Consider the following 57,671-nt stretch of genomic DNA (forward strand, 5'->3'; position numbering starts at 1 on the left):
CACCATCAGGAACCGGTCCTCGAAGCGGACCGGGCACCACAGCCAGTGGAAGCCCTCGGTCGGCTGCTCCTCGGCGAACCGGCCGCCCTCCTCCCCCGGTATGGGCCGCACTCCCCAGCTGCGGTCCCGGGTGCCGGTCCACCGCGCGGCGCCGACCCGGAACTCCTCGCCGGCCGCCCGGATCACCCCCTCCACGCTCCCGGCCTGCACGAAGCGGCGTCCTTCGAGGGTGAGCCGGTCGCCGCGGCGCTGGACGTGGTGCGGCTCCCACAGGGCCGGGAAGTCGGCGCTCCAGGTGAGGTCGTACGACAACGCCTCGTCGTCGCTGAACAGCCGCAGCCTGCGCAGCGGCTGCTGGACCTCGATGCGCAGCGGTCCGACGGCGAGCCGCATCCGGTCGTCGCCGAGCGCGTCGGAGGCCCGTACCGCGTGGACCGTGTCCGCCACGCGCAGGGTCGCGTAGGCGTCGATCACGCCGACGTTCGGGTACACGCCGAGGCCGGCGATGAGCAGGGCCCGTCCCTCGTGGTCCAGGACGTGGAAGATGCAGCGGTCGTAGGCGTTGCGGTCCCCGGTGGCCACGTGCCGCATGGACAGGGGGACCTGGTGCACGGGGTACTCGTCGAGCGGCACGGGACGGTCGTCGGCCATGCCAAACCTCCCTGGAGACGGCGTGGCTGACGGTACGTCAGACAGTGGCCGGTGACCAGAGACGGTCGCGAACTCACGCTCGATTCGACGGATCGGTGACCTGTCCGTCCGCTGTCGCGTTGCCCTGGTATGACCCCCACAGATTCAGCGACCGGGCGTCAGCGCCGTATCCTCGTCCCGCCGCCCGCAAGAACGGTTCCCCCGGCGCCGCCCGTCCCGGACCCGCCGATCTACCGCGATCTGATGCGCACCTGGGCCGACCGGGGCCGTACCCTGCCGGGCCGCCATGACCCGGAGTGGGTCAGGCTGGCGGCCCCGCAGGTGCTGCCGGGGCAGTTCAGCGGGTTTCCGGGCCGGCGAGGTGACGGGCGATGACCATGCGCTGGATCTGGTTGGTGCCCTCGACGATCTGCAGCACCTTGGCCTCGCGCATATGGCGTTCGACCGGGAAGTCCGCGGTGTAGCCGTATCCGCCGAGGACCTGGACGGCGTCGGTGGTGACCTTCATCGCGGTGTCCGTGCAGTGCAGCTTGGCCATGGCCGCCTGCTTGGCGAACGGCCGGCCCGCGTCGCGCAGCCGCGCCGCCGACAGATACAGGGCGCGGCCCGCCTCGATCTGGGTGGCCATGTCGGCGAGCATGAACCGCAGTCCCTGGAAGTCGGCGATGGGCCGCCCGAACTGCTGGCGTCCGGTGGCGTAGGCGACCGCCTCGTCGAGGGCCGCCTGGGCGAGTCCGATGGCGCAGGCCGCGATGCCGAGCCGGCCGGAGTCGAGGGAGGCCAGGGCGATCGCGAAGCCCTGTCCCTCTTCGCCGATGCGCCGCTCGTCCGAGACCCGCACCCCGTCGAAGTGGACCTGGGCGGTGGGCGAGCCCTTGAGGCCCATCTTCTTCTCGGGCACCGCGGCGCTGAGGCCCTCGGCGTCGCCGGGCACCAGGAAGGCGGTGATCCCGCGCGGGCCGTCCTCACCGGTGCGGGCCATGACGGTGTAGAAGTCGGCGATGCCGCCGTGGGTGATCCAGGCCTTGGTCCCGTCGATCACCCAGTGGTCACCGTCGCGCACCGCCTTCGTGCGCAGGGAGGCGGCGTCGGAGCCGGACGACGGCTCGGACAGGCAGTAGGCGCCCAGCAGGCCGCCGCCCAGCATCGCGGGCAGGTGCTCGACCTGCTGTTCCTTGGTGCCGTAGGCCGCGAGGGCGTAGGAGGCGAGCGTGTGCACGCTGACGCCGAGGCCGACGGTGAGACGGGCCGCGGCCAGCTCTTCCAGGACCTGGAGGTAGACCTCGTACGGCTGGTCGCCACCGCCGTGCTCGGAGTCGTACGGCAGTCCGAGCAGTCCCGACGTCGACAGGAGGGTGAAGACCTCGCGGGGGAAGCGTCCGGCGTCCTCCTCGTCGGCCGCCCTGGGCGCGATCTCGCGCTGGGCGATGTCCCGGACGAGCGAGATCAGATCCCGGGCCTCGTCCGTGGGCAGTTGACGGTCCACCGGCTGCGGGGCGCGGTCGGGCATGGCGACGCTCTCCTCCCTGTTTCGGGCACATCGGCGGCGTGCGCCCTGGGTGGGGGCGGCTCCGCCGGGTCCTGCTCGCGGCCTGCCGGTGCTCGCGCCTCCGGGTCTCGGAAGCTGCTGACCAGCGGCTGTGCGCTGTGAGTATGCCCGATCGGAGACATCCCGTCACCAGTTAACGACCGCTTACTTCAAGAATATCCCGCGCCGCTCCGAAGCGCCGTCCGCTCCCGGCGAACCGGCCTCGCATTGGTCCGCACCATTGGCCGACTGGTCTAGTCCTCCTGAGGCTCATGACCCCGCACCTCCGTCCGGGCACTGGTCTCCGCCGCCTGCCGCGCCATCCTCGGCGCCGGTCTGCCGGCCGGTGCGGGCACGCCTTCGCGAAGCCACCTCGGCGCCCGTCGCCAAGCTCAAGGGCCTCGGCATCCCGCCCTCGAAGCTGCTGCTGGGCATCGGCTTCTACGGCCGCGGCTGGACCGGCGTGGCACAGTCGGCGGCCGGCGACCGGGACCGCGTACGCCAAGTGCGGCAGCAACTGGTCGAGTTACGACACGCCCGCGACCATCGCGACGAAGACGACGCACAAGAACCAGCAGTGCCTGGGCGGCACCTTCTTCTGGGAGCTGAGCGGCGACACCGCGAACGGTGAGTTGATCAAGGCCTTCGGCCGACCCTGCTCAGCCGTCCCGGCGGGCCGGGGGCGGGGCCGGGTACGCGGGGTCGAGTTCCTCGATGGCGCGCATCGAGCCGCCGAGGGTCTTGACCAGCAGTTCGCGCATCTGGTCCCGGGTCAGGGCCGGCCGGTCGATCCAGTCGAGGGTCGCGCCCTCCACACTGCACACCCAGGCGAACAGGCCCATCCGGGCCAGCGGCGCGATGTCGGTCCGGCCGTACGCCCCGTCGGCGATGGTGGCGACGATCGCCTCGCGCACCCCGTCCCGGATGGCCTGCACCTCGGCGTCGAAGCCGACGCCGCCGCTGACGATCGTGCGGTAGGCGGCCTGGTTGTGCTCGGCCCAGCGGAGGTAGGCCTCCATGGTGCGGTGGACCCGGTCCAGCTGCTCCCGGTCCACCTCGCCGCCCGCGAAGTTGATCAGGTCGGCGACCGAGTCGTGGATGATCGCCAGGTAGTAGCCGCGCTTGGACTGGAAGTAGTAGTAGATCAGCCCCTTGGCGACGTGCGCCTGCTTGGCGATGTCGTCCATGGAGAGTGCGTCGTAGGACGTGTCGGCGAACAACTTCCGCCCGATGGCGATGAGTTCGGCGCGGCGCGCCAGTGAGCGCTCGGTGCCGCGCGCCCGTGGGCGGGCGGCATCGCTCTGTTCGCTGATCTTCAATTCGGACCCTGGTCTCGGGCGGGGGGCGGGACATCCGCAGTATGTCAGAACAACAACGCCCATTCGTTCGACTCTGATCGACGAGTGGGCGCGGTGGTGAACCCCGGGTTTCGTGGGATCAGGTCACAACAGACCGAGCTGGACGACGAGCATGGCGACGACCACGACCAGGGTCCAGCCCATGACGTGTTCGAGGATCTTCGGGCCGTCGTCCCGTGGCCCGCCGGTGCGTGTGCGGGCGGCGGTGGCCGAGTGTGCGGTCATGGTGTCTCGCTGAGGTCGGGTGCGGTGGACTCCCCCGTCGTTGCGTCCACCTTGCCACCGGGAACGGCTTTTGCGGCAGAGACGTTGGTCACAGCACAAAGGCCCCGGTTTCGCCGGGGCCTTCGCGGATGGCCGTCCGGTCAGCGCACGCCGACCGCCGCGAGCGCCTTGCGCTGCCGGGCGCTGGGGCGCGCGGGGAAGTACAGGTAGCAGACACCGCCGCTGCCGGAGACGACCTTGCCGGAGGCGTTGTACCGCTTGGTGCGCAGCCAGATGTTCTCGAACTCGCGCCGCCTGTACACCCGTCGCACCGCCTCGTCGCTCGGCGAGGCGGGATCGTTGGCGATCACGTCCCCGTCCGCCGTGAACCCGATGACCGTCATCAGATGCCCCGAGGTGCCGTACCCCGCGCCGGTGAGCTCCTCCTTGAGGAAGGACTGGGACGTTATGGCCGGGATGCCGGCCGCGATCAGCGTCTCCACGTCGGTGAGCGAGCCGAGCCGGGTGACCACGCCCTGCAGGTTGTCGTAGGTGGCCGCGTAGGCGGCGTTGAACGGCCAGTTGCCGCAGCCCTCGTACTGGTAGTCGTAGGTGAAGCGGGCCGCGTGGTCGACCTGCGGGTCGGCGTAGCCGGGGTTCACCCAGGCGAGTTGCGCGGGGGTGAGCCGGCCGCCCCAGTACTCGATGATCATCTGCGAGGAGGTGGGGCTGCACCAGGCCTCGCCGCCGTTGTCGTACTCCGGGTACTGGCCCTTGTGGATCTCCTGCGAGTAGCGCGGGACGGTCAGTTCCCCGGCCAGGCCCGGCGTGGAGGCCGGGACGGTGAAGCGGTCCGGGACGTCGGAGCCCATCGCGCCGAGCCGCCAGACGGTCGGGGTGAGCCTGGTGCCGGGCTTGCGGTAGAGGGTGAGGCGCAGCCGGTAGGAGACAAGGCGCAGGCCGGTGGTGGCGTCGTCGACGGCGAAGGTGTCGGTCCAGATGCTGCTCTTGCCGTCGCTCTGCCCGTCGACCGAGGTCCGCTTGATGTCCTGGTCGCCCGCGGCCCAGCGGCCCATCACGTACCACGGCGTCTCGGTGCCGTCGGAGTACCTGCCGTGCAACTCGACCTGGAGCCAGGTGCCCGCCGGGGTGTGCGCGTTCCAGGAGGCGACCGCCTCGGTGGAGGGGACGCGGAGCGTGTGGACGGGGGACGTCCAGGTCGCGTACTCCCAGCTCGCCGTCGTACCGGTGTGCGGGTCCGTGTAGTCGGTGGTGCCGGCCGGGTCGGCGATCACGACGCCGGGGCGGGTGCCGGCGACGGCGCGGGTGCCCCGGGCGGCGCCGGTGCGCCAGTCGGGGTACGAGGTCCAGGCGTGGTAGTCGACGGGGCGGGCCGGGTCGGCATGGGCGACGCCGACGGAGAGCGAGGGGCCCACCACCGCGGCGGCGACCGTGGCGGCCAGGAGTGTTCTGCGGGACGGCTGTTCGGCTCTGCTCATGGGTGGGACGACCCCCAGGTGTCCGAGTCGGGACGGGTCCGTTGCGCGGTCGTGCGGCGTTGGCCTGTGGTGCGCCGCCGTGGGCCCACTATGGCCGTGGAGGTGGTCCACGGCCAGCACTTCGCCGCGCGGCGCGCCCACCAATATTGGCGTGGACCACTGGCATGACCTGCGACGCTCTGCGCCGCGATCCCGCCTCCCGACTAGACTGTGGCCGAAACACGCCCACCTCCGTGCAGCCAAGGAACGGCCATCCACTCCCTCGCCTCCCGGCTCCGCCGCCTCCCCCCGTCCTGCGGTCCGGTCCGCCTGGTCGGGGTCGACGGGCACGCGGGTTCCGGGAAGTCCACCTTCGCCGGGGAGTTGGCCCGGGCCCTCGGCGACGCACCGGTGCTGCACCTCGACGACATCGCCAGCCACGACGAGTTGTTCGCCTGGACCGGGCGGCTGCTGACCCAGGTGATCGAACCGCTCCGCCGCGGCGAGACCGCCCACTACACCCCCTACGACTGGCGCGCCCGCCGCTTCGGCCCGCCGCGCCCGCTCCCGGCCGCCCCCGTGGTGCTGGTCGAGGGCGTCGGCGCCGGCCGTCGCGCGCTCCGCCCCCATCTCGCACACCTGCTGTGGATGGAGCTGCCGCACGAGGAGGCGTGGACGCGGGGACGACAGCGGGACGGCGCGGAACAGCGGGAGTTCTGGGCCGGATGGGTCCGAGCGGAACGACAGCACTTCGCCGAGGATCCCTCCCGGCCCTTCGCCCACTCCCTGGTACAGCAGTGTGAGAAGGGATATGAGGTACTGCCGGGGCCAGGAGGGAGACTTGGACCGGACCAGCCGCTCACCCAGAGTGACGGACCATCCGCAATGTGCTGAACTTGTGAAGACGGCCGCCGGGGAACTTCCCGGAGTGCCCCAACTCGGCTTGACCGAGGGGCCGTACAGGTCTTACGTTCTCAATGAGCGGCCATACCGAGCCGCCCACTGTCGCGAAGCCCCCGGTTGTTCCCCCGTGATCGGGGGCTTCGTTCTGCCCTGCCCCACCTTTCCGGACGCTCTGTGGTGCGTTTCGCTCACCCTCGGTCACCGTCCGCTCTCCGGCTCATCCGCTCCCACCTCGTCAAACGTCCTGTGCGGCACCCTTCGGCGGGCGACACCACCGCAGGTACCATGCCCTCGGTGCGACCTACGAGCGGCTGTGCGCGCACCGCAACTCCGGTCAGCGGTACGGCGGTTCGATCAAGGCGGCCGACGGGTGACCACCCGGCGGCCAACCGACGGGGGCACGGTTTGTGGGGGACGTGATGGACTTCGGCACGCAGGGCCCCGAGGCCCCGGCCGACCTCGCCTGGCTGCGAGGCGTGGACGCCTACACCATGGGCGCGTATCCGCAGGCGGAGGAGGAGTTCCGGACCGCGGTGCGGATGGATCCCGGGATGGCCGACGGCTGGCTCGGACTGCACGCGCTGCGCGTGGACACGACGACGGCGCTGCTCAGGATGTTCCGGCACCGGGACCGCTTCGGCGAGCAGCGTGCCCGGCACCGCCGCTCCCTCAACTCCTGGTACTGGCTGGGCTGGTGGGTGCAGCCGGTCCTGGAGAGCCCGCGCGACCTGCTGCTCGCGCACGCCTCGCACTGGCTGGACGGCCGTCATGTCCCCGAGCTGGACCGGGCGCTGGCCGGTCTGCCGCCCATCGACACCGACCACCAGGTCCGCTTCCTGCACGCCTGCCGCGCCTACCTGGTCAAGGACTGGGAGCAGCTCGTCCGGCACACCGACCCGCTGATCGACGACCCGCTGCTCGGGATCGAGGCGGGCCTGTTCGGCGGGATGGCCCGGGTCCGGCTGGAGATGTACGGCCAGGCCGAGCCGCTGCTCGCGGCGGCGCTGATGCGCTGCCGCAGCGAGCAGCCGCAGCGCAAGGAGCTGCGGTACTGGCTGGCGCGGGCCCATGAGGGAACAGGCCGTTCGGCCGCCGCGCTGCCCCTGTACCGGGCCGTGCACCGGGTCGACCCCGCCTTCATGGACACCTCGGCCCGGCTCGCGGCGATCGCCGAGAGCGACGGGTACGACGACTCCGCCGACCTCGCCGCGATCACGCTCTCCGGCGCGCAGGACATGCTGGAGGGCCCCGACGCCCTCGACCCGCTGTTCGGCACCGAGGTACGGGACCTGCGGCTGCCCGAACCCGACCTCCCGCCCGTCGGCCCGGTGCCGTCGGTGATCGATCCGGCGGTACGCGAGAAGAGCGTGGTCGGCTCGCCGCTGCCGACCGGGCCGACCGATCCCGAGCTGCTCGAGGAGGCGCTCGCCGAGCTGGAGCGCATGGTCGGCCTGGAGCCCGTGAAACGCCAGGTCAAGGCGCTGTCCGCGCAGTTGAACATGGCGCGGCTGCGGGCCGGGCAGGGGCTGCCGGTCCAGCCGCCCAAACGGCACTTCGTCTTCTCCGGCCCCTCCGGCACCGGCAAGACCACCGTCGCCCGCATCCTGGGGCGCGTCTTCTACGCCCTCGGCCTGCTCGGCGGCGACCACCTCGTCGAGGCCCAACGGGCCGACCTGGTGGGCGAGTACCTGGGTCAGACGGCCGTGAAGGCCAACGAGCTGATCGACTCCGCGATCGGCGGGGTGCTCTTCGTGGACGAGGCCTACTCGCTCTCCAACTCCGGTTACGGCAAGGGGGACGCGTACGGCGACGAGGCACTGCAGGTGCTGCTGAAGCGGGCCGAGGACAACCGGGACCACCTGGTCGTGATCCTGGCCGGCTACCCCGAGGGCATGGACCGGCTGCTCGCCGCCAACCCCGGTCTGTCCTCCCGTTTCACGACCCGCGTCGACTTCCCGTCCTACCGGCCCCTCGAACTCACCTCGATCGGCGAGGTGCTGGCCGCGGAGAACGGCGACGTGTGGGACGAGGAGGCCCTGGACGAGCTGCGCTCGATCGCCGGGCACGTGGTGGACCAGGGCTGGATCGACGAACTGGGCAACGGACGCTTCCTGCGCACCCTGTACGAGAAGAGCTGCGCCTACCGGGATCTGCGACTGTCGACGTACCCGGGGATGCTGTCGCGGGACGACTTGTCGACGTTGCGGCTGCCCGACTTGATGCAGGCGTACGGGGAGGTGCTGTCGGGGCGGGGGCCGCAGGATCCCGGTGCCATGTGACATACCACTGGCCCCCGCACCGATCAGGTCGCCAGCGCCTCCTCCGGCTCCCCGCTCCCCCGCGGCTCCGTCACCCGGACCTCCGGCACGTCCCGGTGCGCCGGATCCGTGACCTCGCCCACCAGCAGCTCCAGTACGTCCTCCAGGGCGACCAGGCCCAGCACCTTGCCCGAGCCGTCCGCCACCTGGGCGAGGTGGGTCGCCGCCCGCCGCATGACCGTGAGGGCGTCGTCCAGCGGCAGGTCGGCGCGGAGGGTCGTCATCGGACGCCACAGCTGCTGCGGCACCGCCCGTTCGGAGTCCTCCAGGTCGAGTACGTCCTTCACGTGCAGGTAGCCCATGAAGGCGCCGTTGTCCGCGGCGACCGGGAAGCGGGAGTAGCCGGTGCGGGCGGTGAGCCGGACGATCTCGCCGGGGGTGACCGAGGGGCTGACCGTGATCAGCGACTCGCGCCCCAGCAGCACGTCCGTCACCGGCCGGGAGCCCAGCTCCAGGGCGTCCTCGAGGCGTTCCTGCTCCTCGGGGTCCAGCAGGCCCGCCTGACCGGAGTCCTCCACCAGGCGGTTGAGCTGCTCGCTGGTGAAGACCGCCTCGACCTCGTCCTTCGGTTCGACCCGGAAGAGCCGCAGGATGCCCTGCGCGCAGGCGCCGAGGGCCACGGTGATCGGCTTGCAGATCCGGGCGAAGTAGACCAGCCCGGGGCTGAGCCACAGGGCGGCCTTCTCGGGCGCTGCCATCGCCAGGTTCTTCGGGACCATCTCGCCGATGACGAGGTGGAAGAAGACGACCGCGGCCAGCGCGATGACGTAACCCAGCGGGTGGATCATGCCGTCGGGCAGGTGGATCCACTCGAAGACCGGTTCCAGCAGATGCGCGACCGTCGGTTCGGCCACCGCGCCCAGGGTCAGCGAGCAGACGGTGATGCCGAACTGGGCCGCCGCCATCATCTGGGGCAGGCGTTCGAGGCCGTACAGCACCTGGCGGGCGCGTGCCGTGCCGAGGGGTTCGATCTGGCTGCGGCGGACGGAGACCAGGGCGAACTCGGCGCCGACGAAGAAGCCGTTGGCGAGCACCAGCAGGGCGGCGAACAGGAGTTGCAGCACGCTCATCGGGCGACCTCCACGACCGGCCCGGTCCTGACCAGCCGGACGCGCTCGGCCCGGTAGTGGCCCACCCGGCGCACGGTCAGCCGCCAGCCGGGCAGTTCGGCCTTGTCACCGGCGGCCGGGATACGGCCGAGCAGATCGGCGACGAGGCCGGCGACCGTCTCGTAGGGTCCCTCGGGCACGTCGAGGCCTATGCGCTGCAGGATGTCGACCCGGCAGCTGCCGTCGGCGTCCCAGGCGGGCCTGCCGTCCTCCGGCGGGGCGGCGGCGAGCTCGGGCACGTCCTGCCCGTCGTGCTCGTCGCGGACCTCGCCGACGATCTCCTCGACGATGTCCTCCAGCGTCACCACCCCGGCCGTGCCGCCGTACTCGTCGACGACGACCGCGATGGGCTGCTCGCTGCGCAGCTGCGCCAGCAGGGGCTGGACCGGCAGGGTCTCGGGGACCAGCAGGGCCGGGCGGGCGATACGGACTACGGGGGTGCGCAGCCGGTCGTGCACGGGGACGGCCAGCGCGTCCTTGAGGTGGACCATGCCCACGACCTCGTCGATCTTCTCCTTGTAGACCGGGAAGCGGGACAGGCCGGTGGCGCGGGTCAGGTTGACCACGTCCTCGGCGGTGGCCGAGGACTGCAGCGCGCTCACCTTCACCCGTGGGGTCATCACGTGCTGCGCGGTCAGCTCGGCGAGCGACAGGGTCCGCACGAAGAGGTCCGCGGTGTCCTGTTCCAGGGCGCCGGCCTGCGCGGAGTGCCGGGCGAGGGAGACCAGTTCGCCGGGTGTGCGGGCGGAGGCCAGCTCCTCGGCGGGCTCGACGCCCAGGGCGCGGACGAGGCGGTTGGCGACGGTGTTCAGCGCCGCGATGACCGGGCGGAACAGACGTGCGAAGACGTGCTGCGGGCCGGCCACGAAGCGGGCGACCTGCATGGGCTTGGAGACCGCCCAGTTCTTGGGCACGAGCTCGCCGATCACCATCTGCACGGCGGAGGCCAGCAGCATGCCGACGACCACCGCGATGCCGGAGACGGCCCCTTCGGGGATGCCGACGGCCGTGAAGGGGCCGCGCAGCAGAGCGGCGAGGGCCGGTTCGGCGAGCATGCCGACGACCAGGGAGGTGATGGTGATGCCGAGCTGGGTGCCGGAGAGCTGGAAGGACAGCTCCTTCAGCGACTCGGCGACCCTGCGGGCGCGTTTGTCGCCCTCGGCGGCGGCCTTCTCGGCGTCCGTCGCCTCGACCGTGACCAGCCCGAACTCGGCGGCCACGAAGAAGCCGTTGGCCAGAATCAGCAGGACGGCCGCTCCGAGGAGCAGCAGGGGGGTGGTCATGATGCCGCCGCCTCGGTATGTCGGGAGGGGGCGGCGCAGGTACTACAGGACGATCCGTCCATCGCTGGAGGGAGTCACTCCTCGGGTAGCAGGGGGCCGCTGAGGGCCATGGGGCATGTCGGCGGCGGAGGCGCCGGAATACGCCTCCGCCAACAGATTAATCAAGACAGGGCTCTCTACGGCAGATCCCTAGTCGAGCGGGCCTCGGCGAGCGCGCGCAGCGCACGCGCGTCGGCGATGGCACGTTCCTTGGCGATACCGGGCTGGATGCCGAGCGCGGGCAGGCTGGTGCCGTCGCTGAGGTTGAGGAAGACCCAGGGATCGCCGGGACGCAGGTTCACATGGAGGATCTCGGTCCACTCCAGGTGCCGCCTGCTGACGATGTTGACGACGGTGACACCGGACTCCTCGGCGACGACCTTCACCCGGGCGAGCGTCGCCAGGACTCCGAAGAGGAGCGCGCCGGTGAGGATGAAGCTGAGCCGTTCACCGGGGCCGAGCTGCTCCAGGAGCAGGGCGACGGTCGTGATCACCACGAAGATGGCGACGCCGCCGGTGAGCAGGACGGCCCGGGTGCGGCCCGGCCGGAAGGTGACGGGGAGAGCGGGCAGATCAGACATCTCGCACGGTCCTCGTACGGTCTCTCAGAGACGGCAGGCGTGGATGGCCGTGGTCAGGATGGCCCGGGCGCCGATCTCGTACAGGTCGTCCATGATCCGCTGGGCGTCCTTCGTCGGGACCATGGCACGTACGGCGACCCAGCCCTCGTTGTGCAGCGGGGAGATGGTCGGCGACTCCAGACCCGGGGTGAGGGCGACGGCCTTCTCCAGCTGCTCGACGCGGCAGTCGTAGTCCATCATCACGTACGTCCGGGCCACCAGGACACCTTGGAGCCGGCGCAGGAACTGCTGCACCTTCGGCTCCTCGCCGTCCGCGCCGGTACGGCGGATGACGACGGCCTCGGACTTCATGATCGGCTCGCCGAAGACCTCCAGGCCCGCGTTGCGCAGGCTGGTGCCGGTCTCGACGACGTCGGCGATGACCTCGGCGACGCCCAGCTCGATGGCGGTCTCGACGGCGCCGTCGAGGTGGACGACGGAGGCGTCGACGCCGTGCTCGGCGAGGTGGCCCTCGACGATGCCCTCGTAGGAGGTGGCGACGGTACGGCCCTTGAGGTCCTCGACGCCGCTCGCCGTCCCCGGCTTGGCGGCGAAGCGGAAGGTGGAGCGGGCGAAGCCGAGCGGCAGGATCTCCTCGGCCTCCGCGCCGGAGTCGACCAGCAGGTCCCGGCCGGTGATGCCGATGTCGAGCCGGCCGGAGGAGACGTAGATCGCGATGTCGCGGGGCCGGAGGTAGAAGAACTCGACGTCGTTCGACGGGTCGACGGTGCGCAGTTCCTTGGACTCCCGGCGCTGCCGGTAGCCGGCCTCATGCAGCATCTCCGCCGCAGGGCCTGACAGGGAACCCTTGTTGGGGACGGCGATGCGCAGCATGAGGTCGGCTTCCTTCGCGTGGGTTTCGTGTGGGAAAGGGGTGGGGCTCACAGGTGGGCGTAGACGTCGTCCAGGGAGATCCCGCGGGCGACCATCATCACCTGGACGTGGTACAGCAGCTGCGAGATCTCCTCGGCGGCCGCCTCCTTGCCCTCGTACTCGGCGGCCATCCAGACCTCGGCGGCTTCCTCGACGACCTTCTTGCCGATGGCATGGACGCCCTTGCCGACCAGTTCTGCGGTGCGGGAAGTGGCGGGATCGCCGTGGGCGGCCTTGTGCTGGAGCTCGGTGAAGAGCTCCTCGAACGTCTTGTTGGACATGGTGAGCGTCAGACTACGCCACGGCCGGTTACCTCAGTGCCACGGTTCAGATACTGAGCGGAGGGTGGCCGCGGTCGCCACCGCCGCCGTCACCGCCTCGTGCCCCTTGTCCTCGTTGGAGCCCGGCAGACCGGCCCGGTCCAGCGCCTGCTCCTCGTTGTCGCACGTCAGCAGACCGAAGCCGACCGGGACGCCGGTGTCGACGGAGACCTGGGTCAGGCCCTGGGTGACGCCCTGGCACACGTAGTCGAAGTGCGGGGTGCCGCCGCGGATGACGACACCCAGGGCGACGATCGCGTCGTAGCCGCGGCCGGCGAGGACCTTGGCGACCACCGGGAGCTCCCAGCTGCCGGGAACCCTGAGCAGGGTGGGCTCGTCGATGCCGAGGTCGTGCAGGGCGCGCAGCGCGCCGTCCACCAGGCCGTCCATCACCTTTTCGTGCCACTGCGCCGCGATGACGGCGACCCGCAGGTCACCCACATTGCGTACGGACAGCTCCGGTGCGCCCTTGCCGCTCACGTTCTCTCGTCTCCTGGATGTGCTGGGGGTGCGGTTACTGGTTGCTGCAGGTGGACGCCGGGTTGGTGTCCAGCCAGGGCAGGTCGTGTCCCATCCGGTCCCGCTTGGTGCGCAGGTAGCGGAGGTTGTGCTCGCCCGCCTGTACGGGCATCGGCTCCCGGCCGGTGACCTTGAGCCCGTGCCGGACGAGCGCGTCGGTCTTGTCGGGGTTGTTGGTCATCAGGCGCACACTGCGCACGCCGAGGTCCTCGAGAATCTGCGCTCCCGCGCCGTAGTCCCGGGCGTCGGCGGGCAGGCCGAGCTCCAGGTTGGCGTCGAGGGTGTCGCGGCCGCGCTCCTGGAGCTCGTACGCCCGCAGCTTGGACAGCAGTCCGATGCCGCGGCCCTCATGACCGCGCAGATAGACCACGACCCCCCTGCCCTCGGTCTGGATGCGCTCCAGGGAGGCCTCCAGCTGGGGCCCGCAGTCGCAGCGCAGGGAGGAGAAGATGTCGCCGGTCAGGCACTCGGAGTGGACGCGGACGAGGACGTCCTCGCCGTCGCCGATCTCGCCGTGCACGAGGGCCACGTGCTCCACGCCGTCGACGGTGGAGCGGTAGCCGTAGGCCTTGAACTCGCCGTGCACGGTGGGCAGATGGGTCTCGGCCTCGCGGCGGACGGTGGGCTCGGAGCTGCGGCGGTAGGCGATCAGGTCCTCGATGGAGATGATCGTCAGGCCGTGCTTGCGGGCGAAGGGGATCAGCTCGGGCAGGCGCAGCATCCGGCCGTCCTCGCCGGCGATCTCGACGATCGCGCCGGCCGGGCGCAGCCCCGCGAGGCGGGCGAGGTCGACGGCGGCCTCGGTGTGGCCGTCGCGGGTCAGGACGCCGCCGGGCCTGGCACGCAGCGGGAAGATGTGGCCGGGGCGCACGAAGTCGCCGGGCTCGGCGTCGCCGCTCGCCAGCAGTCGGAGGGTGGTCGCGCGGTCGGCGGCGGAGATCCCGGTGGTGACGCCGTGGGCGCCCGAGGCGTCCACGGAGACCGTAAAGGCGGTCTTCATCGACTCCGTGTTGTCGTCGACCATCTGCGGGAGCTTCAGCCGGTCCAGTTCCTCGCCCTCCATGGGGGCGCAGATCAGGCCGCGGCACTCGCTCATCATGAAGGCGACGATCTCGGGGGTGACCTTCTCGGCGGCGACGACGAGGTCGCCCTCGTTCTCGCGGTCCTCGTCGTCGACGACCACGATGGCGCGGCCGGCCGCGATGTCGGCGATCGCCTGCTCGACGGGGTCGAGGGACCAGTCCTCGATGCCGTCCGTGCTGTAGAGAATCGGTGGGATCGAAGGGGCGGCGCGTAGCGCCTCCGTTGGGGCGGTGGTGGGAGACGGGTGGGCGGTCATGCCGGCACTCCTTCCAGGACGGGTTGCGGTGTGTTGCGGGAACGCAGCCACCAGTCGCGCATGCCCCACAGGACGAGTGCGCCGTAGATGACGTAGACGAAGCCGGAGAAGGCGTAGCCGTTGGCGAAGTTGAGGGGGACGCCGACCAGGTCGACGAGGAGCCAGGCGATCCAGAACTCGACCATGCCGCGTGCCTGGGCGTACATGGCGACGATCGTGCCGACGAAGATGTAGGCGTCCGGCCAGGGGTCCCAGGACAGGGACGGGTAGGCCTTGAAGAGCAGGGCGACCACGACCGTGCCGGCCGCTGCCGCGCCCAGCATCGCGCCGCGTTCGCGCCAGGTGGCGAAGCGCGGAGCGATGTGACCGTCGGCGGACCTGCCCCGGGTGCGGCTCCACTGCCACCAGCCGTACAGCGCGACGACCATGACGACGACCTGCTTGCCGGCGCTGCCCGCGAGATGGCCGTAGAAGGCGATGAACAGCACCAGCCCGGAGAGGAACTGCACCGGCCAGGTCAGCAGCGAGCGGCGCCAGCCGAGGGCGAGGGTGATCAGGCCGAGGATGTTGCCGATCATGTCCGACCAGATGATGTGCTGGTCGAGGAGGGTGAACGCCTGCGAGTTCAGCCAGTTCACCGGCCTGCTCCCTGCGTGCTCGCGAGCAGGCGCTCGACGTACTTGGCGACGACGTCCACCTCGAGGTTGACCGGGTCGCCGGGCTGCTTGAGGCCGAGCGTGGTCAGGGCGAGCGTGGTGGGGATGAGGCTGATCGTGAAGTGGTCGACCCCGGCGTCCACGACGGTGAGGCTGATGCCGTCGACGGTGATGGAGCCCTTCTCGACGACGTAGCGCGAAAGGTCCGCGGGCAGCGAGATCTTGACGATCTCCCAGTTCTCGGACGGCTTGCGCTCCAGCACCCGACCGGTGCCGTCGACGTGGCCCTGCACGATGTGGCCGCCGAGGCGGGAGCCGACGGCGGTGGGGCGCTCGAGGTTGACGCGGGAGCCGACGGCGATGGCGCCGAGGCTGGAGCGGTCGAGGGTCTCCGCCATGACATCGGCGGTGAACTCGTCGCCCTCGTGCTCGACGACGGTGAGGCAGACGCCGTTCACGGCGATGGAGTCCCCGTGTTGCGCGCCCTCGGTGACGACGGGGCCACGCACGCGGAAGCGACAGGAGTCACCGAGGTTCTCGACGGCGGTGATCTCACCCAGCTCTTCGACGATTCCGGTGAACACTTCCCGGGTCCTCCTGCCTCATTCGGGCACGGACTCCGGGGCTGTCGAAGACGACAGAAGCGAGCGAGGACACCGGGGCGACGCCGGACAGACCCGTCCACACGGACGAGCGCATACGGCGGCGCGCACGAATGCCCGCCCGCCGCGCACTGCCTCCCATCCGGACTTTAACCGTCGGTCCAGGAATTTCACCTGATCAACCGGCCGCTGGAAGCGGGCGGGTCGCGGACTGTAACCGCCGGTTCGGAATTTCACCGACCCCGGAGTGCGCTGCTTCTGGTACAGAGCCAGTGTGCCACGCCTGATCGACGTCCATACGGGCGAACGGTGTGGGTTGGCTCACAAGGTGTGTCGCTGTACTTCTCAACTCGGCCTGTTTGTCGGACGCTTTGGTCTAGTCCTTTTGGGCTCCATGGACGGGCCCGGCGGCGGTGACGACGGCCCTTGCCCGTCGCCGGGCCTTCTCAGCCGTGGTGTCGGTGGGCTCTGGCAGGGTGGTGCCATGAGCAGCGCGACCGCCGACGACTTCGAGCCGCACCGCCCGCGGCTGTTCGGTCTTGCCTACCGCATGCTGGGCTCGGCCGAGGAGGCGGAGGACGTGGTGCAGGACGCGTATCTGCGCTTCAACGGCGCGGACCGCGCGGGCGTCGAGCATCCGGCGGCCTGGCTCGCCAAGGTCGTCACCAACCTCTGCCTCACCCGGCTGACCTCGGCGCGGGCCCGGCGCGAGCGGTACGTCGGCACCTGGCTGCCCGAACCGGTCGTCACCTCCGACGGCTCGCTCGGCCCGCTGGAGTCGGCGGAGCAGCGGGAGGCCGTGTCGCTGGCGATGCTGGTCCTGCTGGAGCGGCTCACGCCGACCGAGAGGGCGGTGTACGTGCTGCGGGAGGCGTTCGGGTACGGCCACCGGGAGATCGCCGGGCTGCTGGACCTGACCGAGGCCAACTGCCGTCAGCTGTACCGGCGGGCGGTGCGGCGGGTGGGCGAGGAAGGGTCGCGGTTCGATCCGGTGCCGGGGCGGCAGGCGGAGCTCGTCACGTCGTTCCTCGCGGCGGCCCGCGACGGTGATCTGGCCGGACTGGAGAAGGTGCTGACGGCGGACGTCACCTGGTCCAGCGACGGCGGCGGCAAGGTCAGCGCGGCCCGGCGGCCGGTCGAGGGGCGCGAGAAGGTCGCCCGGCTCGCGGTGGGCGGCGCCGAGCGGTTCGCGGCGGGCCTGGTGTTCACGCCGACCGAGATCAACGGCGAGTACGGGCTGGCCGCCTGGGCGGGCGACACACTCGCCGGCGTGGTGGCGTTCGAGGTGCGGGACGGTCTGATCGCCCATCTGCGGATCGTGCTCAATCCGGAGAAGCTGGCCTTCGTGAGGCGGCAGCTCACGCGTTTCTAGGAGGCTGTCACATTTCGCTCGGGCCGCCTCGTCTCAGCTGACAAAGGGCGCCCCACCCCGGGGCGTCCGCCGTGGGAAGGGTTGGACAGCATGACCACGATCCTGGTGACCGGTGGGACGGGCACCCTCGGCAGGCTCGTCACCGAGCGGCTGCGGGCGGACGGGCACGAGGTACGGGTGCTCAGCCGGCGCACCCCGCCCTACGCCGTCGATCTGCGCGAGGGCGGGGCCGGGCTGGACGCGGCGGTCGAGGGCGTGGACACGGTGGTGCACTGCGCGACCACGCAGACCGGCGGGGACGAGAAGGCGGCGGCCCAGTTGATCGCGGCGGCGCGGCGGGCCGGGGTGGGACACCTGGTCTACATCTCGATCGTCGGCGTCGACCGGGTGCCGTTCCCGTACTACCGGGCCAAGCTCGCCGTCGAGCGGATGATCGAGGAGTCGGGGCTGGGCTGGACGGTGCTGCGGGCGACGCAGTTCCACGACCTGCCGGTGATGATGTTCCGGGCGCTGGCGAAGCTCCCGGTGCTGCTGCTTCCGGCCGGGGTGCGGGACCAGCCGGTCGAGGTGGCCGAAGTCGCCGAGCGGCTGGCGGAGTTGGCGCAGGCGGCACCCGCTGGGCGCGTCGCGGACATGGGCGGTCCCGAGATCCGCACCTTCGATTCGCTGGCCCGCGCCTGGCTGAGGGCGACGGGACGCAGGCGTGCGGTGCTGAACGTGCCGCTCCTCGGCAGGACGTACCGGGCCTTCCGTGACGGCGGCCACCTGGCCCCGGAACACGCCGTCGGCAAGGGCACGTTCGAGGAGTACCTGGAGAAGCAACGGGGCTGAGGCGCCCCGCACAGCAGGGCTGAGGCGCCCCGCTCACCAGAGCGGAGGGGACCCGCTCACGGCGGCGGGGGCGAGGCGATCCGCTTACCGTGGCGGGGTCGAGGCGAGCCGCTTACCGTGGCGGGGTCGAACCGATCCGCTTACCGTGGCGGAGCTCAGGCGATCCGCCTAGCACGGCGCTGCTTAGCCGACACGCCGGCCGCAACGGGGCTCAGGGGACAGGCTGGTCGCAATGGGGGCGACACGCAAGTCGCAACGGGGCTCAGGGGACACGCTCATCACAGGAACGCTGAGGCGATCCGCTATCGCAGCAGGGCTTAGGCGGTACGCCCACTACGCCGGGGCGAGTCGTCCCGCTCACCGCAGCAGAGGCGAAGCAACACGCTCACCACAGCAGGAGCGAGGCGCTCCGCTCGCCACGAGAGGGGCGAAGCGCGCCGCCCACCACAGCAGGAGCGAGGCGTCCAGCTCATCGCAGCAGGGCGAGGCGACCCGCTCGCCGCCTGGGGGGCGCCGCCCGTCACCGTTCCGACGGCGCGAACAGTTCGTCCTGGGCGAGGTCCCGTGCGGTGAGCAGGGCGCCGCGCAGTACGGCGGCGCCGCCCAGGACGCTCGGCCGTACTTCAGTGGCCATCGGCGACATTGTCCGGACCCGCGCCTGCACCCGCCGGGCGAGTTCCGCGCCCCCGGCCTGCCCCACCTCACCGCCGAGCACGACGCAGCCGGGATCGAGAACCGCCACGACGGAGGCGACACCTATGGCCAGCCGGTCGGCGAGGGCGTCCAGGAAGCGGTCGGCGACGCCGGGGAGGATGACGGACGCCGCCCCGTCCGGCACCGTCGTCCCAGGGGCAGCGGCTGTCCCGTCTGGGTCAGCAGCGCCTGAGTCTCCGGCAGCGAACGACGCGGCCTCCGGCACCACCGGCCCAGTACCGGCCACAACTCCGCCCGCGTCAGCCCCGCCAGAAGCCCTGCCAGCCAACGCACCACCCTCCCCCACCGCCGCCCCAGAACCGGCCACAACTCCACCCGCGTCAGCCCCGCCAGAAGCCCCGTCAGCCAACGCACCACCCTCCCCCACCGCCGCCCCAGAACCGGCCACAACTCCACCCGCGTCAGCCCCGCCAGAAGCCCCAGCCGCCCACGACCCGGCGCTCGTCACCGCCGCCCCAGAACCGCCAACCACCCCACCCGCGTCAGCCCCGCCAGAGGCGCCGCCAGCCAACGCCCCAGCCCCCGCCGCCCCAGAACCGGCCACTGCGGCGCCCCCTTCCCGCACCGCCGCCACCGCGCCCCGGACCAGTGTCGCCGCCGTTGCCCCGTCCGGACCCTCGCCGATGGGGTCACCACCGCTGCCCGACGGAGACGGCATCCCCCACTCCCCCGCCAGCCTGCCGATCGCCGCAGCCCCCGCCAGCGAATGGAAGCCTCCCTCGCAGTCCGTGGCCGACGGCAGTCCCGGCGTTCCCGGGACCGGCAGGAAGCCGATCTCGCCCGTACCTCCGGAGGCGCCCCGGCGCAGCTTTCCGTCCAGGACCACCGCGGCGCCCGTGCCGTGGCTGAGCCACAGCAGGACGAAGGTGTCACGGTCCCGGGCGGCGCCGTCGCGCTGTTCGGCGAGGGCCGCCAGGTTGGTCTCGTTCTCGATGCTGACGCGGGCCTCGGGGAGCCGTTCCTGAAGGGCGGCGACCAGCCGGCGGTGCCACTCCGGCAGGCCCGTCGAGACACGGAGTTCCCCCGTGGCGGGGTCGATCAGACCCGGCGCGCCGATGCCGACGGTGTGCAGCCGGTCCGCCCCCGCCTCCTTGGCCACCCGTTCCACCAGCGCGACCGTCCGCTCCACCGCCGGCCCCGTCCCCGTGTCGTCCCCGATCGGCACCGACGCCTCCGCGAGCACCCGCCCCACCAGGTCGGACACGACCACGGACACGCCCTCGGTCCGCACGTCCAGCGCGGCCAGATGCGCGCGGTCGGCGACGATGCCGTACAGCTTCGCGTTCGGCCCGCGCCGCACCTCGCCCGCCTCGCCGACCACGGTGATCAGCCCGGACGCGGTGAGCCGCTCGACGAGGTCGGCGACCGTCGGCCGGGAGAGTCCGGTCAGCTGCTTCAACCGCCCGGCCGTCAGCGGGCCCTCCTGTTGGAGCAGACGCAGGGCGAGCCGGTCGTTGATGGCCCGGGCGGTGCTCGGGGACGCGGGCATGCCGGGATCCTTCCAGATCGGCGGAGGGCCAGGGACGTGGCCCGTTCCGCGCGCAGTCAATACTGGGCTAACTATCATGCAGGGTTCCTGATAGTTTATGCGTCGCGGGCGGGGACAGGCGCGGTGACGGGAGGGCCGAGAATGAGTGACGTGGTCTACGACCGGCACGAGGTGAGGCGGGCCCGGTACGCCGTGGCAGCCGTGTTCACCGTGCACGGAGCCGTCACCGGTTCGTTCGCCACCCGCGTCCCCTGGGTCCAGGAACACGCCCGCCTCAGCGCGGGCGAACTGGGCTTCGCGCTCGCCTTCACGGCGTTCGGCGCGTCCTGCGCCATGCCGCTGGCCGGCCGGATCAGCCACCGCTTCGGCAGCCGCACGGCCCTGCGCGGGCTGATCGCGATGTGGACCCTGTCCCTGGTCCTGCCGGCGCTGGCCCCGAACATGCTCACCCTGTGCCTGGCGATGTTCGTCTACGGCGCGAGCGCGGGCATGGCTGACGTCGCCATGAACGCGCTGGGCGTCGAGATCGAGCACCGTCTCGACAAGTCGATCATGTCCGGTCTGCACGGCATGTGGAGTGCGGGCGCCCTGATCGGCTCGGCGGGCGGCACGCTCGCCGCGCACCTCGGCGCGGACGCCCGCGTCCACTTCGCACTGGCCGCGGCGACCCTCACCGCCCTCGGCCTGCTGGCCTGCAGCTGGGTGCTGGACCTGCAGCCCGCCGAGGACGAGGAGCCCCCGCCGAGGTTCGCACTGCCGCCCAAGTCGGCGCTGCTCATCGGTGCCGTCGGCTTCTGCGCGGTGTTCGCGGAGGGCGCGAGCCTGGACTGGTCGGCGGTGTTCCTGCGCGACCAACTGGACACCTCGGCGGGTCTCGCGGCGGCGTGCACGACCGGTTTCATGCTCACCATGGCGGTGGCGCGGCTGGTGGGCGACGCGGTGGTCAACCGTTTCGGCGCGGTGCGCACCGTGCGGGCCGGCGGCGTCCTGGCCGTCCTCGGCGGTCTGCTCGTCGTCGTCGCGGGCGAACCGGTCGTGGCGATGGGCGGCTTCGCGCTGCTGGGGCTCGGCATCGCGGTCGTCGTACCGCTGTGCTTCGCGGCGGCCGGGCACAGCGGCCCGAACCCGAGCCAGGCGATCGCGGGCGTCGCGACCATCACCTACACCTCGGGCCTGGTCGCGCCCAGCCTGATCGGCGGGGTGGCGCAGGCGACGAGCCTGGTGGTGTCGTTCGTGCTGGTGACCGTGCTGGCCGGCGGCCTCGCGGCCTTCGCCGGAGTGCTCAGGACCCGTGAGCGCAACCGGCCGAGGGTCAGTCCGCCGAGCGCAGCAGTTCCCGACCCGCGGCCCTGAAGGCGTCGCTCCACGGCGCCGGGCGCATCGTCTCCGGGTCCAGCCGGACCAGGACCCGGGCGCCCTGTGCGTAGGTGACCGCGCCGTCCTCCGAGCAGAACCGGAAGCCGTAGGTGAGGCCGGTGGTGCCGAGCCGCTCCAGCCAGAGGTGGACGGCGTAGGTGCCGGGCCGGGTGACCGGGGCCTCGTAGGTGATGCGCAGCTCCTTGACGGCGTTGCAGGCGTCGCCGGCCGCCACCCAGTCGCCCGCGAAGTGGATGCCGTACTCCTGCCACAGCTCGGCCCAGGCGCGCTCCACCATCAGCGGGTAGCGGGCGTTGTGGAGGAGGCCGAGCGCGTCGAGGTCGTCGAAGTGGACGGTGACGGGGATCAGTCGGCCGTGGGACAGGGCGGGCGCGATCGGGGCTTCGGCGGTCACGGTGGGGCTCCTGAGCGTCAACGGTGAAGCGGTGGGGACACTCCATCCTAAGCGGACGCTCAGCAGCCCCGGTCGGGAAGGGCCTGGTCAGCCCGCTATGGAGTCCAGCTGCTCGGCCGCCGGCCGCAGCTCCCAGAGGTCGCCGCCGGGGGGCGCCTCCAGCTTCGCCACGGCCCGCTGGGCCGCCTTGTCACCCGCGTCCGCCGCCGCGTGCACGACGTCGCTCGCCGCGTAGCGGTGGAACTCCAGCTCCGGGTACGGCCAGGCGGCGGCCCCGGTCGCGGTGGGCAGCAGGAAGTCCACGGCTTTCTGCACTCCCTGACCGTCCGGCCCGTGATACGCCCACAGGTTCACGCCGACGTGCCGGCCGATCGCCGCCAGCCGGGTGTACGCGACCAGGTCGAAGGTCGAGTAGTGCCAGCTGCGGGTACGGGTCAGCTCCTGCGGCTGGCTGCCGTCGGCGGCGATCTGCGCATCGATGCGTCTGGCGCGCGCGTCGAGGACGGTGCTGCGGGCCAGCGCCCGGTCGCCGGTGGCGTACGCGAGGGCGGCGAGCTGCATGTCGTAGAAGGTGCCGTGGTTGTTGGCGGCGGCGCCCTCCTCCTTGCCGAACGCGCTGTTCTTCAGCCAGCCCAGGAAGTCGGCGTTCCACTTGCCCATCGCGGCGCGGTCCTTGGCGCTCCAGCCCGGGGCCCCGGTGGCGAGGAGGGCCTGGGCGTCGAGGACGCTGGTGTACGACTGGGAGAAGTCGATGATGCCGATGGAGCGGCCGTCGTACTTGCACGGGATGAACTGGGCGTGGTTCAGGTTCGGGTTCATCCGGGTGGCCGGGTCCAGGAACCAGGTGCGCAGCACCTGCGCGGCCTTCTCGGCGTACACCCGCCTGCCGGTGTAGTACCAGGCGAGCGAGAGGTCGTACGTCGAGTCGAAGACCTTCTCGACGTCCTGGCGGTCGGTGCCGCTGTCGACCTCGGGGTTGCGCTGTCCGTCCCGCTGAACGTACGGGCAGCCCCAGGGGTTGTCGGCGGTCGGGGTCGTGGTGGGCCACCAGTAGGGGGCCTGGCTGAGGTAGTCGTGGACGTCGCCGCCGGGGGCGGGCTTGGGTTTGTCGACGACCGTCCAGGGACCCTGGTTCAGCCAGGTGTCGGCGCGGGCCGTCAAGGTCCGCAGCTCCCGGCGCAGTTGGGGATCACCGCGGTCGAGGCGGGCTTTCGTCCGCACCAGTCGGCCGCCGTCGAGGACGGCGGTGTCGGGGGTCTTGGGGCTCGCTTGTGCGGAGGGGACGAGGGCGGCTCCGATGGTCACCACGGCGGCGAGCAGCACGGCCGCGCGGGATCTTCCACTCATCTGGCACTCCGATCCATCGAACGGACGGTCAGGAATGTGAACGTGGTTCATGAGTAGGACCGTGCGAGCGTAGAACCCCGAGGTAGCCGTGACAATGGTCCGGACAGGACTTCATGTACAGAGAAAGCGAATCCCTCGATGGACCTCGGCCTGCGCTGGAAACTGCACGGAGACGGGCGGACGCCCGCGCCCGGAGCGGTGGTACGGCCCGACGAACGGCTCTCCTGGCCGCGCACCGCCGGGCTCGGCGCCCAGCACGTGGTCGCGATGTTCGGCGCGTCCTTCGTGGCGCCGGTGCTGATGGGCCTGGACCCCAACCTCGCGATCATGATGTCGGGCGTCGCTACCGTGATCTTCCTGCTGGCGACGCGGGGCCGGGTGCCGAGCTATCTGGGCTGCTCGCTGTCGTTCGTGGGCGTGGCGGCCGTGATCCGCGCGCAGGGCGGCACGAGCGCCACCGTCACCGGGGCGGTCCTCGTCGTCGGCTTCGCGCTGTTCCTGGTGGGGCTCGCCGTGCAGCGCTTCGGCGCGCGGATCATCCATGCCGCGATGCCGCCGATCGTGACGGGCGCGGTGGTGATGCTGATCGGCTTCAACCTGGCGCCGGTGACCGCCTCCACCTACTGGCCCCAGGACCAGTGGACCGCCCTGCTGGTCATGCTGTTCACCGGTCTGGCGGTGGTCTGTCTGCGCGGCTTCTTCTCACGGATCGCGATCTTCCTCGGGCTGGTCTTCGGGTACGCCATCTCCTGGGCCTTCGACCGGATCTTCGGGAGGATCCACTCGGTCGACGCGAGCGGCAAACTCACCGACCACTGGCGGCTGGACCTCTCCGGCGTCGCCAAGGCGGACTGGATCGGCCTGCCCACCTTCCACGGGCCCACCTTCCAGTGGTCGGCGATCCTCGTCGCGCTCCCGGTCGTGATCGCCCTGGTCGCCGAGAACGCCGGGCACGTCAAGGCGGTCGGTGAGATGACCGGCGACCCGCTCGACGACCGGCTCGGCACGGCGATCTCCGCCGACGGCGTCGGGTCCATGCTGTCCACCGCGGTGGGCGGCCCGCCCAACACCACCTACTCCGAGAACATCGGCGTCATGGCCGCGACCCGGGTCTACTCCACCGCCGCCTACTGGGCCGCGGCCGGCTTCGCCCTCCTGTTCGGCCTCTGCCCCAAGTTCGGCGCGGTCGTCGCCGCGATCCCGGGCGGCGTCCTCGGCGGCATCACCGTCATCCTGTACGGCATGATCGGCCTGCTCGGCGCGCAGATCTGGACCAACGCCCGGGTGGACCTGCGCAATCCGCTCAACCTGGTCCCGGCCGCGGCGGGCATCATCATCGGCGTCGGCAACGTGTCGATGAAGTTCACCGACACCTTCTCGCTCAGCGGCATCGCCCTCGGCACCGTCGTGGTCATCACCGGCTACCACGCGCTGCGCGCCTTCGCCCCGGCCCACCTCAAGACCCAGGAGCCGCTGCTGGACGAGGGCACGTCCGCCTACGACGAGGCCAAGTCGTAGGCGTACGACGGACTGAACGTCCCCGGCGCCCCCTTGCACCCGTCCGACTCCCCCGGCAGCTTCACCCACAGATAGGCGTCGATGCGTGCCTCACCGGTGCTGAGCGTCGGCGCCCGCCCGATCCCACGGCCCGCCGGGTCGCACCACTGTCCGTCGGGCGGGGCGCCGTTGCCGTTGCGGCTGGTGTCGATGACGGCACCGAGGCTCGCGGGGCCGCCCAGGTCGGCGAGGACCGTACGGTCGTAGGCGATCTCGTCTGCCGTGGAGCGGAAGTTGGAGACGTTGCTGAAGATCCCGTCGGAGGAGTCGGCCGAGGCGGCGCCCGCCTGTCTCAGCAGGTCGGCCTGCTTGCCGGGCGGGTTCCAGCCGGAGTGCCCGGCGTCGTAGTACACGCGGGCCTTCGGGTCGGCGTGCTTCAGGACACGGCCGGCGCGGGCCAACGAGGCGAAGCGGGCGGCGCGTTCGCTTCCGGAGAGGCAGTCGGACTGGGCGATCGAGTCGGGCTCCAGGACGACGACGACCTCGCCCCGGCCCAGACCGGTCGCGAAGGAGTCGATCCACGCGTCGTACGCGGCGAGGTCCGGCGCCCCGCCCTGGGAGGCGCCCCCGCAGTCGCGGCCGGGTATCGCGTACGCCACGAGGACCGGCACCCGGCCCTGCGCGGCGGCCCCCGAGGTGACCGCGCGGACGCGGGAGGCGATGGTCGCGGGTGCGGGGTCGGCGAACCACACGGCCGCCGGTTCGTCGGCGATCCGTGACTCGATGAGCGGGGTGCGCGGGTCGCCGGGGTGGGCGCGGACCCAGTCGAGGACCTGGGAGTCGGGGTGCCGGTAGAGCGGGGCGGACACGGCGGGGGGCTGTGACTTCGTCTTCGTCGTGTCGGGTGCCGGCCTGCTGGTCCTCGGTGAACTCCGTACGGGAGGCGGGGACTTGGTGACAGTCGGTGTCGCGGACACCTGGTCCGGCGTCGGCGAGCCGGTCACGTCCGGCTTCGCGGCCCCGGTGCCCGCGCTCCGCCCGTCGTCGAGGGCGGACACCATGCCGGTCACGGTGCCGGCGGCGACCACGACGGAGGCGAGGGCGACCATGGCACCCCGCCGGGCGGCACGCCGGCGCTCGGCCCTGCGGGCCGCCAGACGCCGGGCACGTAAGCCTGACACGGCGTCGCTCCCCCCTCCCCCCGCCGCGAGCGCGTTCCCCCGTTCCGGGGAAGCACCGGGCCCGGCGGCGCTCCCGTCAGCCTAGGACTGGGACCCTTCCCCCATGGTGCAATTGGAACACTTCACCACATCCGTAGACACGGTCGTCTCCCGTATGCGCGCCCTGGACGCGAGGCTGCCCGAGCGGGACGGCCTCGCCGTCTTCAACCGCGTCTACCTCGCCGTCACGGAGTCCGTCGACCGGCACATCGACCAGGGCCTCTTCACCGACGCGCGGGCGGCGACCACGCTGGACGTGCGGTTCGCGGAGCGCTACCTCGCGGCCGTGGAAGCCGTGGCCGACGACCGCCGCCCGCCCGCCTGCTGGCGCCCCCTGTTCCAGTTCCGCCGCCATCCCGGCGTACGTCCCCTGCAGTTCGCGCTGGCGGGCATCAACGCGCACATCGGCCACGACCTGGCGCTCGCCGTGGTGGACAGCTGTCGTACGTTGAAGTGCGAACCGGCCGATCTGGAGGACGAGTTCGACCGCGTGGGCGACCTCCTCGTCTCGCTGGAGGAGCGCATCCGCGAGGATCTGATGCCGGGCCCCGACCTGCTCCAGATCGCCGACCCGCTGACCCATCTGCTCGGTTCCTGGAGCCTGGAGCGCGCCCGGGACGCCACCTGGACGGCCGCGCGGGCCCTGTGGGCGCTGCGCCGACTCCCGGACGTGGCCGAGGAGTTCACCGAACGGCTGGATACGGCCGTCGGATTCGCGAGCCGCATGCTGCTGACCCCACTGCCGGATTAGGTTGACTGTTGAACCGACGCGAAGGAGCGCACGCATGGCCATCCGGCTGGGAATGAGCCTTCCGCAAGCACGGCAGTACGACATCGGACGCGACGTGCCCGACGTGGCCCGCACCGCCGAGCGGATCGGCTACGAGAGCCTGTGGGTCTACGAGCGGGCCCTGTTCCCCGAACCCGCGACCCAGGGCCTCTACGGCATCGAAGGGCTGGCCTGGCCCGACCTGTACCGCGGGGTCCCGGACCCGCTGGTGACGCTGACCCTGGCCGCCGCGGCGACCGAGCGGGCCGGACTGGGCACCAGCATCCTGGTCGCCCCGCTGCACAACCCCTTCCAGCTGGCCAAGTCCCTCGCCACCCTGGACGCGGCGAGCGGCGGGAGGGTGCTGGCGGGCCTCGGCACGGGCTGGTCGCTCGACGAGTACGCGGCCGCCGGTGTGGCTCCGTTCGAGGAGCGGGGCCGGGTCCTGGACGAGATCATCGACGTGTGCCGGGCCGTGTGGGGTCCCGACCCGGTGACGTACGAGGGCCGGATCACCCGGATCGCCTCGGCGGTGGTCGGCCCCAAGCCCGCCCGTCCGATCCCGGTCCTGCTGCCCACCAACAGCCGGAAGGCGATGACCCGGCTCGTCGACCGCGCCGACGGCTGGATGCCCATCGCCATGGGCGCGGACCAACTGACCGCGCAGTGGCGGCAGTTGCAGGACCTGGCGGCCGAGCGCGGCCGCAGCGCACCGATCGAGACATGGGTGCGGATCAACGCCTCGCACGACCCCAAGGGCTACGACGGCGCCGACCGCTCCCCGTTCCAGGGCAGCACCGCGCAGATCGTCGACGACCTCGCGGCGCACGCCGAGAGCAGCGGCCTGGACGCGTTCTTCTTCGAGTTCCAGGGCGCCGCCCGGGACGCCGAGGAGCTCAAGGACCTCGCCGCCGAGATCCACGAGGCGGTCCGCGCCGCCGGTATCTAGTCCTCCGGCAGTTCGACCGGCGCGATCTCGTCGTAGACGTCGCCCGGCCCCGGGTTGGCCGCGTCGGTCTCGCCGCCCAGGTGGTGCATGACGCCCCAGACCGCGTTCAGCGCGGTCTGGATGGCGCCCTCCGCCCAGCCCGCCGTCCACGAGATGTCGTCGCCGGCGAGGAAGATGCCGCGCTTGTCCTCGGGCAGCCGGTCCTGCATGAAGTGCGTGAACAGCCGCCGCTGGTAGCGGTAGTGGCCGGGCAGGTTGGCCTTGAACGCGCCCATGAAATAGGGCTCGTTCTCCCAGGAGACGGTCACCGGGTTGCCGATGACGTGCTTACGGATGTCGACCTTCGGATAGATCTCGCCCAGCGACTTCAGCATGACCTCCATCCGCTCGTTCGGGGACAGCGGCAGCCACTTCAGGCTGTCGTCGCACCAGGTGTACGACAGGCAGATGACCGCCGGCTTGTCCGGACCGTCGTCCAGGAGGTAGGTCCCGCGCGTCATACGGTCGGTGAGGGTCATCGACATGACGTCCCGGCCGGTCTCCTCGTCCTTGTCCAGCCAGAAGGGCCGGTCCACGGGCACGAAGAGTTTGCTGGACTCCATGTAGTGGGTGCGCTCGATGGCGGTCCAGTGGTCGATCGGGAAGAGCGAGTCGTCGCAGGCGATCTTGGAGAGCAGCATCCAGGACTGGGCGGTGAAGATCGCCGCCCTGTAGGTGCGGATGTCGCCGTCCGCGTCCGTGACGGTGATCCGGTTGTTCGCCGTGCGGTGCAGCCGGGTCACGGCGGGACGGGGCTCGCCGTTCACGTGCAGCGACTTCAGCGAGGTGCCGTAGGGCCAGTGGACGATCTTCTCCGGCTCCCGCTCCCACAGGCGCAGCGGCAGCTGCTGGGAGCCGCCGACGATGCCGCGGTGGTGGTCGTCGGCCTCGGTGTAGACGACGCGCAGGATCTCCAGGATGGAGTTCGGGAAGTCGGTGTCCCAGCCGCCGGTGCCGAAGCCGACCTGGCCGAAGATCTCGCGGTGGCGGAAGGACTTGAAGGCCTCGGAGTCGCAGAGGAAGCCGTAGAAGGTCTGGTTGTCGAGCTTCTCGACGAGCCGCGACCAGATCTCACGGATGCGCGGCACGTCCCGCTCGCGCAGGGCGCGGTTCATGTCGGAGAAGTCGGCGCCCTCTTCGAGGCACCTGTTCCAGGCGTCGGCGACGTCGCGGTAGACCTGCGGCAGGTCGTCGATGGTCTCGGCGTAGTGCGACTCGCCCTTGAGGTCGACGACGGTCGAAGGGGTCGCCTCGGCAAGGGGGTTGGGGAAGGGCCGGGTCTCCAGGCCCACCAGGTCGATGTAGTGCTGGAGGGCGGTGGAGGAGGGCGGGAAGCGCATCGCGCCCATCTCGGCGGTCAGGCCCTCGGTGCCCTGGCCGTCGAAGCCGACGGTCCGCAGCCGTCCGCCGATCCGGTCGGCCTCGTACACGACCGGCCTCAGGCCCATCTTCATCAGCTCGTACGCGGCCACGATGCCCGACAGTCCGCCGCCGATGACCGCGACCTCCGTGCCGTGCCCGGTGGCCGGTATCTGGCCGAGGCCCGCCGGGTGAGCGAGGAAGTCGTCGTAGGCGTACGGGAAGTCCGGGCCGAACATGGTGATCGGCGGCAGCTGCTGCTCGTCCGCATGCTCGACGGCGTTGGGCACGGTGGACGTCATGGGGTACGGACTCCTTGCACAGACAGGGCGTTGGGGGTGTTTCAGACCAGGGACCCGTACAGACCGGGGCGGCGGTCCTTCAGGTACGGGTTGGCCTCGCGGGAGGCGGCGAGGAAGGCGGGGTCGACGTCGGCGACGACCAGTTCCTCGCCGCGGCCGGCGCGGGTGCGGGCGATGCCGTCGGGGCCGGCGAGGGCGGACAGGCCGAAGAACTCGAACTCGCCCTCCGGGCCGACCCGGTTGACGTAGGCGACGTACATCTGGTTCTCCCAGGCACGCACCGGGACCATGGCCTCGGCGACGAACTGGAAGGGGTGCATGTTCGCCGTCGGCACGACGAGCAGGTCGGTCCCGGCCAGGGCGTGGGCGCGGGCGTTCTCCGGGAACTCCACGTCGTAGCAGATCATCAGGCCCACGGTGAGTCCGCCGAGCCGGGCCTGGACGAGGGACTGCTCGCCCGGGGTGAAGTGCTCGCGCTCGGCGGGGCCGAAGAGGTGGGTCTTGCGGTAGTTCGCGAGCCGGGTGCCGTCGGCGGAGATCAGCTGCGCCGAGTTGTGGACGGTCTCGCCGTCCCGCTCCGGGTAGCCGTAGACGAGCGCGATGCCGTGCCGGGCGGCCGTCTCGGCGACCGCGTCGGCGGACTCGCCGTCGGCCGGCTCGGCGAGGCGCGCGATGTCGTCGCCGATCGCGTAGCCGGTCAGGAACATCTCCGGCGCGGCCAGCAGCCCGGCCCCCGCGGCGGCGGCACGGCCCGCGGCCGCGTCGAGGACCTTGAGGTTCTCGGCGACGGATCCGGGCCGGCCGGAGCTCTGGAGCAGGGCGGTGCGCATGCGGGTTCCTCACCGGTGCGGATGCTTTTGGGGGTCACCTAGAAGGTACGTTCGCGCCGCCACGACCAGCAAGAAGAACCCGTTGCGCGCCGGTGAGCGCTTCATTGCGTACGACACCGGCCCGACGGCGATTCGTTGCGCGCCCACCGCCCAGGGCCTGTTGCGAACCGCCGTCGCCGCCCGAAGCACGGCCGCGCGGTGTTGTCGGTGTCCCCCATGCGGTCTGCGTGCCCTCGGCACAGCGCGCGGAAGCCCCAGCCACGCTCGGGCTTTCGCCCAGTCCGGCGGCGATTGTTCCGCACCCGCCGCCAAAGGCTGTCGCAAGATCGGCGTCGTCACCCGAAGCACGGCCAAACGGCGTCATGGGGCCCCACCCGGGGTTGTTCGAGCGTGGGGGCGCATGCACTCGGCAGACCGCGCCGAAGCCCCGGCACTGGGCACGCTCGGGCTTTCGCGCAGTCCGGCGGCGATTGTTGCGCACCCGCCGCCAAGGCCTCCTGCCGCGAAAGCGGCATCGTCACCCGAAGCACGGCCAAACGGCGTCATGGGGCCCCACCCGGGGTTGTTCGAGCGTGGGGGCGCATGCACTCGGCAGACCGCGCCGAAGCCCCGGCACTGGGCACGCTCGGGCTTTCGCGCAGTCCGGCGGTGATTGTTGCGCACCCGCCGTCAAGGGCTGTCGCGAGAGCGGCGTCGTCACCCGAAGGACGGCCGCGCGGCGTCATGGGGGTCCCCACGCGCGTGGAGTCCCCGCCCAGGAAAGGGTTCCTGGCGATGCGCCGTAGGCGTCACTTGTGCGACAGGCCCTACCGCTCGCGGGTGCGGCTCGCCAGGAGGAGGGCCGTCAGCAGGTACGGCAGGGCGAACAGGGTGAAGGCGGTGGCGTGGTCGGTTCGGGTGGCGATCGCCGCGTAGCCGGCGTAGACGGCGACGGTGAGCAACTCCGTGCCGAGGCCGGCGACCGAGGTGAGTGTGGCCCGGCCGGTGTCGTCGATGCGCTGCTGGAGGCGGACGTCGGCGAGGACGGTGGCCAGCTGGAAGCCGCCGAAGGCCAGGGCCACCAAACCGAGGGCTACCGGCGTCCCGGCCGCGGCGCCCGCCGCGAGGGTGACGGCCGCTCCCCCGAGCAGCACGGCGAGGCCCTTCCGCCCCAGCCGTTCGCAGCGCCCCGCGAGCAGGCTGCCGGCCGTGGCGCCCGCCCAGACCAGCAGGAGCAGATAAGGCACGCGTGCCTCGGAGACACCGGTCTCGCGCACCAGCAGGGGCGTGTACTCGTCCAGCGCTCCCCATACGGCGGTCACGACCGGGACGAGCAGGATGGCCCCGCGCAACGAGCGCTCGCTGCGGACCGCCGCGAAGCCCTCCCCGAGGGTCGCGACCCAGCTCTCGGCCTCGCCCTCCGGGGCCGCCCGGTGTTCCGGAAACCGGCTTCCCACGACGGCGCTCGCCAGGCACGCCAGCACGCTCGCCGCGCCCACGGCCGCGAAGCCGCCCCGGGCGAGGACGGGTCCGGCGAGTCCCATCGCCGCCATCACCGCGATCAACCCCGCCGCGCGGGACCGGCCCATCACGCGCGCGTACCGCTCGCTCTCGCCGACCCGCTCCAGCTCCTCGTAGACGAGCGCCTCCAGCGCGCCGGAGACCAGGGCTCCCCGGGCGCCCCACAGCACGAAGCCGACGGCGAACGCCCAGTAGGAGGGCACGAGCACCCACAGGGCGAAGCCGACGGCGGTGAGCAGCGGGCCGAGGACGAGCAGCAGGCGGCGGGAGACCGCGTCGGCCCAGGCGCCGGAGGGCACCTCCAGGACGACTCCGGTCACCGACCAGATGACGAAGAGCGAGGAGATCTGCCAGACGGACAGGCCGGTGTCGCTGAACAGCAGCGCGTACACCGGGTAGAGCAGGACGAAGTCGTCCAGGAACGCGTAGCCGTACAGCGTGGTCGTGATCCGGCGGGCGCCGGCCGTGGAGGATCAATGTCGCCAGGTCATGTCACCGATGGTAGGCGGACCGGGCGGGTCCGTCCCCCGGATTACGTCGGTGAGCCCGACGAGAAGCGGCGCAACAGCGGCGACAGCACCAGGACGGACTTGGTGCGCTCCACGAACGGCTCCCCGGCGATCCGCTCCAGCACGCGCTCGAAGTGCCGCATGTCGGAGGCGAAGACCTGCACGATGGCGTCCGCGTCGCCGGTGACGGTGGAGGCGGCGACGACCTCCTGGTAGCGCTCCAGACCTCGCCGGATGGTCTCCGGCGAGGTGTTGTGCCGGCAGTAGATCTCGACGAAGCCCTCGGTCTCCCAGCCCAGGGCCGAGGGGTCCACCCGGACGGTGAACCCGGTGATGGCGCCGGTGGCCCGCAGCCGGTCCACGCGCCGCTTCACGGCGGGCGCGGACAGGCCGACCAAGTGCCCGATGTCCGCGTAGGAGCGGCGGGCGTCCTCGGCGAGGGCGTGCACGATGCGTTCGTCGAGATCGTTCAGCACGGTGAGTGGATCAGCTTTCCGGTGTTGCCAGACGGGAGCGGCGATGGCCGTACCCGAAGTAGACCACGAGCCCGACGGCCATCCAGACCCCGAAGACGACCCAGGTGACGGCCGACAGGCTGCCCATCATCCAGACGCAGAACCCGAAGCCGAGCGCGGGCAGCACCGGCGAGAGCGGGACACGGAAGGTGCGGTGCATCCCCGGACGGGTCCGGCGCAGCACGACGACGGCTATGTTGACCAGCGCGAAGGCGAAGAGCGTGCCGATGCTGGTGGCGTCGGCGAGTTGGCCGAGCGGAATGGCGGCGGCGAGGACACCGCAGAACAGGGAGACGATCACCGTGTTGGCGCGGGGCGCGCCGGTCTTCGGGTGGACCTTGGCGAAGACCTTGGGCACGAGTCCGTCGCGGGACATCGCGAAGAGGATGCGGGTCTGGCCGTAGAGGACGGTCAGCACCACGCTGGCGATGGCGATGACCGCGCAGGCGGCGAGCAGGGTGCCCCAGAAGGTCTGCCCGGTGACCTCGCGCATGATCTGGGCGAGCGCGGCCTCGGAGTCGTTGAACCGCCGCCAGGGCTTGGCCCCGACGGCCACGGCCGCGACGAGCACGTACAGCGCGGTGACGATGACCAGCGACAGCATGATGGCGCGGGGCAGGTCGCGCTGGGCGTTCTTCGCCTCCTCGCCGGCGGTGGAGGCGGCGTCGAAGCCGATGTAGGAGAAGAACAGCGTGGCCCCGGCCGCGCTGACGCCCGCCATGCCCAGCGGCATGAAGTGCGCGTAGTTCCCGGACCGGAAGCCCTGGACGCCGATGGCGCAGAACAGCACCAGCGCGGCGATCTTCACGCACACCATGACGGTGTTGGCGCGGGCCGACTCACGGGCGCCGCCGAGCAGGAACGCCATGGCGAGCAGGACGACGATCAGCGCGGGCAGGTTGAAGATGCCGCCGTCGCCGGGCGGGGCGGACAGGGCGTCCGGGATCGTGACGCCGATCGTCCCGTCGAGCAGTTCGTTGAGGTACTCGCCCCAGCCGACGGCGACGGCGGCCACGGACACGCCGTACTCGAGGACCAGGCACCAGCCGCAGATCCAGGCGATCAGCTCGCCCATCGTTGCGTATGCGTACGAGTACGAGGAGCCGGAGACCGGGATGGTGCCGGCCAGCTCGGCGTAGGAGAGGGCCGAGAAGAGGGCGGTGAGCCCGGCGATCACGAAGGACAGAGTGACGGCCGGACCGGCCTTCGGGACGGCCTCGCCCAGCACCACGAAGATGCCGGTGCCGAGGGTGGCACCGATGCTGATCATGGTCAGCTGCCACAGCCCGAGGGAGCGCCTCAGGCTCCCTCCCTCGCCCTGGCCGCCCTCCGCGACCAGGCGCTCCACCGGTTTGCGCCGCATGAGACGCGCACCGAGGCCTGGGGACGGTGAGGCCGACGGGATGCGCTTTCGCGGGGGTGCGCCTTGGTCCAGCACGCGCTGACTCCTTCGTCACGGCGGTTCGGGCGGCGGGGACCGGCGGCACCCCCGCGCCTGCGGGGACCCACCGAGCGGGGTCCCCGCCACGCCACGTACAGCGCATGACCCTACGGGCAGCCCCTTCGCAGACGAAATGCAGCAACCTTGCGTACCTACGCAAGTTCGTTGCGTTCATCGCGGGCGGATGCCCATTCGTTGCGCACTGCCCAGGTGACCGGGCGCAACGGCCCGTTCAGCGCAGCTTCTTGACCAGGAACCGGCACCGCTCGGCGTACTCGTGCAGGACGCCCTCCGCGTCCACGTGCGCACGCGGGTCCAGGTAGACCAGGGTGGGCATATAGCCGAGCCTCGCGTACAGCGCCGCCGCGCGGGCGTTGTCCTCGCCCACGCCGAGCCCCATGAGCCCGATGCCGCGCCGCAGCGCCAGTTCCTCGGCCGCGTGGATCAGGGCGGTGCCGACGCCCAGGGATCGGACCGACTCGGGCCACACGAGCAAGCCGTTGATCTCCGGACAGTCCGGATGCGCGGCCCTGACCTCGGGCGCCCGGCCGCCGGTCCAGCGAACTTCCGCGTGCCCCACGGGAGTTCCGTCGATCCACGGGACGAGATAGCTGCTCTCGCCCGCCTCCTGTCGTGCGAAGCGGGCGGCATGACGGCCGTCGACGCTCGTCGACGGCATGAAGCGCTCCAGGACCTCGACGTCCTGAGGCCGGCACTCGGCGATCTCCATGCCCCGACGGTAGAGCCTCGCCCACGCCCGCTGCCCCCGATTTTCAACGGGGGCCCCGGACAACGGACCTGGCTCAGTTCCAGCTGGCGTGCAGGGGCTTGCCCTCGGCGTAGCCGGCGGCGCTCTGGATGCCGACGACGGCCTTCTCGGCGAACTCCTCCAGGGAGCCGGCGCCGGCGTAGGTGCAGGAGGAGCGGACGCCCGCGATGATCGAGTCGATCAGGTCCTCGACGCCGGGGCGGGCCGGGTCGAGGAACATCCGGGAGGTGGAGATGCCCTCCTCGAACAGCGCCTTGCGGGCCCGGTCGTAGGCCGACTCCTCGGAGGTGCGGTTGCGGACGGCGCGGGCCGAGGCCATGCCGAACGACTCCTTGTAGAGGCGGCCGCCCGCGTCCTGCTGGAGGTCGCCCGGGGACTCGTAGGTGCCCGCGAACCACGAACCGATCATGACGTTCGACGCCCCGGCGGCCAGCGCCATCGCCACGTCACGCGGGTGCCGGACCCCGCCGTCGGCCCACACGTGCTTGCCGTACTTCCGCGCCTCGGCGGCGCACTCCAGGACGGCGGAGAACTGCGGCCGGCCGACGCCGGTCATCATGCGGGTGGTGCACATGGCGCCGGGCCCGACACCGACCTTGATGATGTCCGCGCCGGCCTCGATCAGGTCCCTGACGCCCTCCGCGGCGACGATGTTGCCGGCCACGATCGGGACCTGCGGGTCCAGGGCCCGTACCACCTTGATCGCGCTGATCATCGACTCCTGGTGGCCGTGCGCCGTGTCGATGACGAGCGTGTCGACGCCCGCGTCCAGCAACTGCTTGGCCTTGCCCGCGACATCGCCGTTGATGCCGACGGCGGCGGCGATGCGCAGCCTGCCGTTCGCGTCGACGGCCGGCGTGTACAGGGTGGCGCGCAGGGCGCCCTTGCGGGTGAGGATGCCGGCGAGGCGGCCCTCCTTGTCGACGGCGGGCGCGTAGCGGCGGTTGGCCCCGTCGAGGCGGTTGAAGGCCTCGCGCGGGTCGATGTCGGCGTCGAGCAGCACCAGGTCCTTGGACATGACGACCTCGAGCTGCGTGAAGCGGTCCACCCCGGTCAGGTCCCGGTCGGTGACCACACCGACCGGGCGGTGCTCATCGTCGACCACGACCCCCGCGTTGTGCGCCCGCTTGGGCAGCAGGGCGAGGGCGTCGGCGACGGTCTGGTGCGGGGTGAGGACGATCGGGGTGTCCAGGACGAGGTGCCGGCTCTTCACCCAGGAGACGACCTCGGTGACGACCTCGATCGGGATGTCCTGCGGGATGACCACCAGTCCGCCGCGCCGGGCCATCGTCTCGGCCATCCGGCGGCCCGCGATGGCGGTCATGTTGGCGACGACCAGCGGGATCGTGGTGCCCGTGCCGTCCGGGGAGCTGAGGTCCACACCCTGCCGGGAGCCGACCGCGCTGCGGCTGGGGACCATGAAGACGTCGTCGTACGTCAGGTCGTACGGGGGCTGGATGTCGTTGAGGAAACGCACGTGCTGCACATCCCAGTCGATCAGAGGTGGCCCCCGGACAGGTCAGCCAGGGGGAAGAGCACGTACTTCATTGTCCCATGCCGACCGCCATGCGCTGCCCGGGCGGATCATCCAGGCAGGTCAGAGGCCCCTTGGGAGGAACCTCCAAGGGCGAGGGCCACCGTGGCGGCGGAGGCGTGCGCGAACACGTCGAGGGCGGTGTCCCACTCCTTTGGACGGGCCTCGGCGTACGGCCGCCAGTTGTGCACGACGACCAGCAGCCCCCGCTCGGCCGCCTCCTCGGGCCACGCACCCGGGTCGGAGAGGACGTCGGCCAGCGCGTCCCAGTTGCGGCCGAAGTACTCCGGCAGCCGCAGGTCCCGGGCGCACCGGTCCATCAGGCCCGCCTTGTCCGTGACCCCGTCGAGGTCCAGCGTGACCGTCAGCTGTGTCATCTGCGTACCGCCCTGAACGATGTGTAGTGATCGTCGGTGTAGTAGATCTCGCCGCCCCGCCCGGTGACGATGCGCCGGGCCCCGCGGTCGCGCGAGCCGGGTGTCGGCACCGTGTACTCGTGGTAGTAGCCGCGCTCGTGCCGGGGCAGCAGTCCCTCGAAGTCGCCGAAGACGACACCGTCACGGGCGTACGGGAAGGGGCCGCCCCGGTCGATGAGGGCGAGCGTCTGCCGTGCCTCGGCGGGGAGTTGGGACACCCGGACGGTCGCCGTGCCGTCGGGGTGCCCGGTCCCGGAACCGGTGGCGGAGCACCCCGCCACGAAGACCAGCAGACACAGAAGCAGGCGGGGGACGGACCGGAGCGGCATGAACTGATGCTGCCACGGCCCGTCCCCTCGCGACCGTCGGTCAGGGGCCGTCCGGGTCCGCCCGGTTGAGCGCCGAGCGCGGTGTCGGGCCGGCCGTCATCAGGACGTCCGCCGCCGAGGTGTCCGTCACCAGGCTGGTGACCAGCCCCGACCTCAGCACCGCGTCGATCGCGGCGGCCTTGCGCGCCCCGCCCGCGATGGCGACGACCTCGGGGATACGGCGCAGCTGGTCCGTCTTGACGGTGATGCACCGCTCCCCCAGGTCCCGTCCGACCCGGCGCCCCTCGGCGTCGAAGAGGTGCGCGGACATCTCCGCGGCGACACCGAGGGAGGCGTAGTGCGCGCGCTCCTCGTCGCTGAGCATGTCGTGCACCGTGGAGATCCCGGGCTCCCAGGAGCCGATGGAGACACAGGCGACGGTGACCTTGTCGAAGTACTCGAAGGCCCGCGCGATCCCGGTCTGGTTGCGCAGCGCGGCGGCGGTGGCCGCGTCCGGCAGCAGCATCGGCGCGTAGATCGGGTGGGCGTCGCCGCCGGAGACCTGGGCGGCCCGGCGCACGGCCTCCACCGAGCCGCGCTCGGCGGTCCCGGCGTCGTACACGCCCGTCAGCTGCACCACCGTGCACGGCGGCAGCTTGTCCAGGGCCGCGGCCATGTGGATGGTGGAGCGGCCCCAGGCGAGGCCGAGCACATCGCCCTCGTTGACCAGCTCGCCGAGCAGGTCGGCGGCCACCTCACCGAGGTTCTCCGGGTCGGGGGTGTCCTCGGCCTCGGCCGGGGACTCGACGACGACGGCGTGCCTGAGGCCGTAGCGGGCGCGCAGCGCGTCCGAGCGCTCCGCGTCCAGCTCGGCCGGGACCCGGATCTCGATGCGCACGAGATCCCGTTCGAGAGCCGTCTCCAGGACCCGGGCCACCTTGAAGCGGCTGACGCCGAACTCCTCCGCGATCTGGATCTTGGACTTGCCCTCGAGGTAGAAGCGGCGGGCCATGGCCGCCGCCTGCACCAGCTCAGCGGGTCCCATCCGCACTGCTGACCGGCCCGCCGACATACCCGACACGGCGATCTCCTCACTTCTGTTCACACTCTGGACTCGCCGTTCATCCTTGCAGATTCGGCGTACTTGATCCGCCCTGATGGGCGCCGTTCACGTCTGTTCACCGACCTGTGGCTCAGTGGTCGCATGCCCAGGACGCCTTGGCCGTGGCTCCCTCCGCCTGCGCGCGCAGGGCGCGGACCGCGTCGGAAGGGTCCTCGGCCCCGTACACCGCGGAACCGGCCACGAAGACGTCCGCTCCGGCGTCCGCGCAGCGCTCGATGGTGGACTCCGAGACCCCGCCGTCGACCTGGAGCCACAGTTCGAGGCCGTGCTTGCTGATCAACTCGCGGGTGCGCCGGATCTTCGGGAGCATGATGTCCAGGAACGCCTGCCCGCCGAAGCCCGGCTCGACCGTCATGATCAGCAGCATGTCGAGCTCCGGCAGCAGGTCCTCGTACGGCTCGACGGGCGTCGCGGGCCGCAGCGCCATGGCGGCACGGGCGCCCTTGGCCCGGATCTCCCGGGCCAGCCGCACCGGAGCGGCGGCCGCCTCGACGTGGAAGGTGACCGAAGCGGCACCCGCTTCGACGTACTGGGGCGCCCACCGATCGGGGGCCTCGATCATCAGATGGCAGTCCAGCGGGGTGTCCGTCGCACGGGCCAGGGACTCTACGACCGGCACACCGAGCGTGAGGTTCGGGACGAAATGGTTGTCCATGACGTCTACGTGGAGCCAATCGGCTCCGTCGACCGCCTTGGCCTCGTCCGCGAGGCGGGCGAAGTCGGCGGACAGGATGCTGGGGTTGATCTGCGCGGCCATGACCCAAGCCTGCCATGTCCGGGCACGTTTGTTCGCGCCGGTCCGGACCTAAGCCGTTCATCGGATGTTGTGCGCGGGCGCACCGTGCCATGCTGGGCCGCTCACCGGCACCACGTACGTCCACGGGGGTCGCGATGAGGCAACTGGACGCATGGAAGCGGAACACCATCCGGTTCGTCTGCGGACGGCGCTCCAAGTGGCTGATCGTGATCCTGTGGCTGGTGGTCCTGGTGATCGCGGCGCCGTTCGGCTCGAAGCTCAACAGCGCGCAGGACAACGACGCCCAGTCCTGGCTGCCCGGCTCCGCCGAGTCCACCCAGGTCCTGAACGCCTCCGAGCACTTCAGGCCGGAGCAGATCCCCGCGGTCGTCGTCTACGCGCGCGCGAGCGGGCTGACGGTCCAGGACCGGCGGCAGATCGCCGAGGACGCCCGGCAGCTCAGGGCCCTGCACGACCACGGGATCCGCGGCGCCGAGACCCGCGGCCCGGTCTACGACCGTACGACGGCCCCGCGCGCCGCCCAGATCTACGTGCCGATCACCATGGACGCACAGGGCTGGCAGCGCATCGCGCCCGCGGTCGACTCGATCCGTCACCAGGTCGGCAGGGGCGGCGACGGGCTCGCGGTGCACATCACCGGGCCCGGCGGCACGTCCGCGGACTTCTCCAAGGCCTTCGAGGGCATCGACTCGACGCTGCTGTTCTCCGCGATGGCGATCGTGATCGTGATCCTGCTGTTCACGTACCGCAGCCCGACCCTGTTGTTCGTGCCCCTGGTCGGGGTGGTGGTGGCCCTGTTCACGGCGCAGGCGCTGATCTATGTGCTGGCCAAACACGCCGGCCTGACCGTCAACGGCCAGAGCGCCGGCATCCTGACGGTCCTCGTCTTCGGCGCGGGCACCGACTACGCCCTGCTGCTGGTCGCCCGCTACCGGGAGGAGCTGCGCCGGCACACGGACCGGCACGAGGCGATGGAGCTGGCCATGAGCCGGGCGGGCCCGGCGGTCCTCGCCTCCGGGGCGACGGTGGTGCTCAGCATGCTGGTCCTGCTGGTCGCCGAGATGAACTCGACCCGGGGCCTCGGCCCGGTGGCGGCCATCGGCGTGATGGTCGCCCTGCTGGCCATGCTGACGCTCTTCCCCGCCCTGCTGCTGGTCTTCGGCCGCTGGATCTTCTGGCCCGCGATCCCGCACGAGGGCTCGGCCGATCCCGTCGAGCGCGGCGTCTGGGCCCGCACGGGCCGCCGTATCGCCCGCCGCCCCCGCATGGTCTGGGGCGTCACGGCCGCCGTACTGGTCGTCCTGTCCATGGGCCTGTTCCAGCTGCGCGCGGCGGGCATCGCCAACGCGGACGCGTTCACCAACACGCCCGACTCGATCGTGGGGCAGAAGGTGTCGGCGCGGTACTTCCCGGCGGGTACCGGCGACCCGCTCGTGATCGTCTCCAACAAGGCGCAGGCCGTTCAGGTGGGCCGTGCCGTCGCCGCGGACCGCGGGGTCGTGCCGCAGAGCATCGGCGTACCGCCGGGCACCGCGCCCGAGCACGCCGGGCAGGTGCTGTTCGAGGCCACCATGCGCGCCCCGTCCGACAGCGACGCGGCCAAGGCGACCGTGCAGCGGGTACGGGACGCGGTGCACGCCGTGCCCGGCGCGGACGCGAAGGTCGGCGGCGGCACGGCCGCCCTGCTGGACATGGAGAACGCCCAAACCCACGACAACTACCTGGTCATCCCGCTCGTCCTGGCCGTCGTGCTGCTGGTGCTCGGCGTCCTGCTGCGCGCCCTCGTGGCCCCGCTCCTGCTGATCGGGACGGTGTGCCTGTCACTGGCGAGCGCGCTGGGCCTGAGCGCCCTCGCCTTCCGTCATGTCTTCGACTACGCGGGCGAGGACGTGGCCTTCCCGCTCTTCGTCTTCGTGTTCCTGGTGGCCCTCGGCATCGACTACAACATCTTCCTGACCACCCGTGTCCGCGAGGAGGCCGTCCGCCAGGGCACCCGCCCCGGCGTGGTGACGGGCCTCGCGGCGACCGGCGCGGTGATCACGTCGGCGGGACTGGTCCTCGCGGGCACCTTCGCCGCGCTGGGCACCCTGCCGATGGTGGGCTTCGCGGAGATCGGCTTCGCGGTCGCCCTCGGTGTCCTGCTGGACACGTTCGTGGTGCGCTCCGTGCTGGTGACGTCGCTCTTCCTGGACGTCGGCAAGAAGGTGTGGTGGCCGCACCACCTGGCGCACACGGACGGGGAGACACCCGCTTCGGAGGCGGTCGGCGCGAAGGTCAGCCAGTCCTCCGAATGAGCGCCAGGTACATGGCGTCGGTCCCGTGCAGATGCGGCCACAGCTGTACGTCCGGACCCTCGCCGAGGTCCGGCAAGCCCGGCAACAGGGGCCGCGCGTCGAGGAGTTCGGTCTCCGGGTGCTGCTTGAGCAGGTCGTCGACGACGGCCCGGGTCTCGGCGAGGTGGGGAGAGCAGGTCGCGTAGCCGACGACTCCCCCGACCCGTACGGCCTCCAGCGCGCTCTTCAGCAGGCCGCGCTGGAGCGGGCCGAACCCGTCCAGGTCCTCGGGGCGGCGCCGCCACCGCGCCTCGGGCCGCCGCCGCAGGGCGCCGAGTCCGGTGCAGGGCACGTCCACCAGGACCCGGTCGAAGGAGCCGGGCCGCCACGGCGGACGGGTGCCGTCGGCGGCGATGACCTGGTACGGACCGGGGTTGCCGTGCAGCGCCCTGGCCACCAGGCCCGCCCGGTGCGGCTGCTTCTCGGAGGCGAGCAGCGCGGCCCCGCGCTCGGCGGCGAGCGCGGCGAGCAGCGCCGCCTTGCCGCCAGGTCCGGCGCACCCGTCGAGCCACTTCTCGTCCGGACCGTCCAGAGGCGCGTTCGCGAGCGCGAGCGCGACGAGCTGGCTGCCCTCGTCCTGCACGCCGGCCCGCCCCTCCCGTACGGCCTCGATGGCCCCGGGCTCCCCGCCCTCGGCCAGCCGCACGGCGTACGGCGACCAGCGCCCCGGGACGGCGGACTCCTCGGCGAGCAGTTCCTCGGTGGTGGCGCGACCGGGACGGGCCACGAGCGTCACCGCGGGCCGTTCGTTGTCGGCGGCCAGCAGCTCCTCGATACCGGCGCGCCCGCCGCCGAGCGAGTCCCACAGCGCCGAGACGACCCAGCGCGGGTGCGAGTGCACCACGGCCAGATGGTCCTCGGGGTCCTCGTCGTAGGGCGGCGCGACCTTCGCCAGCCATCCGTCGAGATCGTCCTGGGCGACCTTGCGGAGAACGGCGTTGACGAACTTGGCCCGTCCGTCGCCGAGGACGACACGGGCGAGTTCGACGGAGGCGGACACCGCCGCGTGAGAGGGGATGCGGGTCCCGAGCAGCTGGTGCACACCGAGGCTCAGCACGTCCAGCACCGGCGGGTCGACCTCACGCAGCGGCCGGTCGACACAGGCGGCGATGACCGCGTCGTACGTCCCCTGCCGGCGCAGCGTCCCGTACACCAGCTCGGTCGCCAGCGCCGCGTCGCGCCCGTCGAAGTCGCCCTTCTCCCGCGCCTTCCGCAGCAGCGGCGGCAGAACGAGGTTGGCGTAGGCGTCCCGTTCGTCCACGGCCCTCAGCGCCTCGAAGGCGAGCATGCGGACGGGGTCCTTCTTGGGCCTGCGGTAGGGCTTGCCGGGCCGACGGTGCTGGTCGCTCACGAAAAAGGTGCTCCGGATGCGGGATCAGGCGACGCGCCCGTGGGTTCAGGGGATGCGCCTGGGGATCAGGGGATACGCCCCCAGAGTACGTCGGCCTCAGCGGCCGAGACTCTCCCCGTCACCGATCCGCACCCCGCGCGCCCAGTCGGCCGCCCGCATCGGCTTCTTCCCCTGCGCCTGCACCCACAGCAGCTCCACACCGTACGAACCGGTGCCCACATGAACGCTGTTCTTGCCGACGGCGAGCTGCCCCGGCGCCAGGTCAGTCCGCTCGGGAACGGGCGTCACATGGATCAGCTTCAGCCGCTCACCGCGGAAGGTGGTCCAGGCGCCGGGCGCGGGCGTGCAGCCGCGCACGACCCGGTCGACCCGGAGCGCCGGTGCGGCCCAGTCCACCTGAGCGTCCTCGACGGTGATCTTCGGTGCGAGGGTGATGCCCTCGGAGGGCTGCGGTACGGCCTTGAGGGCGCCGTCCTCGATGCCGTCCATGGTGGCGGCGAGCAGCCCGGCGCCGGCGAAGGCGAGGCGGGTGAGCAGGTCGCCGCTGGTGTCGGTGGGCCGGATCTCCTCGGTCACGGTGCCGTAGACGGGCCCGGAGTCGAGGCCCTCCTCGATGAGGAAGGTCGACGCCCCCGTGATCTCGTCGCCCGCCATGATCGAGTGCTGCACCGGCGCGGCCCCCCGCCAGGCGGGCAGCAGCGAGAAGTGCAGGTTGACCCAGCCGTGCGCCGGGACGTCCAGGGTGACGCGCGGCAGCAGCGCCCCGTACGCGACGACGGGACAGCAGTCCGGCGCGATCTCCCGCAGCCGCTCCAGGAACTCCGGATCCCTCGGTTTGAGCGGCTTCAACACCTCGATACCGGCCTCCTCCGCCCGCTGCGCCACGGGGGACGCGACCAGCCGACGCCCGCGCCCCGCGGGGGCGTCCGGCCGCGTGACGACGGCGGCCACCTCGTGCCGCCCGGAGGCGATCAGAGCGTCCAGAGCGGGTACGGCGACCTCGGGGGTCCCGGCGAAGACGAGCTTCATGGGCGGCTACGGGCCTCTCGGACGGCGACGGTTGGGGCGACGCACAAGTCTATGACCTTGCCGGGAAAGCCGCCGACGGCACCTGCCGACGGACACCCACCGTCGCGGGCGAGCCGCCGCAGGCGGGCGCCGATGGCTCGCCCTCCGGCACGGGCACGCGGCCGACTGCGTTGCCGGTGGACCGTCCTCCGTCGCGAAAACACCGCCAACAACATCGCCGACGGCCCGCCCCCCAGCACGGGAACGCCGTCAACGGCGCTTGCCGGTCGACCGCCCTCCAGCGCGAAAACACCGCCAACAACATCGCCGACGGCCCGCCCCCCAGCGCGGGAACGCCGTCAACGGCGCTTGCCGGTCGACCGTCCTCCAGCGCGAAAACACCGCCAACAGCGTCGCCGACGGCCCGCCCCCCAGCGCGGGAACGCCGTCAACGGCGCTTGCCGGTCGACCGTCCTCCAGCGCGAAAACACCGCCAACAGCGTCGCCGACGGCCCGCCCCCCAGCACGGGAACGCCGTCAACGGCGCTTGCCGGTCGACCGCCCTCCAGCGCGAAAACACCGCCAACAGCGTCGCCGACGGCCCGCCCCCCAGCGCGGGAACGCCGTCAACGGCGCTTGCCGGTCGACCGCCCTCCAGCGCGAAAACACCGCCAACAGCGTCGCCGACGGCCCGCCCCCCAGCGCGGGAACGCCGTCAACGGCGCTTGCCGGTCGACCGTCCTCCGGCGCGGGAACGCGGCCGACGCTTTCACCCGCACGCCGTCCTCACCGCGCGCCCCCCTCCGCCCAAAGGGCGCGCGCATATGCCCTCACGCCCCCTGTGCGTGACCAGCGGAGCGAATCCGCGTTGGTCAAGAAAGAGTTGACCACAAGGGCCGCATTCGCGCGGCCCGATCCTTTTCACGCCGGTTCGAGAGGCTTGTTCATGGCCGACCACGCAACCCACGACGCCCAGGCTCGGGCCAGCCTGCACTTGCTGGTGCGGGACATCGAGCGGGTCCGCCGGCAGGTGGACGCACTGCGCACGCTCACCGCCCAGTTGGGCAACGTCTACCGCCCGCGCCGCTCCGGCCCGTCCACAGGCTTCGTCGTCTACGGACGCGCCCCCGCGCCGACGGTCCGTCTCGCCCAGGAGCTGCGGGACAGTGTCGAGACCCTGGTCACGGCGGCGGTCGACTTCGACCGCTCCCTCGGCTTCTCATGGGACGCGGTGGGTTCCGCGCTGGGCGTCACCAAGCAGGCGGTCCACCGCCGTTACGGCGCGCGCCGGGCCGCCACCCAGGCGGCCGCCGAGGCCGAGCGCTCGACCGAGCCGTCGGGCACCCGGACGGTCAACGTCGGCACCGGCATCCCCACCGTGCCCACGGTCCCCGCGGCCCGGTCGATGCCGACCCAGCCGACGGCGGGCAGCCCCGTTCTCCGCGAGGAGACCAGACCAACCGCGTTCCCCGGCCCCCGCAACGGCTGAGCCACCCACGCCCTCCCGCCCTCCCGGCATTCGTCCGGGAGGGTATACGCATGCCCGGGCAAGGGGCACGGGACGTCGGGTGCGCCTGCGGACCAGCGGTCACCCGGCATGGAGTACCAGGCCACGCCTGCGGACCACAGGGCACCCGGCACGAAGCACCAGGGCACGCCCGGCGACCAGCGGTCACCCGCGCATCCGAAGCCGCTGGCCGCTCAGCCGATGTCCGGCGGATCGATCCGCACCCGGATCAGCGGCTCACCGGCCCCCCGGGCCATCCGCGCCGCCTGGGCGGCCTTCAGTGCCGAGGCGAGCGCGGCACCGCTTCCCGGTGGCACCCGTACGAGCGCCCGCTCCCAGTGCTCCCCGGGTGGCGGCGCCCCGGGCCGTCGGGGTCGCCCGGACGTCGTGACCGGGATCGGCACCGGGCCCAGCACCTGGGCCTGGGAGGGCAGTTCGACCGTGCGCAGGAACTCCGCGACGGCTTCCGGGGCCCCGGAGACGGCGGCCATCCGCGACACCGGGGGAAAGCCCAGCTCGGCCCGCTCGGCGAGCTCCCGCACCGCGTGACCGACGGGGTCCCACCGCACCAGCGCCTGCACGGGCCGCAGCGTCGGCTCGGCGACCGCGACGACCGTGCCCCCGGCACCCTGCGGCCGCACCAGCGCGGCGGCCGCGATCCAGCGCCGCAGCGCGTCCTCGCCGGCCCGCAGGTCGGGCCGCCCCAGCATGGCCCAGCCGTCCAGGAGCAGCGCCGCCGCGTATCCGCCCTCGGCGACGGGTTCGGCGCCGGGGGTGCTCACGACCAGCGCGGGCACGCCCGGCACGGTGTCCAGCACATGCTCACGCCCGGAGGTCCGCACCGGTACGGCGGGAAAAGCGCGCCCCAACTCCTCCGCCGTCCGCCGGGCGCCCACGACCTGGGCCCGCAGCCGGAAGCCGCCGCACTCCGGGCAGTGCCAGCCGCTCTCCTCGCGCCCGCACCACCCGCACCGCAGCGATCCGCCGTCCTGCCCCTCCAACGGTCCCGAGCAGTGCCGGCAGCGGGCGGGCGCCCGGCAGTTGGCGCACGCCATCCGCGGCACATAGCCCCGCCGGGGCACCTGCACGAGCACCGGGCCCTGCCGCAGGCCGTCCCTGACGACCTGCCAGGCCAGGGTGGGCAACCGGGCCGCACGGGCCGCCTCGTCGCGCGCGAGGTCCCCGTCCCCCACGGTCCGTACGAGCGGCGCGGCCGCCCTGACCTGCTCCCGCGGGGCGACGAGCGGCCGCGCCCAGCCGCTCTCGACGAGCTGCGCGGCCTCCACGGTGCAGCTCCAACTGCCCAGCAGAAAGGCGCACTTGTCCTGGGCGGCCCGCAGCAGCAGCACTTCCCGGGCGTGCGGCTGCGGTGCGTGCAGCTCGCTGTGGCTGTCGTCCCCGTCGTCCCAGATGGCGAGGAGCCCCAGGTCCTGAACGGGCGCGAACATGGCCGCGCGCGTCCCCACGACGGCCCGCACGGCCCCCCGCCGCACGGCCAGCCACTCGCGGTACCGCTTCTCGGGCCCGGCGTCGGCGGTGAGCACGGCATGCCGACCCTCCCCCAGCAGGGACGTCAGCGCCGCGTCGACCCGGGCGACCGCCCGCCCGTCCGGCAGCACGACCAGCGCCCCTCGTCCGGAGGCGAGCGTGGCCGCCACGGCCCGGGCGATCTCCTCGCTCCACTCGGGGCCGGGCAGCGCGTTCCACACGGCCCGCGGCGCCCCGCCCGACGCCAGCGCCTCCAGAAACGCGGCGCCCTGCTCGTACCGTCCCCAGGACCCCGCCTCCGGCCTCCCGGGCGGCGGCAACGGCTTCGGCGAGGCCCGCTGCTCGGCCCGCGCGCTGCGTGGCGGCACGGCGAGCTGCAGCACGTCGGCGAGGCTGCCGGCGTACCGGTCGGCGACGGCGCGCGCGAGCCCCAGCAACTCCTCGCTCAGCACCCGCTCGGGCGACACGACCTGGGCCAGCGCGGCCAGCGGCCCGGAGTAGTCGGACTCGGCCAACCGCTCGACGAGGAACCCGTCGATCAGCCCCCCGCCCTCGCGCCGCCCTTCCCGCACCCGGTGCCGCCCGGCCCCGAACCGCACCCGCACCCGCACCCCGGGCTGCGCGTCCGCGTCCAGTTCCTCGGGCACGGCGTAGTCGAAGTACCGGTCGAGATGCAGCACTCCCTTGTCCACCAGCACCCGCGCGACCGGCAACTCCTTGGCCAGCGCGGCCCCCCGCCACGTCCGCGGCTTCGCCCGGGGCACGTCCGCCTTGCGCACGGTCTCCCGGATGAGCGCAAGCTGCTCGGCCGAAGCGCCTTCCGCCCCGCCGCCCGACCGCCCGTTCTCGCTGCTCACCCTTGCATTCTTACCAAACGGCACTGACACCGGGACACGACGAGGCCCGGCCCCCCGAAGGGAACCGGGCCTCGTGCGACGCGGTGGGACCTACAGGCCCGCGGCCTGGCGCAGGGCGTCCACGCGGTCGGTCTTCTCCCAGGTGAACTCGGGCAGCTCACGGCCGAAGTGGCCGTAGGCCGCCGTCTGGGCGTAGATCGGGCGCAGCAGGTCGAGGTCACGGATGATCGCGGCCGGGCGCAGGTCGAAGACCTCGTCGATCGCCTTCTCGATCTTCTCGTGGTCGATCTTGGCGGTGCCGAAGGTCTCCACGAACAGGCCGACGGGCTCAGCCTTGCCGATCGCGTACGCGACCTGCACCTCGCAGCGCGAGGCGAGACCGGCGGCGACGACGTTCTTCGCAACCCAGCGCATCGCGTACGCAGCGGAGCGGTCGACCTTGGACGGGTCCTTGCCGGAGAAGGCGCCGCCGCCGTGGCGGGCCATGCCGCCGTAGGTGTCGATGATGATCTTCCGGCCGGTCAGACCCGCGTCGCCCATCGGACCGCCGATCTCGAAGCGGCCGGTCGGGTTGACCAGGAGACGGTAGTTCTCCGTGTCGAGCTTGATGCCCTCGTCCAGCAGCGCCTTCAGCTCCGGCTCCACGACGAACTCGCGGACGTCGGGGGCGAGGAGGGAGTCCAGGTCGATGTCGCTCGCGTGCTGCGAGGAGACGACGACGGTGTCGAGGCGGACGGCCTTGTCGCCGTCGTACTCGATGGTGACCTGCGTCTTGCCGTCGGGGCGCAGGTAGGGGATGGTGCCGTTCTTGCGGACCTCGGAGAGGCGCTTGGCCAGTCGGTGCGCCAGGAAGATCGGCAGCGGCATCAGGGTGGGCGTCTCGTCGGACGCGTAGCCGAACATCAGGCCCTGGTCACCGGCGCCCTGACGGTCCAGCTCGTCCTCGTCGCCCTCGACCCGGGACTCGTACGCCGTGTCGACACCCTGGGCGATGTCCGGCGACTGCGCGCCGATCGACACCGAGACACCGCAGGAGGCGCCGTCGAAGCCCTTCTTGGAGGAGTCGTAACCGATCTCGAGGATCTTGTTGCGGACGAGGGTCGCGATGTCCGCGTAGGTCTTGGTGGTGACCTCGCCGGCCACGTGCACCAGGCCGGTGGTGATCAGCGTCTCGACGGCGACGCGGGAGGTCGGGTCCTCCTTGAGCAGCGCGTCGAGAATGGTGTCGCTGATCTGGTCAGCGATCTTGTCGGGGTGACCCTCGGTCACGGACTCCGAGGTGAACAGGCGACGGGACACAACGCTCCCTGGGGTTGCAGCGGCTGCTGGCTGATCATGGGCGGACGGGCTCGGGGGCTGCGCCCGGCTCCGTCCGAGAACAGTTTATCGGTCGCACTCGGCCAAGGGCCTCCCTGTCTCGCCTCTCGGGAGGGCTGTGACCTGCGGCACGGGCATTCTGCCCAATGCACCTGCGCCTTGACCAGGGTCGCCACACCCCTGAGGCAGAGGTTTGAGAGGACTGAGAAACGAATGAAACATTCAGATGAGACGCCGCGCCACCAGATCCCAGACGATTTCGGCCAGATGTTCCTTCGGGCCGTGCGGCACGGGCGTCTCGCTGCCGTCGGCGCCCAGCACCACCGCCTCGTTCTCCTCGGAGCCGAAGGTCTTGCGCTCCCCCACCTCGTTGACGACCAGCAGGTCGCAGCCCTTGCGCGCCAGCTTGGCCCGCCCGTTGGCGAGGACGTCGTCGGTCTCGGCGGCGAAGCCGACGACGAGCTGTCCGGGCCGGGCGCGGTCGGCGGAGATCTCCGCGAGAATGTCCGGATTCCGTACGAGGACGATGGGGTCGGGGTCCCGGTCGTCCTTCTTCTTGATCTTCCCGGTCGCATAGGTCTCCGGCCGGAAGTCGGCGACCGCGGCGGCCATGACGACCGCGTCGGCCTCCGCCGCGGCCTTCAGCACCGCCTCGCGCAGCTGCACGGCGGTGCCCACCTGGACGACGTCGACGCCCGCCGGATCGGCCAGGCCGGTGTTGGCGGCGATCAGGGTGACCCGGGCCCCGCGGGCGGCGGCGGTGCGGGCGAGGGCGTAGCCCTGCTTGCCGGAGGAGCGGTTGCCGAGGAAGCGGACCGGGTCGAGCGGCTCGCGGGTGCCGCCGGCGCTGACGACGACGTGCCGGCCGGCGAGGTCGGGCTCCGTCACGCCCCTGGCGAGGACGCGGCGGCAGACCTCGAAGATCTCGGCGGGGTCGGGCAGCCGGCCCTTGCCGGTGTCGACGCCGGTGAGACGGCCGACGGCGGGCTCGATGACGACGGCGCCACGGCGGCGCAGCGTGGCCACGTTCTCCTGGGTGGCCGGGTGCTCCCACATCTCGGTGTGCATCGCGGGTGCGAAGACGACCGGGCAGCGGGCGGTCAGGAGCGTGTTGGTGAGCAGGTCGTCCGCCAGGCCGTGGGCGGCCCTCGCCAGCGTGTCCGCGGTCGCCGGGGCGACGACGACCAGGTCGGCGTGCTGCCCGATACGGACGTGCGGCACCTCGTGGACCTCGTCCCAGACCTCGGTGGAGACGGGGTTGCCGGAGAGGGCGGACCAGGTGGCGGCGCCGACGAAGCGCAGCGCGGAGGCGGTGGGGACGACGCGGACGTCGTGGCCCGACTCGGTGAACCTGCGCAGCAGCTCACAGGCCTTGTAGGCGGCGATGCCACCGCTGACCCCCAGCACGACCTTCGGCTTGTCCACCGTCTCTCCCCGGCTCGGCAACGTACGGGTCCATCACACACCACAGGCCCGACAGTCGCGCTGCCGGGCCTGTGGAAAAGCCAACTGCAATGTGAAAGTACTACTGCGCGGGGCCCTCGACGGCCTCGGACGTCAGCAGACCCGCGTTGATCTCGCGCAGGGCGATCGAGAGCGGCTTCTCGTGCACGTGGGTGTCGACGAGCGGACCGACGTACTCGAGGAGGCCCTCGCCGAGCTGCGAGTAGTACGCGTTGATCTGGCGGGCACGCTTGGCCGCGTAGATCACGAGGCTGTACTTCGAGTCGGTGGCCTCGAGGAGCTCGTCGATCGGCGGGTTGATGATGCCCTCGGGCGCGGAGATGGAAGAGGACACGCTCTACCTTCCGATGGATGGGAAAGATTGGGTGCGAGCGATCACACCTGAACGATCTGGACGATCAGGCACGATCACACGACATCCATCAAGGCTAGCAGCTCGCGCGCCACGTCCTCGACGGAGGTGTTGACCAAGGTCATGTCGAACTCCGGCTCGGCGGCCAGTTCGACCCTTGCCGCGTCGAGGCGACGCTCGATCACCTCGGGCGGCTCGGTGCCACGTCCCGTGAGCCTGCGTACGAGCTCCTCCCAGGAGGGAGGAGCCAGGAACACCAGCTGGGCGTCCGCCATCGACTCACGGACCTGCCGGGCCCCCTGGAGGTCGATCTCCAGCAGGACGGGCTCGCCCGCCTCCAGGCGCTCCAGCACGGCCGTACGCGGCGTGCCGTAGCGGTTGCCGGCGAACTCGGCCCACTCCAGCAGCTCACCGTTGGCGATCAGCTTGTCCATCTCGTCGTCGGTGACGAAGAAGTAGTGGACTCCGTGCTTCTCGCCCGGGCGGGGTCTGCGGGTCGTCGCCGACACCGAGAGCCAGACCTCGGGGTGTTCCTTGCGCATATGGGCGACGACCGTGCTCTTGCCGACCCCGGAGGGGCCGGAGAGCACGGTCAGCCGCGGACGTACGTCCGGGGGCTCGGGGGTCGTCCCCCGGAATGTTGCAGCCATGCAGCGATTATTCCAGCAATCCCGGAGTGCCCGGGACTCCCGGTCCGGAGGTCCCGGGCCTCAGGAGCCGGTGCTGCCGAACTCACGCTCCAGGGAAGCGATCTGGTTGGACCCGAGACCGCGCACGCGGCGGCTCTCGGAGATGCCGAGTCGCTCCATGATCTGCTTGGCGCGGACCTTGCCCACGCCCGGCAGGGACTCGAGCAGCGCGGAGACCTTCATCTTGCCGATGACGTCGTTCTCCTGGCCCTGCTTGATGACCTCGTGCAGGGAGGCGCCGGAGTGCTTGAGTCGATTCTTGACCTCGGCCCGCTCCCGGCGAGCCGCGGCGGCCTTTTCGAGCGCGGCTGCGCGCTGTTCAGGGGTAAGGGGCGGAAGAGCCACGCCTACGTCACCTCGGATGTCGAACTGTCGGATACGGACCGGTGAGGAACCTAGTCGCCCCACACCTGGGGAGCCACGAGCAACACGCTCGCCCGGTGACTCTCGTCGGAGACTAGCGGCCAACTCCGCCAGAGTCAGCGAGAACAGCGGAAAAGTCCTGGTCAGCCTCCGCCAGGACGGACATTTAGGACATAATGCCCCGGATTTGAGGATGTATTCAGACTCAAGCGGGCCTCGGACCACTCATCGGAGGACTCGATCGAGCGGCTCGAACACCCCTGACGGTGTCAGGAAGCCGCCACAGCGGCCCGGATCTCGTCCGCGAAACGGTCCGAGACGGAACGCAGCGCGGCGACGTCCGGACCGTGCCGCAGCACACCCCGGCTGACGTTCGGGACGACGTTGCGGACGGCCGCCCCGAACACGCCGGGAAGATCGGCGGCGGTGGCCCCCTGCGCGCCGACGCCGGGCGCCAGGAGCGGGCCGTTGATCGCGAGGTCGTACGACGACAGGTCGCCCAGCGTCGCGCCGACGACCGCGCCGAAGGACCCCAGGGGCTCCTCCCCGGTGTTCTCGGCCGTCAGGTGGCCCAGCATCGTCGCGCCGACGTTCCGGCCGTCCGCGCGGACCGCGTGCTGCACCTCGCCGCCCTCCGGGTTGGAGGTCAGGGCGAGCACGAACAGCCCCGAGCCGCTCTCGCGCGCGAGGGCGATGGCCGGCGAGAGCGAGCCGTAGCCGAGGTACGGCGAGACGGTCAGCGCGTCCGAGAACAGCGGGGAGTCCTTGCGCAGGAAGGCCTCGGCGTACGCGGCCATGGTGGAGCCGATGTCGCCGCGCTTGGCGTCCATCAGGACGAGCGTGCCGGCCGCCCTGGCCTCCTCCACGGTCCTCTCCAGTACGGCGACGCCCCGGGACCCGAAGCGCTCGAAGAACGCGCTCTGCGGCTTGACGACGGCGACCCGGTCGGCCAGCGCCTCCACGACCGTGCGGCTGAACCGCTCCAGGCCCGCCACGTCGTCGTTCAGGCCCCACTCGGTGAGCAGGGAGGCGTGCGGGTCGATGCCGACGCACAGCGGCCCGCGCTCGTCCATGGCGCGGCGCAGCCGGGCGCCGAAGGGCTCGCAGGAGGTCATACCGTCTTCCTCACGTCGGCGCCGACCGCGTCGGCGAGGGTGGCGTAGGGGCTCGTGCGCAGGCGCGCGGCGAGTCCCTTGTGGATCGCCCGGCTCCAGAAGGGACCCTCGTAGACGAACGCGCTGTAGCCCTGCACGAGGGTGGCTCCGGCGAGGATGCGCTGCCAGGCGTCCTCGGCGTTCTCGATGCCGCCGACCCCCACCAGGGTGATGCGGTCGCCCACGCGCGCGTAGAGGCGGCGCAGCACCTCCAGGGAGCGGGCCTTCAGGGGAGCGCCGGACAGTCCGCCGGTCTCCTTCACGAGGGTGGGTTCGGACCTCAGACCGAGGCCCTCGCGCGCGATGGTGGTGTTGGTGGCGATGATCCCGTCCAGGCCGAGCTCGACGGCCAGGTCGGCGACGGCGTCGACGTCCTCGTCCGCCAGGTCCGGGGCGATCTTGACGAGGAGGGGCACGCGACGGGTGCGCACCACCCGGTCCGCGGCCTCGCGGACGGCGCTCAGCAGGGGCCGCAGCGCCTCGGTGGCCTGCAGGTTGCGCAGGCCGGGCGTGTTGGGAGACGAGACGTTCACGACCAGGTAGTCGGCGTACGGCGCCAGACGCTCGGTCGACTTCACGTAGTCGTCGGCCGCCTCCGCCTCCGGGACCACCTTGGTCTTGCCGATGTTGACGCCCACGACGGTCCTGAAGACCGGCTCACGGGCCGCCAGACGGGCCGCCACGGCCAGCGAGCCCTCGTTGTTGAAGCCCATGCGGTTGATGAGCGCCCGGTCCTTCAGGAGCCGGAACAGCCGCTTCCTGGAGTTGCCCGGCTGGGCCTCCCCCGTCACCGTGCCGATCTCGACGTGGTCGAAGCCGAGCATCGACATGCCGTCGACGGCGACGGCGTTCTTGTCGAAGCCGGCGGCGAGCCCGAAGGGGCCGTGCATGCGCAGCCCGAAGGCCTCGGTGCGCAGCTCCTTGTGGCGGGGGGCGAGGGCGGCGGCGACGAAGGTGCGCAGCACGGGGATGCGGACGGCGAGACGGATCCAGCGGAAGGCCAGGTAGTGGGCCGCCTCCGGGTCCATGCGCTTGAAGACGAGGTTGAAGAAGAGCTTGTACATGGTGTCCTCACGAGGAGGGGGACACCGTTCCCGGTGTCCCCCTCGTCGGCTGCTAGTCGCGGGCCGCGGTCAGGTGCTCCGCGTGTTCCTGGAGCGAGCGGACGCCCACGTCACCGTGGTTGAGGGCGTCGATGCCCTGGACGGCCGCGGCGAGCGCCTGGACCGTCGTCAGGCACGGGACCGACCGCGCCACGGCCGCCGTACGGATCTCGTAGCCGTCGAGGCGGCCGCCGGTGCCGTACGGGGTGTTGACGATGAGGTCGACCTCGCCGTCGTGGATCAGCTGGACGATGGTCTTCTCGCCGTTCGGGCCGGTGCCCTCGGACTGCTTGCGCACGATGGTGGCGTTGATGCCGTTGCGCTTGAGGACCTCGGCCGTGCCCGAGGTGGCCAGCAGCTCGAAGCCGTGCGCCACCAGCTCGCGCGCCGGGAAGATCATCGAGCGCTTGTCGCGGTTGGCGACCGAGATGAACGCGCGGCCCTTGGTCGGCAGCGGGCCGTAGGCGCCGGCCTGCGACTTGGCGTAGGCCGTGCCGAAGACCGAGTCGATGCCCATGACCTCGCCGGTGGAGCGCATCTCCGGGCCGAGGACGGTGTCGACGCCGCGTCCCTGGATGTCCCGGAAGCGGGACCAGGGCATGACCGCCTCCTTGACGGAGATCGGCGCGTCCAGCGGGAGCTCGCCGCCGTCCCCGTTGGCCGGAAGCAGCCCCTCCGCGCGCAGTTCCGCGACGGTCGCGCCCAGGGAGATGCGGGCGGCGGCCTTGGCGAGCGGCACCGCGGTCGCCTTCGAGGTGAAGGGGACCGTGCGGGACGCGCGCGGGTTGGCCTCCAGGACGTACAGGATGTCGCCGGCCAGCGCGAACTGGATGTTGATCAGGCCACGCACGCCGACCCCACGGGCGATGGCCTCCGTCGAGGCCCGCAGCCGCTTGATGTCGAAGCCGCCCAGCGTGATCGGCGGCAGCGCGCACGCGGAGTCGCCGGAGTGGATCCCGGCCTCCTCGATGTGCTCCATGACGCCGCCGAGGTAGAGCTCCTCGCCGTCGTAGAGCGCGTCGACGTCGATCTCGATGGCGTCGTCGAGGAAGCGGTCGACCAGGACCGGCCGGGAGGGGCTGATCTCGGTCGACTCGGCGATGTAGGTCGACAGCCGGGTCTCGTCGTAGACGATCTCCATGCCACGCCCGCCGAGGACGTACGACGGCCGCACGAGGACCGGGTAGCCGATCTCGTCGGCGATCGCCTTGGCCTCGGAGAAGGTGGTGGCGGTGCCGTGCTTGGGAGCCGGCAGGCCCGCCTCGGCGAGCACACGCCCGAAGGCGCCGCGGTCCTCGGCTGCGTGGATCGCCTCCGGGGAGGTGCCCACGATGGGCACGCCGTTGTCCTTGAGGGCCTGCGAGAGGCCGAGCGGGGTCTGGCCGCCGAGCTGGACGACGACACCGGCAACGGGGCCGGCCTGCTGCTCGGCGTGGACGATCTCCAGCACGTCCTCGAGCGTCAGCGGCTCGAAGTACAGGCGGTCGGAGGTGTCGTAGTCCGTGGAGACGGTCTCCGGGTTGCAGTTGACCATCACGGTCTCGTACCCGGCGTCGCTCAGCGCGAAGGAGGCGTGGACGCAGGAGTAGTCGAACTCGATGCCCTGGCCGATGCGGTTCGGGCCGGAGCCCAGGATGATCACGGCCGGCTTCTCGCGCGGCGCGACCTCGCTCTCCTCGTCGTAGGAGGAGTAGAAGTACGGCGTCTTCGCCGCGAACTCGGCGGCGCAGGTGTCGACCGTCTTGTAGACCGGGCGGATGCCCAGCGCGTGCCGCACCTCGCGCACGACGTCCTCGCGAAGGCCCCGGATCTCGCCGATCTGCTGGTCGGAGAAGCCGTGCCGCTTGGCCTCGGCCAGCAGGTCGGGCGTGAGCTCCACGGCCTCGGCCAGTTCGTCGGCGATCTCCTTGATCAGGAAGAGCTGGTCGACGAACCAGGGGTCGATCTTCGTGTACTCGAAGACCTCCTCGGGCGTGGCGCCCGCGCGGATGGCCTGCATGACGGTGTTGATCCGGCCGTCGGTCGGACGGACCGCCTCCTCCAGCAGCGTCACCTTGTCGCCGGGCTCGCCGATGAAGGTGAACTGGCTGCCCTTCTTCTCCAGCGAGCGCAGCGCCTTCTGGAAGGCCTCGGTGAAGTTGCGGCCGATGGCCATGGCCTCGCCGACCGACTTCATGGTGGTGGTCAGCGTGGAGTCGGCCTGCGGGAACTTCTCGAAGGCGAACCGCGGGGCCTTGACAACGACGTAGTCGAGCGTGGGCTCGAAGGAGGCCGGGGTCTCCTGGGTGATGTCGTTCGGGATCTCGTCCAGGGTGTAGCCGACGGCGAGCTTGGCGGCGATCTTGGCGATCGGGAAGCCGGTCGCCTTGGAGGCGAGGGCCGAGGAGCGGGACACGCGCGGGTTCATCTCGATGACGATCACCCGGCCGTCCTCGGGGTTCACCGCGAACTGGATGTTGCAGCCGCCGGTGTCGACGCCGACCTCGCGGATCACGGCGATGCCGATGTCCCGCAGGATCTGGTACTCGCGGTCGGTGAGCGTCATCGCGGGCGCGACGGTGATGGAGTCGCCGGTGTGCACGCCCATGGGGTCGAAGTTCTCGATGGAGCAGACGACCACGACGTTGTCGTGCTTGTCGCGCATCAGCTCCAGCTCGTACTCCTTCCAGCCGAGGATGGACTCCTCCAGGAGCACCTCGGTGGTCGGGGAGAGGGTGAGGCCCTGGCCGGCGATGCGGCGCAGCTCCTCCTCGTCGTGCGCGAAGCCGGAGCCGGCGCCGCCCATGGTGAAGGAGGGGCGGACGACGACCGGGTAGCCGCCGAGGGTGTCGACGCCCGCGAGGACGTCCTCCATGGAGTGGCAGATGACCGAGCGGGCGGACTCGCCGTGCCCGATCTTCTGCCGGACGGCCTCGACGACCAGCTTGAACTGGTCGCGGTCCTCGCCCTTGTGGATCGCCTCGACGTTGGCGCCGATCAGCTCGACGCCGTACTTGGCCAGGACGCCGTTCTCGTCCAGCGAGATGGCCGTGTTGAGGGCCGTCTGGCCGCCCAGCGTGGGCAGGAGGGCGTCGGGCCGCTCCTTGGCGATGATCTTCTCGACGAACTCGGGGGTGATCGGCTCGACGTAGGTGGCGTCGGCGATCTCCGGGTCGGTCATGATCGTCGCCGGGTTGGAGTTCACCAGGATGACCCGCAGGCCCTCGGACCGCAGGACGCGGCACGCCTGGGTGCCGGAGTAGTCGAACTCGGCGGCCTGGCCGATGACGATCGGGCCGGAGCCGATGACCAGGACGGACTGGATATCGGTGCGCTTAGGCACGCTGGCCCTCCATCAGAGATACGAAGCGGTCGAACAGGTAGGCGGCGTCGTGCGGGCCGGCGGCCGCTTCGGGGTGGTACTGAACGCTGAAGGCAGGCTGGTCGAGCAGCTGCAGGCCCTCGACCACGTCGTCGTTGAGGCAGACGTGGGAGACCTCGGCCCGCCCGAACTTCGTCTCGCTGACCTTGTCGAGCGGCGCGTC

51 protein-coding genes, 1 pseudogene and 1 riboswitch (2 of these 53 only partly in view) are annotated in these 57,671 nt (G+C 71.6%); of the genes and pseudogenes, 11 read left to right on the plus strand and 41 right to left on the minus strand.

The genetic code is table 11. From position 1 onward, the window contains the following. Together MKW14_RS16065 and MKW14_RS16070 are read right to left on the minus strand one after the other, a co-directional pair. Positions 1–651, minus strand: the 5' portion of a protein-coding gene (locus MKW14_RS16065; protein WP_240863231.1) for an Rv3169 family protein. 450 nt of this gene lie to the left of the window's left edge; the window shows 651 of its 1,101 coding nt (coding positions 1–651); it begins with the start codon at positions 649–651; its stop codon lies beyond the left edge, outside the window. A gap of 337 nt (positions 652–988) precedes the next feature. Next, positions 989–2,161: an acyl-CoA dehydrogenase gene (locus tag MKW14_RS16070; protein ID WP_240863232.1), complete on the minus strand. Its 1,173-nt coding sequence runs from the start codon at positions 2,159–2,161 to the stop codon at positions 989–991. A 310-nt stretch (positions 2,162–2,471) separates the two neighbouring features. Here MKW14_RS16070 and MKW14_RS16075 point away from each other — a divergent pair. After that, positions 2,472–2,823, plus strand: a pseudogene (locus tag MKW14_RS16075) (glycosyl hydrolase family 18 protein); the annotation flags it as partial. Positions 2,824–2,838: 15 nt separating this feature from the next. Here the strand turns inward: MKW14_RS16075 and MKW14_RS16080 are convergent. From MKW14_RS16080 to MKW14_RS16090, 3 genes are all read right to left on the minus strand, one after another. Further along, positions 2,839–3,498, minus strand: coding sequence for a TetR/AcrR family transcriptional regulator (locus MKW14_RS16080; RefSeq protein WP_240863233.1), 660 nt, complete (start codon positions 3,496–3,498; stop codon positions 2,839–2,841). A gap of 123 nt (positions 3,499–3,621) precedes the next feature. Continuing rightward, positions 3,622–3,762, minus strand: coding sequence for an SCO1431 family membrane protein (locus MKW14_RS16085; protein WP_240863234.1), 141 nt, complete (start codon positions 3,760–3,762; stop codon positions 3,622–3,624). Between the two features lie 140 nt (positions 3,763–3,902). Next, positions 3,903–5,240 carry a C39 family peptidase gene (locus tag MKW14_RS16090; protein ID WP_240863235.1) on the minus strand — a complete coding sequence of 446 codons (1,338 nt, stop codon included), beginning with the start codon at positions 5,238–5,240 and terminating at the stop codon, positions 3,903–3,905. Positions 5,241–5,450: 210 nt separating this feature from the next. Here MKW14_RS16090 and MKW14_RS16095 point away from each other — a divergent pair, with 210 nt between their 5' ends. Next, a complete protein-coding gene (locus tag MKW14_RS16095; RefSeq protein ID WP_240863236.1) occupies positions 5,451–6,113 on the plus strand; it encodes a uridine kinase family protein in 663 nt (220 codons plus the stop codon). Between the two features lie 428 nt (positions 6,114–6,541). Then, complete coding sequence (locus MKW14_RS16100; protein WP_240863237.1) at positions 6,542–8,401, plus strand: AAA family ATPase; 1,860 nt, start codon at positions 6,542–6,544, stop codon at positions 8,399–8,401. A gap of 23 nt (positions 8,402–8,424) precedes the next feature. Here MKW14_RS16100 and MKW14_RS16105 read toward each other — a convergent pair whose 3' ends face one another. The 9 genes from MKW14_RS16105 to MKW14_RS16145 form a co-directional block, all read right to left on the minus strand. After that, positions 8,425–9,510 (minus strand): hemolysin family protein, encoded by a 1,086-nt coding sequence (locus MKW14_RS16105; protein WP_240863238.1) that lies wholly within the window; start codon positions 9,508–9,510, stop codon positions 8,425–8,427. Continuing rightward, positions 9,507–10,832: a hemolysin family protein gene (locus tag MKW14_RS16110; protein ID WP_240863239.1), complete on the minus strand. Its 1,326-nt coding sequence runs from the start codon at positions 10,830–10,832 to the stop codon at positions 9,507–9,509. The genes MKW14_RS16105 and MKW14_RS16110 overlap by 4 nt, the downstream gene beginning before the upstream one ends. A 176-nt stretch (positions 10,833–11,008) precedes the next feature. Next, positions 11,009–11,452, minus strand: coding sequence for a PH domain-containing protein (locus MKW14_RS16115; protein ID WP_240863240.1), 444 nt, complete (start codon positions 11,450–11,452; stop codon positions 11,009–11,011). A gap of 24 nt (positions 11,453–11,476) precedes the next feature. Further along, positions 11,477–12,325 carry an ATP phosphoribosyltransferase gene (hisG, locus tag MKW14_RS16120; RefSeq protein WP_240863241.1) on the minus strand — a complete coding sequence of 283 codons (849 nt, stop codon included), beginning with the start codon at positions 12,323–12,325 and terminating at the stop codon, positions 11,477–11,479. 47 nt (positions 12,326–12,372) lie between these two features. After that, positions 12,373–12,645 carry a phosphoribosyl-ATP diphosphatase gene (locus MKW14_RS16125; RefSeq protein WP_030946750.1) on the minus strand — a complete coding sequence of 91 codons (273 nt, stop codon included), beginning with the start codon at positions 12,643–12,645 and terminating at the stop codon, positions 12,373–12,375. Between the two features lie 33 nt (positions 12,646–12,678). Then, the gene (gene ribH, locus MKW14_RS16130; RefSeq protein ID WP_208783466.1) at positions 12,679–13,164 is read right to left on the minus strand and encodes a 6,7-dimethyl-8-ribityllumazine synthase; all 486 of its coding nucleotides are present in this window, start codon (positions 13,162–13,164) and stop codon (positions 12,679–12,681) included. A gap of 34 nt (positions 13,165–13,198) precedes the next feature. Further along, complete coding sequence (locus tag MKW14_RS16135) at positions 13,199–14,542, minus strand: bifunctional 3,4-dihydroxy-2-butanone-4-phosphate synthase/GTP cyclohydrolase II (RefSeq protein ID WP_240863242.1); 1,344 nt, start codon at positions 14,540–14,542, stop codon at positions 13,199–13,201. Continuing rightward, on the minus strand, positions 14,539–15,180 hold the full coding sequence (locus MKW14_RS16140) for a nicotinamide mononucleotide transporter family protein (protein ID WP_240863243.1): 642 nt from the start codon (positions 15,178–15,180) through the stop codon (positions 14,539–14,541). The genes MKW14_RS16135 and MKW14_RS16140 overlap by 4 nt, the downstream gene beginning before the upstream one ends. Next, on the minus strand, positions 15,177–15,782 hold the full coding sequence (locus MKW14_RS16145; RefSeq protein ID WP_240863244.1) for a riboflavin synthase: 606 nt from the start codon (positions 15,780–15,782) through the stop codon (positions 15,177–15,179). The genes MKW14_RS16140 and MKW14_RS16145 overlap by 4 nt, the downstream gene beginning before the upstream one ends. A gap of 142 nt (positions 15,783–15,924) precedes the next feature. Continuing rightward, positions 15,925–16,055: riboswitch (FMN riboswitch) on the minus strand. 229 nt (positions 16,056–16,284) lie between these two features. Between MKW14_RS16145 and MKW14_RS16150 the strand changes: the two genes are divergently transcribed. Further along, on the plus strand, positions 16,285–17,172 hold the full coding sequence (locus MKW14_RS16150; RefSeq protein WP_240863245.1) for an RNA polymerase sigma-70 factor: 888 nt from the start codon (positions 16,285–16,287) through the stop codon (positions 17,170–17,172). Positions 17,173–17,262: 90 nt separating this feature from the next. Then, entirely contained in the window at positions 17,263–18,003 is a 741-nt protein-coding gene (locus MKW14_RS16155) for an SDR family oxidoreductase (protein WP_240863246.1), read from the plus strand. Positions 18,004–18,523: 520 nt separating this feature from the next. Here the strand turns inward: MKW14_RS16155 and MKW14_RS41795 are convergent. Further along, positions 18,524–20,206 (minus strand): ROK family protein, encoded by a 1,683-nt coding sequence (locus MKW14_RS41795; protein ID WP_441349309.1) that lies wholly within the window; start codon positions 20,204–20,206, stop codon positions 18,524–18,526. Positions 20,207–20,347: 141 nt separating this feature from the next. Here MKW14_RS41795 and MKW14_RS16170 point away from each other — a divergent pair, with 141 nt between their 5' ends. Next, a complete protein-coding gene (locus tag MKW14_RS16170; RefSeq protein WP_240863247.1) occupies positions 20,348–21,559 on the plus strand; it encodes an MFS transporter in 1,212 nt (403 codons plus the stop codon). Here the strand turns inward: MKW14_RS16170 and MKW14_RS16175 are convergent. Continuing rightward, positions 21,519–21,977, minus strand: a complete 459-nt coding sequence (locus MKW14_RS16175) for an acyl-CoA thioesterase (protein ID WP_240863248.1) — start codon at positions 21,975–21,977, stop codon at positions 21,519–21,521. The two genes, MKW14_RS16170 and MKW14_RS16175, sit on opposite strands and share 41 nt — an antisense overlap. An 87-nt stretch (positions 21,978–22,064) precedes the next feature. Then, entirely contained in the window at positions 22,065–23,324 is a 1,260-nt protein-coding gene (locus MKW14_RS16180) for an alginate lyase family protein (RefSeq protein ID WP_240863249.1), read from the minus strand. Between the two features lie 138 nt (positions 23,325–23,462). Here MKW14_RS16180 and MKW14_RS16185 point away from each other — a divergent pair, with 138 nt between their 5' ends. Continuing rightward, entirely contained in the window at positions 23,463–24,842 is a 1,380-nt protein-coding gene (locus MKW14_RS16185) for a uracil-xanthine permease family protein (protein ID WP_240863250.1), read from the plus strand. Here the strand turns inward: MKW14_RS16185 and MKW14_RS16190 are convergent. After that, entirely contained in the window at positions 24,821–25,930 is a 1,110-nt protein-coding gene (locus MKW14_RS16190) for a glycoside hydrolase family 6 protein (protein WP_240863411.1), read from the minus strand. The two genes, MKW14_RS16185 and MKW14_RS16190, sit on opposite strands and share 22 nt — an antisense overlap. Before the next feature lie 175 nt (positions 25,931–26,105). Here MKW14_RS16190 and MKW14_RS16195 point away from each other — a divergent pair, with 175 nt between their 5' ends. Together MKW14_RS16195 and MKW14_RS16200 are read left to right on the plus strand one after the other, a co-directional pair. Continuing rightward, a complete protein-coding gene (locus MKW14_RS16195) occupies positions 26,106–26,792 on the plus strand; it encodes a DUF5995 family protein (RefSeq protein WP_240863251.1) in 687 nt (228 codons plus the stop codon). 34 nt (positions 26,793–26,826) lie between these two features. Beyond that, complete coding sequence (locus MKW14_RS16200; protein ID WP_240863252.1) at positions 26,827–27,759, plus strand: LLM class F420-dependent oxidoreductase; 933 nt, start codon at positions 26,827–26,829, stop codon at positions 27,757–27,759. On the opposite strand, the gene MKW14_RS16205 is transcribed toward MKW14_RS16200, so the two are convergent. From MKW14_RS16205 to rpe, 11 genes are all read right to left on the minus strand, one after another. Then, a complete protein-coding gene (locus tag MKW14_RS16205; protein ID WP_240863253.1) occupies positions 27,756–29,459 on the minus strand; it encodes a flavin monoamine oxidase family protein in 1,704 nt (567 codons plus the stop codon). The genes MKW14_RS16200 and MKW14_RS16205 overlap by 4 nt on opposite strands. Positions 29,460–29,500: 41 nt before the next feature. Further along, positions 29,501–30,289 (minus strand): carbon-nitrogen hydrolase family protein, encoded by a 789-nt coding sequence (locus MKW14_RS16210; RefSeq protein ID WP_240863254.1) that lies wholly within the window; start codon positions 30,287–30,289, stop codon positions 29,501–29,503. 806 nt (positions 30,290–31,095) lie between these two features. Next, entirely contained in the window at positions 31,096–32,238 is a 1,143-nt protein-coding gene (locus MKW14_RS16215; RefSeq protein WP_240863412.1) for an MFS transporter, read from the minus strand. Between the two features lie 83 nt (positions 32,239–32,321). Further along, entirely contained in the window at positions 32,322–32,774 is a 453-nt protein-coding gene (locus MKW14_RS16220; RefSeq protein ID WP_240863255.1) for an Lrp/AsnC family transcriptional regulator, read from the minus strand. A gap of 10 nt (positions 32,775–32,784) precedes the next feature. Continuing rightward, a complete protein-coding gene (locus MKW14_RS16225; protein ID WP_240863256.1) occupies positions 32,785–34,251 on the minus strand; it encodes an amino acid permease in 1,467 nt (488 codons plus the stop codon). Positions 34,252–34,486: 235 nt separating this feature from the next. After that, positions 34,487–34,984, minus strand: a complete 498-nt coding sequence (locus MKW14_RS16230) for a GNAT family N-acetyltransferase (RefSeq protein ID WP_240863257.1) — start codon at positions 34,982–34,984, stop codon at positions 34,487–34,489. A 73-nt stretch (positions 34,985–35,057) separates the two neighbouring features. Then, a complete protein-coding gene (locus tag MKW14_RS16235) occupies positions 35,058–36,500 on the minus strand; it encodes a GuaB1 family IMP dehydrogenase-related protein (protein ID WP_240863413.1) in 1,443 nt (480 codons plus the stop codon). 107 nt (positions 36,501–36,607) lie between these two features. Next, positions 36,608–36,934: a barstar family protein gene (locus tag MKW14_RS16240; protein WP_240863258.1), complete on the minus strand. Its 327-nt coding sequence runs from the start codon at positions 36,932–36,934 to the stop codon at positions 36,608–36,610. Continuing rightward, positions 36,931–37,302, minus strand: a complete 372-nt coding sequence (locus tag MKW14_RS16245) for a guanyl-specific ribonuclease (RefSeq protein WP_240863259.1) — start codon at positions 37,300–37,302, stop codon at positions 36,931–36,933. Before MKW14_RS16245 ends, MKW14_RS16240 begins: the two co-directional genes overlap by 4 nt. Before the next feature lie 40 nt (positions 37,303–37,342). After that, positions 37,343–38,386 (minus strand): sugar-binding transcriptional regulator, encoded by a 1,044-nt coding sequence (locus MKW14_RS16250; RefSeq protein WP_240863260.1) that lies wholly within the window; start codon positions 38,384–38,386, stop codon positions 37,343–37,345. Between the two features lie 88 nt (positions 38,387–38,474). Then, complete coding sequence (rpe, locus tag MKW14_RS16255; protein WP_240863261.1) at positions 38,475–39,161, minus strand: ribulose-phosphate 3-epimerase; 687 nt, start codon at positions 39,159–39,161, stop codon at positions 38,475–38,477. A 134-nt stretch (positions 39,162–39,295) separates the two neighbouring features. Here rpe and MKW14_RS16260 point away from each other — a divergent pair, with 134 nt between their 5' ends. After that, positions 39,296–41,455, plus strand: coding sequence for an MMPL family transporter (locus MKW14_RS16260; protein WP_240863262.1), 2,160 nt, complete (start codon positions 39,296–39,298; stop codon positions 41,453–41,455). On the opposite strand, the gene MKW14_RS16265 is transcribed toward MKW14_RS16260, so the two are convergent. Both MKW14_RS16265 and fmt read right to left on the minus strand, forming a co-directional pair. Continuing rightward, positions 41,436–42,845, minus strand: a complete 1,410-nt coding sequence (locus tag MKW14_RS16265) for an RsmB/NOP family class I SAM-dependent RNA methyltransferase (protein WP_240863263.1) — start codon at positions 42,843–42,845, stop codon at positions 41,436–41,438. The genes MKW14_RS16260 and MKW14_RS16265 overlap by 20 nt on opposite strands. A 96-nt stretch (positions 42,846–42,941) precedes the next feature. Then, complete coding sequence (gene fmt, locus MKW14_RS16270) at positions 42,942–43,874, minus strand: methionyl-tRNA formyltransferase (RefSeq protein WP_240863264.1); 933 nt, start codon at positions 43,872–43,874, stop codon at positions 42,942–42,944. Positions 43,875–44,799: 925 nt separating this feature from the next. On the opposite strand from fmt, the gene MKW14_RS16275 reads away from it, so the two are divergent. After that, positions 44,800–45,342: a hypothetical protein gene (locus MKW14_RS16275; RefSeq protein WP_240863265.1), complete on the plus strand. Its 543-nt coding sequence runs from the start codon at positions 44,800–44,802 to the stop codon at positions 45,340–45,342. A 212-nt stretch (positions 45,343–45,554) separates the two neighbouring features. On the opposite strand, the gene MKW14_RS16280 is transcribed toward MKW14_RS16275, so the two are convergent. The 10 genes from MKW14_RS16280 to carA form a co-directional block, all read right to left on the minus strand. After that, the gene (locus MKW14_RS16280) at positions 45,555–47,705 is read right to left on the minus strand and encodes a primosomal protein N' (RefSeq protein ID WP_240863266.1); all 2,151 of its coding nucleotides are present in this window, start codon (positions 47,703–47,705) and stop codon (positions 45,555–45,557) included. A gap of 90 nt (positions 47,706–47,795) precedes the next feature. Then, a complete protein-coding gene (metK, locus tag MKW14_RS16285; RefSeq protein WP_240863267.1) occupies positions 47,796–49,004 on the minus strand; it encodes a methionine adenosyltransferase in 1,209 nt (402 codons plus the stop codon). 240 nt (positions 49,005–49,244) lie between these two features. Beyond that, positions 49,245–50,447 carry a bifunctional phosphopantothenoylcysteine decarboxylase/phosphopantothenate--cysteine ligase CoaBC gene (gene coaBC, locus MKW14_RS16290; protein WP_240863268.1) on the minus strand — a complete coding sequence of 401 codons (1,203 nt, stop codon included), beginning with the start codon at positions 50,445–50,447 and terminating at the stop codon, positions 49,245–49,247. A 100-nt stretch (positions 50,448–50,547) separates the two neighbouring features. Further along, a complete protein-coding gene (gene rpoZ, locus MKW14_RS16295) occupies positions 50,548–50,820 on the minus strand; it encodes a DNA-directed RNA polymerase subunit omega (RefSeq protein WP_003988945.1) in 273 nt (90 codons plus the stop codon). 74 nt (positions 50,821–50,894) lie between these two features. Continuing rightward, positions 50,895–51,488 carry a guanylate kinase gene (gmk, locus tag MKW14_RS16300; RefSeq protein ID WP_240863269.1) on the minus strand — a complete coding sequence of 198 codons (594 nt, stop codon included), beginning with the start codon at positions 51,486–51,488 and terminating at the stop codon, positions 50,895–50,897. 60 nt (positions 51,489–51,548) lie between these two features. Next, positions 51,549–51,872 carry an integration host factor gene (locus tag MKW14_RS16305; RefSeq protein ID WP_003977346.1) on the minus strand — a complete coding sequence of 108 codons (324 nt, stop codon included), beginning with the start codon at positions 51,870–51,872 and terminating at the stop codon, positions 51,549–51,551. A gap of 287 nt (positions 51,873–52,159) precedes the next feature. Then, positions 52,160–53,005, minus strand: coding sequence for an orotidine-5'-phosphate decarboxylase (gene pyrF / locus MKW14_RS16310; protein ID WP_240863270.1), 846 nt, complete (start codon positions 53,003–53,005; stop codon positions 52,160–52,162). Continuing rightward, positions 53,002–54,108 (minus strand): quinone-dependent dihydroorotate dehydrogenase, encoded by a 1,107-nt coding sequence (locus MKW14_RS16315; RefSeq protein ID WP_240863271.1) that lies wholly within the window; start codon positions 54,106–54,108, stop codon positions 53,002–53,004. Before MKW14_RS16315 ends, pyrF begins: the two co-directional genes overlap by 4 nt. 52 nt (positions 54,109–54,160) lie before the next feature. Beyond that, positions 54,161–57,469 (minus strand): carbamoyl-phosphate synthase large subunit, encoded by a 3,309-nt coding sequence (gene carB, locus MKW14_RS16320; protein WP_240863272.1) that lies wholly within the window; start codon positions 57,467–57,469, stop codon positions 54,161–54,163. Next, a protein-coding gene (gene carA, locus MKW14_RS16325) for a glutamine-hydrolyzing carbamoyl-phosphate synthase small subunit (protein ID WP_240863273.1) crosses the window boundary here: on the minus strand, positions 57,462–57,671 show its final stretch. Its footprint extends 933 nt past the window's final position; 210 of the gene's 1,143 nt are visible here — the last part of the coding sequence; its start codon lies off the right edge, out of view; its stop codon occupies positions 57,462–57,464. The genes carB and carA overlap by 8 nt, the downstream gene beginning before the upstream one ends.

Source organism: Streptomyces gilvus (genome assembly GCF_022513565.1).
Classification (GTDB): Bacteria; Actinomycetota; Actinomycetes; order Streptomycetales; family Streptomycetaceae; genus Streptomyces; species Streptomyces gilvus.

Coding starts and splice junctions, on each gene's coding strand:
- MKW14_RS16070 (WP_240863232.1), bottom strand. CDS start 2,161: ATGCCCGACCGCGCCCCGCAGCCGGTGGACCGTCAACTGCCCACGGAC.
- MKW14_RS16085 (WP_240863234.1), bottom strand. CDS start 3,762: ATGACCGCACACTCGGCCACCGCCGCCCGCACACGCACCGGCGGGCCA.
- MKW14_RS16090 (WP_240863235.1), bottom strand. CDS start 5,240: ATGAGCAGAGCCGAACAGCCGTCCCGCAGAACACTCCTGGCCGCCACG.
- MKW14_RS16100 (WP_240863237.1), top strand. CDS start 6,542: ATGGACTTCGGCACGCAGGGCCCCGAGGCCCCGGCCGACCTCGCCTGG.
- MKW14_RS16105 (WP_240863238.1), bottom strand. CDS start 9,510: ATGAGCGTGCTGCAACTCCTGTTCGCCGCCCTGCTGGTGCTCGCCAAC.
- MKW14_RS16110 (WP_240863239.1), bottom strand. CDS start 10,832: ATGACCACCCCCCTGCTGCTCCTCGGAGCGGCCGTCCTGCTGATTCTG.
- MKW14_RS16115 (WP_240863240.1), bottom strand. CDS start 11,452: ATGTCTGATCTGCCCGCTCTCCCCGTCACCTTCCGGCCGGGCCGCACC.
- hisG (WP_240863241.1), bottom strand. CDS start 12,325: ATGCTGCGCATCGCCGTCCCCAACAAGGGTTCCCTGTCAGGCCCTGCG.
- MKW14_RS16125 (WP_030946750.1), bottom strand. CDS start 12,645: ATGTCCAACAAGACGTTCGAGGAGCTCTTCACCGAGCTCCAGCACAAG.
- MKW14_RS16135 (WP_240863242.1), bottom strand. CDS start 14,542: ATGACCGCCCACCCGTCTCCCACCACCGCCCCAACGGAGGCGCTACGC.
- MKW14_RS16150 (WP_240863245.1), top strand. CDS start 16,285: ATGAGCAGCGCGACCGCCGACGACTTCGAGCCGCACCGCCCGCGGCTG.
- MKW14_RS16155 (WP_240863246.1), top strand. CDS start 17,263: ATGACCACGATCCTGGTGACCGGTGGGACGGGCACCCTCGGCAGGCTC.
- MKW14_RS41795 (WP_441349309.1), bottom strand. CDS start 20,206: ATGCCCGCGTCCCCGAGCACCGCCCGGGCCATCAACGACCGGCTCGCC.
- MKW14_RS16170 (WP_240863247.1), top strand. CDS start 20,348: ATGAGTGACGTGGTCTACGACCGGCACGAGGTGAGGCGGGCCCGGTAC.
- MKW14_RS16180 (WP_240863249.1), bottom strand. CDS start 23,324: ATGAGTGGAAGATCCCGCGCGGCCGTGCTGCTCGCCGCCGTGGTGACC.
- MKW14_RS16185 (WP_240863250.1), top strand. CDS start 23,463: ATGGACCTCGGCCTGCGCTGGAAACTGCACGGAGACGGGCGGACGCCC.
- MKW14_RS16190 (WP_240863411.1), bottom strand. CDS start 25,930: ATGGTCGCCCTCGCCTCCGTCGTGGTCGCCGCCGGCACCGTGACCGGC.
- MKW14_RS16195 (WP_240863251.1), top strand. CDS start 26,106: ATGGTGCAATTGGAACACTTCACCACATCCGTAGACACGGTCGTCTCC.
- MKW14_RS16200 (WP_240863252.1), top strand. CDS start 26,827: ATGGCCATCCGGCTGGGAATGAGCCTTCCGCAAGCACGGCAGTACGAC.
- MKW14_RS16205 (WP_240863253.1), bottom strand. CDS start 29,459: ATGACGTCCACCGTGCCCAACGCCGTCGAGCATGCGGACGAGCAGCAG.
- MKW14_RS16210 (WP_240863254.1), bottom strand. CDS start 30,289: ATGCGCACCGCCCTGCTCCAGAGCTCCGGCCGGCCCGGATCCGTCGCC.
- MKW14_RS16230 (WP_240863257.1), bottom strand. CDS start 34,984: ATGGAGATCGCCGAGTGCCGGCCTCAGGACGTCGAGGTCCTGGAGCGC.
- MKW14_RS16240 (WP_240863258.1), bottom strand. CDS start 36,934: ATGACACAGCTGACGGTCACGCTGGACCTCGACGGGGTCACGGACAAG.
- MKW14_RS16245 (WP_240863259.1), bottom strand. CDS start 37,302: ATGCCGCTCCGGTCCGTCCCCCGCCTGCTTCTGTGTCTGCTGGTCTTC.
- rpe (WP_240863261.1), bottom strand. CDS start 39,161: ATGGCCGCGCAGATCAACCCCAGCATCCTGTCCGCCGACTTCGCCCGC.
- MKW14_RS16260 (WP_240863262.1), top strand. CDS start 39,296: ATGAGGCAACTGGACGCATGGAAGCGGAACACCATCCGGTTCGTCTGC.
- fmt (WP_240863264.1), bottom strand. CDS start 43,874: ATGAAGCTCGTCTTCGCCGGGACCCCCGAGGTCGCCGTACCCGCTCTG.
- MKW14_RS16275 (WP_240863265.1), top strand. CDS start 44,800: ATGGCCGACCACGCAACCCACGACGCCCAGGCTCGGGCCAGCCTGCAC.
- gmk (WP_240863269.1), bottom strand. CDS start 51,488: ATGGCTGCAACATTCCGGGGGACGACCCCCGAGCCCCCGGACGTACGT.
- pyrF (WP_240863270.1), bottom strand. CDS start 53,005: ATGACCTCCTGCGAGCCCTTCGGCGCCCGGCTGCGCCGCGCCATGGAC.
- MKW14_RS16315 (WP_240863271.1), bottom strand. CDS start 54,108: ATGTACAAGCTCTTCTTCAACCTCGTCTTCAAGCGCATGGACCCGGAG.